39 protein-coding genes and 2 pseudogenes (1 of these 41 running past the window's edge) are annotated in these 57671 nt (G+C 61.8%); 22 read left to right on the plus strand and 19 right to left on the minus strand.

Annotated features, from left to right (window positions below):
- A partial coding sequence (locus AWC06_RS23840) for a thioesterase domain-containing protein (RefSeq protein ID WP_280522679.1) occupies nucleotides 1-1311 on the plus strand: 1311 nt, incomplete at its 5' end.
- Nucleotides 1312-1463: 152 nt separating this feature from the next.
- Here the strand turns inward: AWC06_RS23840 and AWC06_RS23165 are convergent.
- The 6 genes from AWC06_RS23165 to AWC06_RS22295 all read right to left on the minus strand — a co-directional run bounded on the left by AWC06_RS23165 (nucleotide 1464) and on the right by AWC06_RS22295 (nucleotide 9504).
- Complete coding sequence (locus tag AWC06_RS23165) at nucleotides 1464-2579, minus strand: phenazine biosynthesis protein (protein WP_139820201.1); 1116 nt, start codon at nucleotides 2577-2579, stop codon at nucleotides 1464-1466.
- A gap of 28 nt (nucleotides 2580-2607) precedes the next feature.
- Nucleotides 2608-4539, minus strand: coding sequence for an asparagine synthase (glutamine-hydrolyzing) (gene asnB / locus AWC06_RS22275; RefSeq protein ID WP_085200194.1), 1932 nt, complete (start codon nucleotides 4537-4539; stop codon nucleotides 2608-2610).
- Between the two features lie 84 nt (nucleotides 4540-4623).
- On the minus strand, nucleotides 4624-5391 hold the full coding sequence (locus AWC06_RS22280) for an SDR family NAD(P)-dependent oxidoreductase (RefSeq protein ID WP_169715399.1): 768 nt from the start codon (nucleotides 5389-5391) through the stop codon (nucleotides 4624-4626).
- Nucleotides 5378-6385, minus strand: coding sequence for an NAD(P)H-dependent glycerol-3-phosphate dehydrogenase (locus AWC06_RS22285; protein WP_085200196.1), 1008 nt, complete (start codon nucleotides 6383-6385; stop codon nucleotides 5378-5380). Before AWC06_RS22285 ends, AWC06_RS22280 begins: the two co-directional genes overlap by 14 nt.
- A 23-nt stretch (nucleotides 6386-6408) precedes the next feature.
- On the minus strand, nucleotides 6409-7929 hold the full coding sequence (locus AWC06_RS22290; RefSeq protein WP_169715400.1) for an isochorismate synthase: 1521 nt from the start codon (nucleotides 7927-7929) through the stop codon (nucleotides 6409-6411).
- 645 nt (nucleotides 7930-8574) lie between these two features.
- Entirely contained in the window at nucleotides 8575-9504 is a 930-nt protein-coding gene (locus AWC06_RS22295; protein ID WP_227371131.1) for a sulfotransferase family protein, read from the minus strand.
- Between the two features lie 512 nt (nucleotides 9505-10016).
- Here AWC06_RS22295 and AWC06_RS22300 point away from each other — a divergent pair.
- Both AWC06_RS22300 and AWC06_RS24030 read left to right on the plus strand, forming a co-directional pair.
- Nucleotides 10017-11597, plus strand: coding sequence for an MFS transporter (locus tag AWC06_RS22300; RefSeq protein WP_085200199.1), 1581 nt, complete (start codon nucleotides 10017-10019; stop codon nucleotides 11595-11597).
- Between the two features lie 398 nt (nucleotides 11598-11995).
- Nucleotides 11996-12259, plus strand: coding sequence for a TylF/MycF/NovP-related O-methyltransferase (locus tag AWC06_RS24030; RefSeq protein WP_169715401.1), 264 nt, complete (start codon nucleotides 11996-11998; stop codon nucleotides 12257-12259).
- A 278-nt stretch (nucleotides 12260-12537) separates the two neighbouring features.
- Here AWC06_RS24030 and AWC06_RS23915 read toward each other — a convergent pair.
- Nucleotides 12538-12829 (minus strand): annotated as a pseudogene (locus AWC06_RS23915) (metallophosphoesterase family protein); the annotation flags it as partial.
- A gap of 163 nt (nucleotides 12830-12992) precedes the next feature.
- On the opposite strand from AWC06_RS23915, the gene AWC06_RS22310 reads away from it, so the two are divergent.
- Nucleotides 12993-14267 (plus strand): glycosyltransferase, encoded by a 1275-nt coding sequence (locus AWC06_RS22310; RefSeq protein ID WP_085200201.1) that lies wholly within the window; start codon nucleotides 12993-12995, stop codon nucleotides 14265-14267.
- Nucleotides 14268-14393: 126 nt separating this feature from the next.
- Here the strand turns inward: AWC06_RS22310 and AWC06_RS22315 are convergent, their stop codons facing one another.
- On the minus strand, nucleotides 14394-15710 hold the full coding sequence (locus AWC06_RS22315) for a UDP-glucose dehydrogenase family protein (protein ID WP_085200202.1): 1317 nt from the start codon (nucleotides 15708-15710) through the stop codon (nucleotides 14394-14396).
- Nucleotides 15711-15931: 221 nt separating this feature from the next.
- Between AWC06_RS22315 and AWC06_RS22320 the strand changes: the two genes are divergently transcribed.
- From AWC06_RS22320 to AWC06_RS22335, 4 genes are read left to right on the plus strand one after another with little or no spacing between them, the layout of a single operon-like run.
- Nucleotides 15932-16285, plus strand: coding sequence for a ferritin family protein (locus tag AWC06_RS22320; RefSeq protein WP_085200203.1), 354 nt, complete (start codon nucleotides 15932-15934; stop codon nucleotides 16283-16285).
- 29 nt (nucleotides 16286-16314) lie between these two features.
- The gene (locus AWC06_RS22325) at nucleotides 16315-17514 is read left to right on the plus strand and encodes a class I SAM-dependent methyltransferase (protein WP_211282015.1); all 1200 of its coding nucleotides are present in this window, start codon (nucleotides 16315-16317) and stop codon (nucleotides 17512-17514) included.
- Between the two features lie 16 nt (nucleotides 17515-17530).
- On the plus strand, nucleotides 17531-18610 hold the full coding sequence (locus tag AWC06_RS22330) for an NAD-dependent epimerase/dehydratase family protein (protein ID WP_085200204.1): 1080 nt from the start codon (nucleotides 17531-17533) through the stop codon (nucleotides 18608-18610).
- A complete protein-coding gene (locus AWC06_RS22335) occupies nucleotides 18595-19470 on the plus strand; it encodes a Gfo/Idh/MocA family protein (RefSeq protein WP_085200205.1) in 876 nt (291 codons plus the stop codon). The genes AWC06_RS22330 and AWC06_RS22335 overlap by 16 nt, the downstream gene beginning before the upstream one ends.
- 13 nt (nucleotides 19471-19483) lie before the next feature.
- On the opposite strand, the gene htpG is transcribed toward AWC06_RS22335, so the two are convergent.
- Nucleotides 19484-21418, minus strand: coding sequence for a molecular chaperone HtpG (gene htpG, locus AWC06_RS22340; RefSeq protein ID WP_085200206.1), 1935 nt, complete (start codon nucleotides 21416-21418; stop codon nucleotides 19484-19486).
- Between the two features lie 229 nt (nucleotides 21419-21647).
- On the opposite strand from htpG, the gene AWC06_RS22345 reads away from it, so the two are divergent.
- Nucleotides 21648-22679 (plus strand): sulfotransferase family protein, encoded by a 1032-nt coding sequence (locus AWC06_RS22345; RefSeq protein WP_372458178.1) that lies wholly within the window; start codon nucleotides 21648-21650, stop codon nucleotides 22677-22679.
- Nucleotides 22680-22853: 174 nt separating this feature from the next.
- Here AWC06_RS22345 and AWC06_RS22350 read toward each other — a convergent pair whose 3' ends face one another.
- The 3 genes from AWC06_RS22350 to mtf2 form a co-directional block, all read right to left on the minus strand.
- Nucleotides 22854-25064: an acyltransferase family protein gene (locus AWC06_RS22350; protein WP_085200207.1), complete on the minus strand. Its 2211-nt coding sequence runs from the start codon at nucleotides 25062-25064 to the stop codon at nucleotides 22854-22856.
- Between the two features lie 265 nt (nucleotides 25065-25329).
- Nucleotides 25330-26739 carry a condensation domain-containing protein gene (locus AWC06_RS22355; RefSeq protein ID WP_227371127.1) on the minus strand — a complete coding sequence of 470 codons (1410 nt, stop codon included), beginning with the start codon at nucleotides 26737-26739 and terminating at the stop codon, nucleotides 25330-25332.
- Nucleotides 26726-27586 (minus strand): fatty-acid O-methyltransferase Mtf2, encoded by an 861-nt coding sequence (gene mtf2, locus AWC06_RS22360; protein WP_085200208.1) that lies wholly within the window; start codon nucleotides 27584-27586, stop codon nucleotides 26726-26728. The genes AWC06_RS22355 and mtf2 overlap by 14 nt, the downstream gene beginning before the upstream one ends.
- 67 nt (nucleotides 27587-27653) lie before the next feature.
- Here mtf2 and AWC06_RS23175 point away from each other — a divergent pair, with 67 nt between their 5' ends.
- The 5 genes from AWC06_RS23175 to AWC06_RS22385 all read left to right on the plus strand — a co-directional run bounded on the left by AWC06_RS23175 (nucleotide 27654) and on the right by AWC06_RS22385 (nucleotide 33684).
- Nucleotides 27654-27908, plus strand: a complete 255-nt coding sequence (locus AWC06_RS23175) for a hypothetical protein (RefSeq protein WP_139820202.1) — start codon at nucleotides 27654-27656, stop codon at nucleotides 27906-27908.
- A 68-nt stretch (nucleotides 27909-27976) separates the two neighbouring features.
- Complete coding sequence (locus tag AWC06_RS22365; protein ID WP_085200209.1) at nucleotides 27977-29359, plus strand: nucleotide sugar dehydrogenase; 1383 nt, start codon at nucleotides 27977-27979, stop codon at nucleotides 29357-29359.
- A 2-nt stretch (nucleotides 29360-29361) separates the two neighbouring features.
- Entirely contained in the window at nucleotides 29362-30363 is a 1002-nt protein-coding gene (locus AWC06_RS22370; protein ID WP_085200210.1) for an NAD-dependent epimerase/dehydratase family protein, read from the plus strand.
- Nucleotides 30364-30944: 581 nt separating this feature from the next.
- Nucleotides 30945-32213 (plus strand): glycosyltransferase, encoded by a 1269-nt coding sequence (locus AWC06_RS22380; RefSeq protein ID WP_085200212.1) that lies wholly within the window; start codon nucleotides 30945-30947, stop codon nucleotides 32211-32213.
- Nucleotides 32214-32775: 562 nt separating this feature from the next.
- Complete coding sequence (locus AWC06_RS22385; RefSeq protein ID WP_085200213.1) at nucleotides 32776-33684, plus strand: class I SAM-dependent methyltransferase; 909 nt, start codon at nucleotides 32776-32778, stop codon at nucleotides 33682-33684.
- Nucleotides 33685-33736: 52 nt separating this feature from the next.
- Here the strand turns inward: AWC06_RS22385 and AWC06_RS22390 are convergent, their stop codons facing one another.
- Complete coding sequence (locus AWC06_RS22390) at nucleotides 33737-34543, minus strand: GAP family protein (protein ID WP_085200214.1); 807 nt, start codon at nucleotides 34541-34543, stop codon at nucleotides 33737-33739.
- Between the two features lie 331 nt (nucleotides 34544-34874).
- On the opposite strand from AWC06_RS22390, the gene AWC06_RS22395 reads away from it, so the two are divergent.
- The 3 genes from AWC06_RS22395 (at nucleotide 34875) to AWC06_RS22405 (ending at nucleotide 38440) form a co-directional block, all read left to right on the plus strand.
- Nucleotides 34875-36197, plus strand: a complete 1323-nt coding sequence (locus AWC06_RS22395) for a hypothetical protein (RefSeq protein ID WP_085200215.1) — start codon at nucleotides 34875-34877, stop codon at nucleotides 36195-36197.
- A gap of 145 nt (nucleotides 36198-36342) precedes the next feature.
- A complete protein-coding gene (locus AWC06_RS22400) occupies nucleotides 36343-37146 on the plus strand; it encodes a TylF/MycF/NovP-related O-methyltransferase (protein ID WP_085200216.1) in 804 nt (267 codons plus the stop codon).
- A gap of 295 nt (nucleotides 37147-37441) precedes the next feature.
- Nucleotides 37442-38440 carry a Gfo/Idh/MocA family protein gene (locus AWC06_RS22405; protein WP_085200217.1) on the plus strand — a complete coding sequence of 333 codons (999 nt, stop codon included), beginning with the start codon at nucleotides 37442-37444 and terminating at the stop codon, nucleotides 38438-38440.
- Between the two features lie 81 nt (nucleotides 38441-38521).
- Here AWC06_RS22405 and AWC06_RS22410 read toward each other — a convergent pair whose 3' ends face one another.
- Entirely contained in the window at nucleotides 38522-40162 is a 1641-nt protein-coding gene (locus AWC06_RS22410) for a GMC oxidoreductase (protein ID WP_085200218.1), read from the minus strand.
- Between the two features lie 260 nt (nucleotides 40163-40422).
- Here AWC06_RS22410 and AWC06_RS22415 point away from each other — a divergent pair, with 260 nt between their 5' ends.
- Nucleotides 40423-41691, plus strand: coding sequence for a glycosyltransferase (locus AWC06_RS22415; RefSeq protein WP_085200219.1), 1269 nt, complete (start codon nucleotides 40423-40425; stop codon nucleotides 41689-41691).
- An 8-nt stretch (nucleotides 41692-41699) separates the two neighbouring features.
- Here the strand turns inward: AWC06_RS22415 and AWC06_RS22420 are convergent, their stop codons facing one another.
- The 5 genes from AWC06_RS22420 to AWC06_RS22440 form a co-directional block, all read right to left on the minus strand.
- Nucleotides 41700-42818, minus strand: a complete 1119-nt coding sequence (locus tag AWC06_RS22420) for a DegT/DnrJ/EryC1/StrS family aminotransferase (RefSeq protein WP_085200289.1) — start codon at nucleotides 42816-42818, stop codon at nucleotides 41700-41702.
- A 175-nt stretch (nucleotides 42819-42993) separates the two neighbouring features.
- Nucleotides 42994-43446, minus strand: coding sequence for a sugar 3,4-ketoisomerase (locus AWC06_RS22425; RefSeq protein WP_085200220.1), 453 nt, complete (start codon nucleotides 43444-43446; stop codon nucleotides 42994-42996).
- A complete protein-coding gene (locus tag AWC06_RS22430; RefSeq protein WP_085200221.1) occupies nucleotides 43443-44024 on the minus strand; it encodes a sugar 3,4-ketoisomerase in 582 nt (193 codons plus the stop codon). The genes AWC06_RS22425 and AWC06_RS22430 overlap by 4 nt, the downstream gene beginning before the upstream one ends.
- A 601-nt stretch (nucleotides 44025-44625) precedes the next feature.
- A complete protein-coding gene (locus AWC06_RS22435) occupies nucleotides 44626-45609 on the minus strand; it encodes a GAP family protein (protein WP_227371129.1) in 984 nt (327 codons plus the stop codon).
- A 358-nt stretch (nucleotides 45610-45967) separates the two neighbouring features.
- Nucleotides 45968-46771, minus strand: coding sequence for a phthiotriol/phenolphthiotriol dimycocerosates methyltransferase (locus tag AWC06_RS22440; RefSeq protein ID WP_139820203.1), 804 nt, complete (start codon nucleotides 46769-46771; stop codon nucleotides 45968-45970).
- A gap of 502 nt (nucleotides 46772-47273) precedes the next feature.
- Here AWC06_RS22440 and AWC06_RS22445 point away from each other — a divergent pair.
- From AWC06_RS22445 to AWC06_RS22470, 4 genes and pseudogenes are all read left to right on the plus strand, one after another.
- On the plus strand, nucleotides 47274-48548 hold the full coding sequence (locus AWC06_RS22445; protein ID WP_085200224.1) for a glycosyltransferase: 1275 nt from the start codon (nucleotides 47274-47276) through the stop codon (nucleotides 48546-48548).
- Nucleotides 48549-48591: 43 nt separating this feature from the next.
- Nucleotides 48592-49863: a glycosyltransferase gene (locus AWC06_RS22450; RefSeq protein ID WP_085200225.1), complete on the plus strand. Its 1272-nt coding sequence runs from the start codon at nucleotides 48592-48594 to the stop codon at nucleotides 49861-49863.
- Between the two features lie 795 nt (nucleotides 49864-50658).
- Nucleotides 50659-50889 (plus strand): MbtH family protein, encoded by a 231-nt coding sequence (locus tag AWC06_RS22455; protein ID WP_085200226.1) that lies wholly within the window; start codon nucleotides 50659-50661, stop codon nucleotides 50887-50889.
- Nucleotides 50890-50912: 23 nt separating this feature from the next.
- Nucleotides 50913-57671 (plus strand): annotated as a pseudogene (locus tag AWC06_RS22470) (non-ribosomal peptide synthase/polyketide synthase); its annotated part runs 18144 nt beyond the window's last position; the annotation flags it as partial.

The raw sequence follows: 57671 nt of genomic DNA on the forward strand, positions 1-57671 counted from the left end.
GGTGAGGTGCGTGCGGCGTTGGCCGGCTGCGAGGGGGTGCAGCAGGCGGTGGTGGTTGCTCGTGAGGACCGTCCCGGCGATAAACGCCTGGTGGGCTATGTCACCGAGTCGGCGCCCGCGGCGGTGGACCCGGCTCAGATCCGCGCCGCGTTGGGGCAGCGGCTTCCGGCTTACATGGTGCCCGCCGCGGTGGTGGTCATCGACGCGGTGCCGTTGACGGTGAACGGCAAGCTCGACGAGCGGAGCTTGCCGGCACCCGAATACAACCACACCGATCGGTATCGGGCCCCGGCCAACGCGGTCGAGGAGGTGTTGGCCGGTATCTACGCCCAGGTGCTGGGGCTGACGCGGGTCGGGGTCGAAGACTCGTTTTTCGAGCTGGGCGGGGACAGCATTTTGGCGATGCGCCTGATCGCCGCGGTCAACAAATCGCTGAATACCCACCTTGCGGTGCGCACCTTGTTCTACGCACCCTCGGTGAGAAGCCTCAGCCAACAGTTGGGCAAAGACGACAGCGCGATGGAAGTGGTCCCCATGGAGGTCTTCCAGCACGGTCCAGGCGCTCCGCTGTGTTGTATTCATGACGGCACCGGGCTGAGCTATGCATATCTGGCCCTGCGGGATTATGTGGATTGCCCGATCATCGGAATTAACGAAACCCCGCAAAAGGGCGAACCCGAATTCGGATCGATACGTGACATGGCGGCAAGCTATGCCGACCGGCTCCAAGCCGTCTACCCCGACGGCCCCTACAAGATCCTCGGCTGGTCGTTCGGCGGGCCCGTAGCCCACGAACTCGCCGTGGAACTTCGCCGACGCGGATACGCAGTCCAGCGTCTCATCCTGCTGGACCCCCCCACCGGCGCGGTAAAAAACCAGCCCTTAGACCCGAATCACAGCACCAGCCGAATCGAAAACCTCCTCCTCACCCAGGTACTGCAAGCCAGCGGCATCCCCATCCCCGACCAGCCCGGACCCCTCACCTATCAGCAAGTCCAACAGTTAATTCAACACCAACCAAAAGAAGTCGTCCTGCCACCCAAACAACTCTTCGACTTCATGGTCCACAGCGGCCACGCCAACCAGCGATACCTGCGCGACCACGAACCCGACGTATTCGACGGCGACATGGTCATCTTCACCACCACACAAACAGAAAACGAATACGATTCATCCGGTCCACAATATTGGCAACCCTACGTCGCCGGCGACATCACCCACCACCAAGTCAACTGCCCACACACCGAAATGATGACCACCCAATCACTCAACAAATACGCACAACAACTCACACATTCAATACACACCTAAAAAAGTGTGCAGCGTGCCTTGAACCAGCCAGAAAGAAAGCGGCTCTGCTCATCAGGACGCTGCTGACGTAAGCTCCGCGGACTCACCTGATGGCCGAGGCCAATGGTGGCGACCCCGGGCAAAATCTGCGGTCTCATTAGCAACCCGCCGCGTCAAAACGCCGACCCCGATCCGCCGCCGGCAAGCGCGGTGACGCGAGTCACGCCATCCCACCCGTCTCCACCACCGGGGGGAATTCGAATTGCTCGGTCGCGCTCAAGGTGATGAGGGATAAACGTCTCGTACCTTAATACGGAGATTCTTACCTGCCCTTCCTGGCCGTACTCGACGCCGCGATGTGGGTCATCAAGCGATACAGTTTTCAGATAGGCCATGGGACAGCCGTCGCGATGGCTGGAGGGCATGCTGAAGCTACATCGATATTCGTCTGAGGCCGCGCGCGGCCGCTGAACACCGATGCCCATCAGGGCATTCCCGTACCACCCAACGATTCGAGCCTCGGGGAAGTCGACCTCTTCCCAGCGCCTCAACTCTTCGTCGACGACTGGGGTTGCTGACCAGATAATCCCCCTCACCGACCTGCGGACCAGGTCACGCATCTCCTGGTCGCGGATCATGGCGCGGAGCAGCGGGGGAATTGTGATGAGCCCGGCTATTTCGTCTCCCTCGAGAACCCATTTTGCCTGCTGCAAAACGTGGGAAACATATGCTTCGATGTCGTCTTTTCTGCCCACTTTTTCCATTTTCCGCAGCCAGCGTGGGTCCATATCGACCATGTGACATAGGAAGCCTCGAATCTGCGCCAGGCGAGGGACGACCCTGCCAACACCGTGCGGACCACTTGCGCCGACGTAAAGCCACGATTGTTTGTATTCAACATCCCCGCATACACGCTCGCTACGATTTGATCCCGGAAAACTGTGCTCGTCGAGTAACTCGCTTACGCGCTCGACGTTCTCGAACTTTTCCGGCCCTGCTGCGACGCGCGTCGGCGCCCCTGTTGTGCCGCCGGTTTCAAAAACAGAATAGTGCCCTGGAATGCCTCTTGGGACGAGCTTTGCTGTCGGGGTCGTACGCCAGAGCGGCACGACGACGGGGAAACGGCTGAGATCGTCGAATGTCCGTATGTCCCTCAGCGGATCGAATGGCAGCGACTTTGAAAGCTCAAGCCAGAACTCCGATCCGGTCTCCGGAGAAAAATGCCATTCTACAACATTCCGTACGTGCTCGTCTAAATTACCCGAATATTCCCGATGAAATGTGTTCATAAAATACTCGCTTGAGGAACGCAAAAAATCATGTCGGGCATAGACTACTGCCGGTGCATGAATAGTCGACAGCGCTGAAACTGCTCAAGAATGTAAGGCTCAATGCGATCGTCAACACTGGACTCCAAAGCGTCAGCTCTTCCGCGGTCATCTGGGGGACCTTGTCGAGGGTGCGACGAAGGGCTTCCGAATCGAGGTACTCGCACGCTTTTGCCTCAGAGCCGCGCAGCGTGTCCTGGAGCAGCTCAGTAAAGCGGCCAGGATTCGAACCGCCAAGCGGCGGCGCGAAGAATGGACGCTTGAGGTTCCCGTAGTTCCCTGCCGGAACGAGCCGCTTGACGGCTTCGCGCAGCACGTACTTGGATTTCACATCGCGGATTTTCAGGTCATCCGGCAGCCCAAACGCATACGGTGCCACCGAGGGATCGAGGTATGGATTGCGTGCTTCGACGGAATTGGCCATGTCCATCTTGTCGTCGAAGGCTCCGAGCATATAGTGAAGAAAGATCGACTTATTCCAAAGATAGGAACTATAGCGCAGATCTGCACGCATGTTCGGCTTCACGAGTGGGAAATTATTCAAAAAGATCCGATAGGGGTCATACGTGTCGAACTGTGCCATAAACGCTGGGGCACACAGCGACCTGAGTCGCGTTGCCGTGGCGGCCCGCGCGGAAAGCCAGGTCGGCACGAATCCAAACGTGCGCTGAATGGCACTGATGTCGGCCATTTCGCCCACCGGGAGATGAAGTCCGCGGGATGTCGCGTGAACTGAACTCACTTCGGCCAGACTGCGCCCATCCGGCGTACTCCGCAGATTGTGAAAATCACTGATGAAGTGCGCGTAGCCGGCGAGTACTTCGTCAGCGCCCTGCCCGCTGAGCACGACTTTCATGTTCCGCTCGCGTACCCGCCGGCTGAGCAGGTATTTGGCGACGATGTGGCCGTTGTGCGAGGGCATTTCCGCGTGCCAGATGGCGGTGCGGAAATAGTCTGCAATGTTGTCGCGGTTCAGACGGACCAGATCAATATCCCCGCCGAAGTGCTTCGCCAATGCGGTGGCATCGGTTTCCTCGTTGTACTCCGTATCATCAAAACAGACGGTAAAGGCGTGCGGTGGGCGGGAAGTGTGCTGGCATGCAAGCGCGTAGGTAGCGGATGAATCAATTCCGCCGCTGAGGTACACGCCCACCGGCACGTCGGCAATTAGTCGAAGCCGCACGGCCTCCGATAGACGTGATTCGAACTCTTTGACAACTGCGTTTTCATCGAGCGGCTCGGCAATGGAGTCTAGGTCATGATCCCAATAGGAAATCAGACGGATAGTCCCGTTTCGAACAAGAAGATAATGGCCGGGAGGAATCTGCCGAACGTGCGAGAAGAATGTGCGGTCCGGGTCCTGAGATACGTGAAGATATTGATAAACGGACTCGCTATCCAGATCGGCCGGAACGCCGAGTGCGAAGAGCGCCTTTGCTTCAGAAGCGACAAATAGCTTACCGTCGAAAATCGCATAGCAGAGCGGCTTGATGCCAAACCGGTCGCGACAGGCGACGAGCTCACGGTTGTTGTGATCCCAAAGGACGAATGCGTATTCGCCGTTGAGCCAGTGAACCGCCGACGTGCCCCGATCCTCGTACAGGTGCAGTAGGATTTCGCTGTCGGATTTGGTCTTGAACTTGTGGCCGACGAGCTCAAGATCGTTACGGATGGCTTGATAGCCGTAAAATTCGCCGTTCACCACCGCCCACACGGACCGATCCTCGTTCGGAATGGGTTGGTCGCCGGTGATCAGGTCGATGATGCTCAGCCTGGTATGCGCGAGCGTGACGCGACCGCAAGGGGATGTCCAGGCCTTCTGACCCTCGGGGCCGCGGTGGGTCAGTGTCGCCGCACCAACGTCGAGGCTGGGCACCGTTGCGGTCGGGTTGAGCGCCATGCAGGCGACTATGCCGCACATCTGAGACTCTCCTTAATCATGCAGAGCCGTATTGCATCGTGTTGCGAGGTCTTGTCCGCTCCGCGAGCCGATCCGGCTCGCCAGCTACTCGCCACCGGTTACCTCTATGGTTTGCCCTGAAACAAATGCGGCATCGTCAGATGCCAGGAACGCGATCACCTTAGCTTGGTCCTCAGGAGTTGCGAACCGCCGCAAGGGAATTGCTTCGACCATTGACTGGACCTCAGACTCGGACCGCGAATCCAACAGCCGTTCTCTCATTCGCTTTGTTACGGTCACACCGGGTGCGGTGGCATTGCAGGTTATACCGAACGGGCCGAGTTCTATGGCAAGCTTCCGGGTCAGCGCGGTAATCGCGGCCTTGCACGATGTGTACGCCGCGTTGGTTCGGGGGCTCATGCCTCGCGCAACGATTGACGAAAGGTTGACTATCCTGCCTGAGCCCTGACGCTTCATGTGGGGGACCATCGCGTGGCAGCAAAGGAATGTGCCCCGAAGGTTCACCGACAGCACACGCTCCCACTCATCGAGCGTCATGCTATCCAAGCTGACCCCACTGTTGGGGATTACCGTGCTGCCGCCGACACTGTTGACGAGAATATCGGCTCGCCGAAATTCTCCCACGACGAAATCGGCAAGGTGCTCGACGGCCTCTGCATCGAGTACGTCCGCCGCGAAGGCAGTACATGAGCCGCCATCCGCGCGGATGCTCGACTCGAGCTCGCACAGGCTCTGCGGCTCGATGTCTACTGCCACCACCTCGGCGCCTTCCCTAGCGAGCAGTACCGCCGTCGCCCTACCGATCCCGTTGGCCGCGCCCGTAATGACAGCGACACGGTCAGCAAAACGCATCTGCGTCAACTCCGTAAGCATCGGGGCTCACGAGAGCTTGTTCCAGCGTTTTCGCCGAGGCTCTGCCCTCCAAGATATTCAGCGTTGTGTTCGCGAGCGGCATTGCCAACCCGACTTTCTCGGCGATAGCGCAACATCCGCGGACGGAGTTAATTCCTTCAGGCACCTCTGGCATGCGGGCAACGATTTCGCTGAGCGCACCGTCGCGGCCGAGCTCGATGCCAAGACGGTAGTTCAGCGAGTGCGGGCTCGTGGAAGTGAGAAAGAGATCGCCTATGCCTGCCAACCCATAGAACGTATCGTCGCGAGCGCCCAGAGCGATTCCCAGCGCGGTGATTTCGGCAAGTCCGCGTGTGAGGAGAAACGAGCGGGCGTTCGAGGGCCAGTCCAGTCCTGATGCGATGCCCATTGCGACAGCGATGGTGTTCTTGAAGACGCCGGCGAACTCGACACCGACGAGATCATCGCTGGCATAGACCTTCAGACGCGGGCGGTGCAGCGCCACTGCACCTAGCTTTACGACGTCTGGGTGGTTGGACGCTATGACGATGGCGGTCAGTTGCCCGTCCATGATATCGGGAGTTATGTTGGGTCCGGAAATCGTGCCGACAGCCTCCGTTTTCAGTTCTTCGGTGAGAACCTCCGACATTCGTTTTAGGCCAGCAAGCTCAATCCCTTTCGTAGCGGAAAGAGTTGGTGGTGGCTGGGATACAGCTTGTTTGAGAATTGTGCAAGTATGCCGAAATTCACCGGAGGGGACCGCCACAATCACAAGAGAAGCTCCCCGCAGTGCTTCCTCGAGCACGTGCGTGGCGACAAGACGTTGAGAGAGTTGACGATTCGCGAAATGTTTCGGGTGCGAGCGACCGTTTGAAATTTCGGACGCCGCATCAGCCGTGCGACACCACAGGATGCATGGACGATCGCCACGCGCAACTGTTTCCGCGAGTGCGATGCCCATAGAACCGTCGCCCAGGATCGCGACGCGATTCACAGGGACCTACCCATGCGCGGCATTTACAGAATCTGAAGAGCGCGCAGCATCGGCTGCTGCTTCAGACCAGTTTCGAGGTATTCGGCTATATCGTCGGAATCGCTGACGACACCAGCACCGGTGAACACATATGCGCGACTGCCGTTTAGCACACCGCAGCGGATTGCAACTCGGAACTCAGCATCGCCGCGCATATCGAGCCAGCCTACTGGGCCGCTGTACCAGCCGCGGTTGCCGAATTCGTGCTTCACGATCCACTCCTGCGCCGCATGACCGGGCACGCCGCCGACTGCGGGCGTCGGATGCAGTGCATCAAGTAGATCCGCGACATGGGCCGTAGGCCGCACAGTTGCTTCAAATGGTGTGTTGATATGCAGAATGTTCCGCAAGATCAACACTTCGGGGTCAGCGGCCACTTTTACCCCACTACACAATGGAGCGAGGGCATCACGGATCGCTTTCACTACAAACTCATGTTCTGCGCGGTCTTTCGAACTGGCAAGCAGTTGTGCGGACCGAGCTGCGTGTGTTCCCCCAGGGGACCAGCGAGAACATGTACCAGCCAAAGCTTGCGTTGTCAGCATTGAGCCCGACTTAACGAAGAGTGACTCGGGTGAGGCACCGACAAAGGTAGACTCAGCCCGGCGAAATGCGAAGTGGGTGCAGTTCTTCTCCATCATTAGGCGATTGAGAACGTCGATATCGCTGACCGGGCGGGGCAAGTTAATGTCGCAACGACGGGCGGCGACGATCTTGAAGAACTCGCCACTGCCGATGGCCGCGCGAATTTTCGAGAGGTGTGCTTTCCACTGCTTTATCGGCATCTGGTGGATATCGGTTTCGCTAACGGCAAACACTTTGTCGGGCGGCAAACGGTTAAACGATCGGCTACGCTCGGCGACATCGAAAATCTCATCGAATTCGGCAAGAACTCTGTCAAGCCAATTCGGATTTTCGTGATCCGGGCAGATAGCAAGTGTGAGAATACAGCGGCCGCCGCGGCGGCCGTATGTCCAACGCGGTAAGGTAAACGCACCATCGCCGAACTCGGCCCAGGGTCCGCGGTGATCTTCTTCGGCAGCAAACGCCAAGCCACCAAATAGACGCGGCGAGTAATCGCAGGCGTCCGGATGTTGGACCACCCGGACTCTTTTCCATAGAGCCTCCGATTGCTCTCGAAGCTGCTTGAGGCGGTCCGCTCCGCTTACGGCGATGTAGTGCGTCACACCACCGCCTGCGCAGTCCATACCCGAGGGAGGATTGTTCCACGCGAAGCCAAACGGACGCGGCATCACGTTAAGGAAGCTCGTAACAGGAATCGAGGGTGCGGGTACCGTTACCTGCGTAATTTGCGAGGGGTTTACGCTGTCAAGCAATGCACTCTCGATAAATTCACGGAGCGCGTAGCGCTGGTCAAGCCACGATGGCCGGCAGACCGCAGAAATGTTCCCAGTGCGACTGTGATGATCAGGTCGTATGCCGGCGGTCGCTCGATCCGGGGCAGCCACATTGAGTACATCAGCGGTGACATCGTCCATAGGCATGCGAGAATTACACCACAGCGATCCCGTCGATGTAGGAAAGATGAGCGTATTCTCTCTGCGCATCGCCCGCTGCCTGCAATCGTCGCGAAAAGCTGCGGAGACCTGCGCAAAGGTCGCGATCGCTTGTCGCATGCGCCAAGATATTTCGGGCCGGTGACGCCGCCGAGGCTAGCCAGTCGGGTGGTTTGTGCGGAGGTATCCAGAAAGCCTGCGACTCGATATCAACTCGCCGCCGCCGGCAGGTTGACGCAGACCCGGGATACAGCCCCGCCGGGCGGATGGACGTCCGGGTAAGAGCTCTGCACGGGCGAAACCGCGTCGTTAGGGGCCATTGGTCAAACTCGCTCCGCCGCATCTGCGAAGTATCCATTGAAGCCGAATGGAATACATCATTCGTGAGGCACAGGCGCCGTTGGTGAAGGCATCATTCACGGCTACAGCGATTTCATCGATGGCATCGGCCCGTTTGTCCCACTCCCCATGAACAGGTCGGGCTTTCCGCGATGCGGTTCTGAATTCGGCACTTATATGTATATGCAAGTCCCCCGAGTGAAATCGTGGCGAGAAAGCTCCGCGGTTTTAATTGATCGCGGCTGAATCTCGGGCAGCGCGTGTTCCAAATTGTTCGGCGCCCGGCCGGGCGGTCTAGGCCCACGTCCCGCGGCGGCGGTGAGCCATCGCGGCGACTCCGCGGGTCAGCTTCAGCAGGGACGGTCGGAAGAACATGAAGCTCATGCTGTTGACGTGTTCGCGGGAATCCTCGAACGCAGTCCGGAAAGCACGTTCGCTAGCCCGGTACTCCTCGAAAACGCAATCCAGAACAGATTGATCCCAGCGGTCGTCCCGCGCGGCCGAGCGCATCGCGTCGTAGACTGCGGAATTCCAGCCCATGCCGAAGGGCTCCCTTACGGGGCCGCAGTATCGCTGATTCCGTAGATCTTGTTCGAGAAACTCCTCGATCGCGCCGTCATCCTCGGTGTTGAGATCGATCGGGAGCACCGCCGAAATCCGCTTTATTTCCCGACGCCAGTCATCGAGGAGGTTGGCGTACTCGACGAACACGCGCGGCAAGCCGCGTGTATGTCTCTCGGCGAGCAGAGTGTATTTCAGCCACAAGGCATTCGCGAGCTCCGGCGAGGCCCCCATGTGTTTTCCTATCGAGGCGATGACCTCTTCCGGATGACGCACCGAAAGCACGGGTACGACGTCGAATTCGGCCAGACGCGCCGCCTCGAACCACACGTCGGACAGCAATGTGATCCTCGGGTCCTTGATGACCACGAGCGGCGCGGCCGGCACCGTATTGAGAAACGCCCCGATCTCGGCGGTGCAGGCGGCCTTCTCTTCGGCGTTGAATACACCTTCCTCATACAAGCGCAGGGACGGGTCGATCGCGGTGCTGCCGTTGCGGTACAAGATTGCGTCGTTGAGGTTGTTGACTGCGCGCGGCTCCCAAAAGCCACGCGGATTACCCCGCATGGCGCCCAACATCCCGGGCGGGAGTGCACCACCGCACAGAGAGAGAACCCGCGTGAGCGCCGCCGTTCCGGACCGGGCTGTGCCCAACACGAACAAAACAACCCGGCGGGCAGCTGCCCCACTCTGCGCGGCAGCGGTCGTCGTCACGAACCGAACTCCACGTTTGATTCCGCGGTATCAAACCGCGAGTTCTCGGTGCGTATAGCGGCATCGAGTTGATTGATCCGCGCTGCCGCCTGGCGGAAGGAACAAGATCCTACGGTGCGCTTCGCGGTAGTGGATCGCTTTCGGCTCATGGCGGCCCAGATTAGACGCTGACACGGCGGTAGTCGCTGTGAATTGCTATATGTCGCATAATTTTCTAGCACAGGCAGGACTGAGCTCCGCAACGCTGCCCAGTTCGCCAGCGGCTCGCTGATCCGCGCTGTTGCCGCGCCGGGCCGCCCGCGGCTACCGATACGCGTGCACTCGTCAAGGTCGGCATCGAACATTGTCTACAAATGTGCGGATCCGCTTGCTGTCGACGGCAACTGAATAGTGACGCTCCCTTTCGGCGAATTTACAGAACCACGGTCGCGCAGCGCACGTTTGCTTTAGGGTAGCCCGCTATGGGGGCTCTCAACGATGGAGGTCGGGCAGTGCATCACTGGACGACCGAGAGCGAGGAACGAGCGACCCCAATTCCCATCGAGCCGACAACGCTGCCCCCGCCCAGAAGGTACTTACCCACTTGGCCTCCGCCTCGCTGGTTCATCGCCGGGATAGTCGCGCTCGGCGGCATGCAACTGATGGTGGCGATGGACTTCACCTTCACGGTCGTCGCGGTTCCTAAGATCCAGAACGAGCTGGGCTTGTCGGCCGCCGGGCGGAGCTGGGTGATATTCGCCACCATGCTGACATGCTTCTCGCTGATGCCGCTGGGCGGTCGCCTCGGTGACACTATCGGCCGCAAGCGCGCCTTCATCATCGGGGTCGCACTGTTCACCATCGCCTCAGCCATGTGCGGCATCGCCTGGGACCAGGGCACCCTCGTTGCGGCTCGGCTGCTGAAGGGCGCGGGCGCCGCGATTGTCGCACCGACGTCTATGGCGCTCTTGGCGACAACGTTCCCGAAAGGGCCTTTACGCAACGCCGCGGCGGCCGTGATCGGGACGATGGGGGGTACCGGCTCGGTGATGGGCCTAGTGGTGGGCGGGGTACTTACCGAGGTGTCCTGGCGGCTGACGTTCTCGGTGAGCGTGCCGATCGGGCTGCTGGTTCTCTACCTGACCCGTACTACGCTGCAGGAAACGCAGAAGGAGCGGATGAAGCTAGACATCGCTGGGGCTGTGCTGGCCATGTTGGTCTGCAGCGCGGTGGTTTTCGGCTTCTCGACGGGCCCGGAGATGGGCTGGCTGTCCGCCACCACGATCGGTTCAGGTGTAGTGGCCCTGGCCGCTTTGCTAGCGTTCGCCGTGGTGGAGCGCACGGCGGAGAACCCCGTCGTGCCGTTCAATTTATTCTTCGACCGCAACCGGCTGGCCACGTTCGCGGCCATGCTTCTTGCCGGTGGAGCGATGACAACCCTCGTCCTGCTAGTCGCCGTGTATGTGCAAGACATCATGGGCTACAGCGCGCTGCGCGCGGGCATCGGCTTTATCCCGTTCACCATCGCGACGGCCATCGGGCTGGGTGCATCGTCTCGCCTGGCGATGTGGTTCCCGCCGCGGGTGTTGGTGCTCATTGGCAGCATCCTGCTGTTGGGCGGCGTGTTGTATGGCACGACGCTCAACCACAGCATCCCCTACTTCCCGCACCTAGTGCTGCCCATCGTCGTCGGCGGTATCGGTATCGGCATGATCAACGTCCCGCTTAGTCTGTCGGTGATCGCCAGCGTCGGCGTGGATCGGATCGGGCCCGTTTCAGCGATCGCAGTGATGCTGCAGGGCCTCGGCGGACCGGTGGTGCTGTCCATCATCCAGGCAATCATCATGTCGCGGACGGTGCACCTGGGCGGCACCAACGGGCCGGTGAAGTTCATGAACGCCGCCCAGTTGCATGCGCTGGACCAGGGCTACATCTACGGTCTGATGTGGCTGGCCGGCGTGGTGATCCTGCTCGGCGGGGTGGCGCTGCTCATCGGCTATACCGCGCAGCAGGTGGCGCACGCACAAGAAGCCCAGAAAGCCATCGCGGCCGAGAAACTCTAACTCGTCGCTAATGTCCCCGGCCGCAAACCTACCGGCTCCGCCGCGCTGACTATCGCCACTATGCTTGTGGGGTCGCGACCCGCTGCGCCCGGTCTCGGTGGGTGAGGGACCGACTTCGTCGTCCCGTGCAGCTGCCATTTCGAAGCTTGCCCACCTTGCCGACGAGACCTGGCCTCGACATCACGGGCTGCTACTTGCTGCCTGAACATCCAATTGGAACAAGATCGAGCACCGGCTGTTCTCCGCACATCTCGATGAACCGGCGCGGCCGGCCATTCGGCGTGCCCTCCCCGGCTCGTGTGGCCGTCCGTCAAGAAGCTCATCCGCGAGGTCGTCGCGATGGCTCACCGGGACTTGGGATGTGACGCTGAGGTTGCATCCGATGCGCGGGGTTTGCAGTGGCCCGACGTGGCACGCCCGCGAACGAATCGGCGAGCCACACATCGCGTTTCATCGCCATAGGCTGCAAGAAAGTCAGGGCGAATTTCCAGCCCTACGGCTGCTCGATGACCAGGTCCGCTTTTGCAGGCTGGTTCAAAGACGCGCCGCACGGTGCCCCGATTGATCGCATCGCGACGTTGAGACTTGATGGGAGACTTCTCCGAATCGACGATACAGGCGCCCGACGCGCAACTGTCCCGGGGTTTTGCATTGATGACTAAGTGCTTGAGCTATCCGCGAAGATCGTTGACATAGGCCGGTACGCTGGCTATGTCTATCTCGAAACTGTTGCCCGATATAGGCCTAACGGCTGCATGGGCTAGGCGCAACACCTATGGTCTGGTGGATGTGCTGCATGTGGAGCTCGCCGAGCGGTTCCGCGCCGCGCTGACAACGACTGACAGTCGGTGTGCGGGCAGTTACCCGCAAGCTCACGTGCCGTAGCGCGTCAGCGCTTGGATTTTGACGAGTCGTCTGGCCAGTGGTAGCCGAGATCTAGCGTGGCCAGTTGCTCAGCGAGCCAGTCTAATTGGGACGCGCTTATGTCGCCGTGATGAAATCCGGTACCGAGGTGTCCAAGGTGAGATAAGGCGTAGCCCGTCGATCACGCGGCGGCCGAGCGGTGCCATCGACGGCGCTTCGCCGAGCAAGTACCTGTGCGATGCAGCCCGATTGTCGTGGTTGCCCATCACCTAGGCGAGTTGAGCGTTCAGCTCCGCGGCAAATAGCTCAACTGGTTCAACCACGCTGCGAAGCTTTCAATATGCCTCCGATTCGCCTTTGTCAGCCATACGCCGTCGAGACAATGGCATACGAGTGCCTGCCCAAAACTTCTGGATTCAGGTCGGTAGCGTTGGGTATTGGGCTACGCTACGTGGCGGCTGAGCTGGGGGCGCGAGGCTTCCGCTTTCATTTCGCGGAACGCGCACGGGAAGTGAGGGGCAAGGATCCGCGATGAAATTTGTGCTGGCAGGCTATGGAACGCGTGGCGATATCGAGCCGTGTGCCGCTGTCGGCCGTGAGTTGCTGCGCCGCGGGCACGACGTGCGCCTTGCAGTCCCGCCTGACCTGGTTGGGTTCGCCGAGTCGGCTGGGCTTGCGGCGGTCGCTTCCGCTCTGGATACGCACGCCATCCTGGATGCGCACCGCAACTTCGCGACGTGTTTATTCCAGAACCCCTGGAGGGTCCAGGATCTGAGGAGGTTGTGGCGCGAATTTCGGGAACTTATTACGGACTGCCGCGGGGAAATCATCACGACGCTGAAATCGCTGGCGGACGGCGCCGACCTGCTGTTCACTGGCGTGATTGGCGAGCAGCCCGCTGCCGACGTCGCGGAGTATTACGACATTCCGTTCGCCACGTATCACTACAACCCGACAACGCGGGTCAACGGCCAACTCGTTCCGTTCCTGCCGGCGCCGCTGGCCCGCTTCGCAATGACGGTGGGCGAGTGGCGGTCTTGGCGCGCGGAGAAGAAGGTCGAGGATGCGCACCGTCGTGAACTGGGCCTGCCGAAGGCAAAACGCCCCTCGCCGCGGCGGATCACCGAGCGCGGATCGCTCGAAATCCAGACCTACGACGAGGTGTGCTTTCCCGGGTTGGCAGCCGAATGGGCGAAATGGGATGGCCAACGGCCCTTTGTTGGTGCGCTGACGCTGGAGTTGCCGACGGATGCCGATGAGGAGGTCTTGTCGTGGATTGCGGCGGGAACACCGCCGATTTACTTCGGGTTTGGCAGCATGCCGGTCGAATCTCCGGCCGACACACTCGCCATGGTCGGCGAGGCCTGCGCGCAGTTGGGTGAGCGGGCGTTGGTTTGCGCCGGTTGGAGTGACTTCAGCGACGTCCCCCATTTCGACCACGTCAAGGTTGTCGGCGCGGTGAACCACGCCGCCATCTTTCCCGTCTGCCGCGCGGTCGTGCACCACGGTGGCTCGGGCACCACGGCCGCTGGCTTGCGCGCCGGAGTCCCCACGCTGATCCTCTGGATGTGGGGTGATCAGCCGCTCTGGGGAGCTGCGGTCAAACGACTGAAAGTCGGCAGCGCACGGCGCTTTTCGAGCACTACGCGAGAATCGCTGGTCGCGGACCTGCGCACCATCCTCGCCTCGCAATATGTCACCCGAGCCCGAGAGCTCGCCACCCAGATGACCAGACCCGCCGAAAGCGTTGCGGCCACCGTCGATCTCCTGGAGGATTTCGCCCGCTCAAGCCCTAAAGGTGCCTGATGTTCTTGCGGCTGGTATAGAAGTTGTGGAGCCCGAGAACCTCGATTCCGTCGCCGCGAAGACGGTCGCAAAGGTGGGTCCCAGGAACCCGGCAGCGCCCGCGACGAGGGCTATCATCTCTTTTCCTTAATTCCGGCCCATGCCGTAGTACTCGAAACCCTCGGCCCGCAGGCGCTCAGGATCGTAGATGTTTCGGCCATCGAACACCACGTGGCCTCGCATGGCCGACTTGACGCGCTGCCAAGACGGCCGCTGAAACTGTTTCCACTCCGTGAGGAGGAGCAGCGCGTCGGCGCCCTCGACGGCGTCGTACATGTTGCCGGCGTACTCGATCGAATTCCCGAGCGCCTTTTTCGCCTGCTCGGTTCCTTCGGGATCAAAGGCCCGCACTAGCGCCCCGAACTCGACCAGCCTTTTCGCGATGACCAGGGAGGGGGCTTCGCGCACGTCGGCGGTTCGTGGCTTGAAGCTGAGGCCCCAGAGCGCGATGCGCAGGCCTTGCAGATTCTTCGTGGGCGACTCGTGCCCGAAACGAGTGACGATCTTGGATACGAGGGCGGCCTTCTGCTCGCTATTGACTTGCTCGACCGCGCGCAGCAGACGCATGTCCGACCCCAGGCCGTCGGCGGTATGTAGTAGGGCCTGAACGTCTTTCGGCAAGCAGGAGCCGCCATAGCCTATCCCGGGGAACAGGAATTCATAGCCAATGCGCCTATCGGCCCCAATGGCCTCCCGTACCGCCGAGATATCGGCACCGGTCTTCTCGCACAAGTTCGAGATCTCGTTGATAAAGGAAATCTTGGTCGCGAGGAAGGAGTTCGCCGCATATTTCGCCATCTCGGCACTCTTGATGTCTATGACGATTAGGGGATGGAAGGTGCGCAGGAACGGCTCGTAGAGCTCTCGCATGATATCGAGGGCGCGCTTCGAGTCGCTGCCGATCACCACGCGGTCGGGCTGCATGAAGTCGGCGATCGCTTTGCCCTGCTTCAGGAATTCGGGGTTGGACACGACGTCGAACTCGTGCTTGGTCTTCTTGCGGATGATCGCTCGAACTTCGTCGGCAGTGCCGACGGGGACGGTCGACTTGTTGACGATGACCTTGTAGCGGTCCATATGCGACCCGATGTCATCGGCCGCGGAGTAGACGTGGGTGAGGTCGGCTGCGCCGCTCTTGCCCATGGGCGTTGGGACGGCGATGAAGATCACGTCTCCGTGCTCGACTCCGCGCCGTCTGTCTGTCGTGAAGTCGATGAGCCCGTTCTCGCGGTTCCCTTCGATCAGCTCAGCCAAGCGGGGCTCGTAGATCGGGACTTCTCCCGCGAGTAGCCGGTCTACCTTGGCCTGGTCGATATCGACGCACACGACGTCGTTGCCACTGTCCGCGAGGCAGGCGGCCGTGACGAGGCCGACGTAACCGGATCCGATTACCGAAATTTTCAAGCTGGCCTCTCCATTTCCTATCGATCGCAGCCCATATTCCCGCAAGCGCGAGGTTTGTGCGCGATTCCCAAGTAGCCTTCGTAAATGAATCGCTGGAACATCGAACCGCGCTAGATGAAAGCTCGCAGCGCATCGACCGAAATCCGCGTCGGGCGTCCGGCCTGAAATCTAGACAGTGACCGCGAAGCCTGCCGGTAACGTACTATCCTTACTACCTTGTCATGGAGACGATCATCGTTCAACGGACGAGCACCAACGGCATCGATCAGGCTTCCGCAACGCGCATTCACCTCGAAGACAAGCGGCTCATCAACTGCCGCACCGTCGATGTCAACCAGCTCATGCTCCCTCAGTACCACTCGGCCTGGGAGCAGTACCTCAACGGTTGCCCGAACCATCGATGCCCAGCGAAGTGCCGATGGGCAAGGGTTATCGACACCTGGCGGAGCGATCCTCTTTCTGACGGCGAAGGCCTGACGGGCAACAACGCGGTGTTGGCACTCTTCAAGCCCGTGACCAATCCCGGTTGCCATGTCACCGAATACCAATCGGCCGGCGCATCGCAGTGGGATTGATCCGCACACGAGGCAAACGGGAGCTTATTATGCGCGAACCGCCGATGATGGAATGTCGATTGTGCGGCGAACCCTCCGCCATTGAATTCCTCAACCTCGGACAACAACCGCTCGCGAACAAATATCCTACGCAAGCTGAATTTGCTGCAGAAGATTTTTTTCCGTTGCAGGTATTCTTCTGTCCGACGTGCAAGAACGTCCAACTCGGCACGATCATCTCGCGGGAGAGGATGTTCGAAGATTACTACTATCTATCCTCGGTGAATCGCGGACTGGTAAGGCATTTCGAGGACCTTGCCCAGCAACTGGCGTCGGCGCATTTTGTCGTCGATGTCGGCTCCAACGACGGGATTCTCCTCAAGCCGCTCCTGAAGTTGGGTGTCAAAGCGCTCGGTGTCGAGCCTTCGATCAACGTATCAAAGATTGCCAACGATCAGGGTTTTGAGACGCTGACGACCTTTTTCGACATTCAGGCGGCCGAGAAGATCGAAGAATCCTATGGACGAGCGGATGTTATCGTCGCCAGCAGCGTCTTCACCCATCTTGAGAATCCGAGTGGATTTATTGAGGCCGTGAAGCGACTGCTGACGGACGACGGCACGTTCATCGTCGAGGTTGAATATATCGGGGCTATTCTGGCAACGACGCAGTTCGAGCGTTTTTATTTGGACCGAATTTTCTACTACTCGCTCACGTCGCTCGCGAAGTTGCTCGCCGCGCACGGCATGTTCATCGCTGACGTGCACGAGATTGCGCCGCACGGCGGTTCATTGCAGGTGCTCGTGCAACGAGCGGGCCGGCAGCCCTCCCACTCCGATGCCGCGCGCCGACTCCTCGGACGCGAGGAAAAGGATTTGACGCTGGAAACGTTGCGCGAGTTTGGGCGCAATGTCGATGTTCAAATATCCGCGTTCAAAGATCGGCTGGCCGAATACCAGCAAGCCGGTTTGCGAGTTGCCGGTTATGGTTCGCCGGCACGCGTGGCGACGATATGTAATTATGGTCGGATCGGACCCAGCGAAATTCCGTTTACCGTCGATGACAGTCCTTTGAAGCAGAACAAGTTCACACCAGGCACTCACATTCCGATTGTTCCTAAGAGCTACCTGGATGAACATGAGCGCGATGTGCTCGTAGTCTTTGCGTACGAATACTTCGACGACATCAAGAAGAAGACCGATGGAGCGTACCGCTATTTAAAGCCCATTCCACCCACCGAGCTGAAATAACAGAAGGATCCCTTGCATGCCTGAACATTTCATTGTCCGCCGCGATACCGAGGCGATCATCCAGGGGATCGGCGATGATGCCCATCTACTTTCAGGAAAAACAGTACTGTTGAGTGGCGGCGCGGGCTTTCTTGGCAAGCACTTTCTGCGGGTATTCAAGCGGCTCAACGATACGATTCTGGAACGACCCGTTCGCGTGATCTCGGTCGACAATTTCATAACGGGCGATCCCAGCACCTCTGACCGCGACGAGAATATTGTCGAAGTGTGGGCCGACGTCACCTATCCGCTGCCCGTGCGCGAAGACATTCATTACATCATGCATGCGGCCGGTCTGGCTTCGCCGGTCTATTACATGAAGTATCCGCTCGAAACCATCGAAAGCGCTGTATCGGGCATCAAGAATCTGCTGGAGTTGGGTCGCCGGAACCGGTCGCTGGCAGGTTTCTTGTTCTTCAGCTCGAGCGAAATCTACGGCGACCCCGATCCGCGCTTTGTGCCCACTCCCGAGACGTACCACGGTCACGTTTCGAGCGTCGGCCCCCGGGCTTGCTACGACGAGTCGAAGCGGCTGGCAGAAACGATCGCGACGGTCTATTACCAGAAGTACGGCTTGCCGGTGACGATCGTCAGGCCGTTCAATGTGTTCGGACCCGGGATGAAGCACAACGATCGCCGCGTCGTTCCCATGTTCACCTATCAGGCGCTGACGGGCGAACCGATTCCGGTGCATGGAAACGGACAGCAGACGCGAACGTTTTGCTACACGACGGACGCGATCACCGGGTTCTTGAAGGTGCTCCTGAGGGGCCGCCCGGGCGAACCATATAACATTGGCAATGCCGCCAACGAGATTTCGATGCTTGATCTGGCCGAGATGTACACAAAGCTCGTCCCGGGCACCACATTTCAGCAAATCGACTACCCCGACTCCTACCCAGCGGGGGAGCCCCAGCGACGCTGTCCCGATCTCTCCAAAGCCAGCGAGGAGCTGAACTATAAACCGCAGGTCGATGTTGAAGAGGGACTTGGACGGTTCATTGCCTGGGCCAAAGACCAGGAGGCTTACCGGAAGGACGTATGCGAATCGCTGTGATCGGCCGGGGAAAATGGGGCATGCGCATTGTCCGCACGCTGGCCACGATGCGCGACGTGGAGCTTATTGACGAGTCGAAGAAGTTCGATGTTGTTCTTCGCCAACGGCCTGCCGGGGTTCTGATCGCGACGCCCTCCGCGACTCATGCGGAAGTCGCAGTCCCATTTATCGATGCGGGTGTGCCGACATTCATCGAAAAGCCGATGGCTACCACGGTGGCCGATGCAATCCGCATTCGCGAGGCAGCGTTACGTTCTGGCGCACCGGTTGTCGTGGGGCACGTGCATTTGTACAATCCCGCATTTCAAGCTGCGAAAAAACTACTACCAGAAGTTGAAACCGTGCAGGCCGTGTTCTGGGAGGGAATGAATCACCATCCACGAACCGATTCATCGGTGTTGTGGGACTGGCTTCCACACGGTCTCTCCATGGTGCAGGCGCTGTTCGACGCAAATCCTGTTTTCGCGCAAGCCTGGGGCGTCGGCGAAGAGTCGCGGTTCATCGCGGCACTCACCAAATTTGTGATTGCTGGCGTCCCGTTCACCGCGCACGTCAGTTGGATCTCGCCGGTGAAGCGTCATCGCATGACAATTGTGGGCGAAGACAACTCGCTCAACTTCGACGATTCCGCGGAGAGAAAGCTTTTGCTGCGCAATTCCCGGGGTACGTCGTACCCTGCCTACAGCGAAGAACTCCCGCTAACGCGCGAACTTCGGGCTTTCATCGACGTGATGCGCGCTGGACGGTTAGATACGACCCAGCTTGAAAGCGAAGTTGCGATCGTGCGGGCGATCGCCGCCGCGGAAGAATCTGCTCGCAATGCTGCTCGGTTGGTAGCAAATGACACCTGTCGATCGTGACCACCTACGTGCCCTACACGGTGCGAGCCAGACGGTCTGCGAGTAGTCCGGCGAACTTTGCCGGGTCCTCCGGTACGCCGCCTTCGGCGAGAAGGGCTGCGCCGTAGAGCAATTCGGCGGTTTCGGCCAGTCGGCTCATTTGGGCATCGTCGCCTCCCGCCTTGTGCGCCTGCTGCAAACCCGTGACGAGCGGATGCGTCGGGTTGAGTTCGAGAATCCGCTTCCCGACCGGAACCGCCTGTCCAGAAGCTCGATACATGCGCGCGAGCGCCGGTGTCATGCCGAAGGTGGGGGTTATCAGGCAGGCCGGCGACTCGGTCAGCCGCTTGGACAACCGTACTTCCGCGACCTGATCGCTCAGCGTCTCCTTCAGCCATGCCAGCAGATCGGCGAAATCCTTTTCCTGCTCCTCGCGCTCGGCCTCGCTTTTTTCGTCCTCGGATTCGAGGTCAATCTCGCCCCTGGCTACCGACTGCAGCGGTTTGCCGTCGAACTCGAGCACCGATCCCACCCAGATCTCGTCGACCGGGTCGGTGAGCAGCAGCACCTCGTAACCCTTGGCCTTGAACGCCTCGAGGTGCGGCGACTTCAGAAGTTGCTCACGCGACTCGCCGGTCGCATAGAAGATCTGCTCCTGACCGTCCTTCATGCGCTCGACGTACTCGGCGAGGGTGGTGGGCTCGGATTCGCTGTGTGTCGAGGCGAACGAGGAAATGCGCAGCAACGTGTCCTGGTTGTCCGAGTCCGACATCAGGCCCTCTTTGAGGGCCCTGCCAAACTGGGTCCACAACGTGTGGTAGTCCTCGGGCCGCTCGGACTGCAGATCCCTGATCGTCGAGAGGACCTTTTTGGTCAACCGGCGACGGATCGCCGTGATGTGGCGATCCTGCTGCAACATCTCGCGAGAGACGTTGAGCGACAAGTCTTCCGCATCGACGACCCCCTTGACGAAGCGCAGGTACCGCGGCATGAGCTGGTCGCAGTCGCCCATGACGAAGACGCGCTTGACATAGAGCTGCACGCCGATCTTCGCGTCCCGATTGAACAAGTCGAACGGCGCCTGCGACGGTATGAAGAGCAGGGCCTGGTACTCGAAAGTGCCCTCGCCCTTCATCGCGATGATCTCGAGCGGGTCGTCCCAGGCGTGAGCGATATGCTTGTAGAACTCCTTGTACTCGTCCTCGGAGACCTCGTCCTTGGGCCTGGCCCACAGTGCCTTCATCGAGTTGAGGGTCTGGGTTTCGATGGTGACCTGCACTTCACCGCCCTCCTGCTCGGCGGGGGTGCGTCGCTCGACCTCCATCCGGATGGGCCAGGCGATGAAGTCGGAGTACTTCTTGACCAGCTCCCTGATCTTCCACTCCGAGGTGTAGTCGTGCAGCCCGTCCTCGGCGTCCTCTGGCTTGAGGTGCAGCGTCACCGACGTTCCTTGCGGAGCGTCGTCGACGGATTCGATGGTGTAGGTGCCCTCACCACTCGACTCCCACCGCGTGGCCTCGCTCTCGCCGGCCTTTCGGGTGAGCAGCTCGACCTTGTCGGCCACCATGAAGGTCGAATAGAAACCGATGCCGAATTTGCCGATCAGCTCCTCTGAAGCCGCCGCGTTCTTGGCCTCGCGTAGCTTCTGGCGCAGCTCGGCGGTGCCCGACTTGGCGAGCGTGCCGATCAGGTCCACGACTTCCTCGCGCGTCATACCGATGCCGTTGTCGCGAACGGTCAGGATGCGCGCCTGCTCGTCCCGGTCGATCTCGATGTGCAGATCGGAGGCGTCGACGTCTAGGTCCTTGTTCCGCAGCGCTTCGAGCCGCAGCTTGTCCAGTGCATCGGAGGCGTTCGAGATCAACTCCCGCAGAAACGAATCCTTGTTGGAGTAGACCGAGTGCACCAGCAAATCCAACAGCTGGCGTGCCTCCGCCTGAAATTCCAACTGCTCGACCTGGGCAGTCACGTGATTCCCTCCCACAACGTGAACTTTCAAACTTGCAGATACCCCGGAAAGATAATACCCAGCGCGGTATCAACCAGCGCCCGGAGCAACTTGCCCCAGTGCGAGTTGATCCAGAGTGAGATGGCCGACCATTAGCTCATCCGTGAGATCGGAGCTGCACGTAGAGTCGAAGAGTTAGCGATACTGACGTCGCCTCTGCGCACTGGGGACTGGGAGGCTTGGATTCGCGATGAAACTTGCGCGGCTGACCAAATCCGCCGAGAGCATTGCCACCGCCGATCTCCTCGAAAATCCCGCGCACTCCCAATCCGCGGGCCGCCGGGTCGTTCTGTTTGTGTTGGGCATGACCCGGTCCGGAACGTCGGCGCTCACGCGGGTTCTCTCGCTATGCGGCGCTACGCTCCCGTCCGGGATGAAGGGCGCCGACTCGCACAATTTGAGTGGCTATTGGGAGCCGCGCGCATCCCTCCTTATCAACCACTCAATCCTGCGTCGCAACGGCAGTACCATGTTCGACCCGTCGCTGCGCCTGCAGGAGGAAGGGGCGTTCGACGCGAAAGAGAAGGCTGCCTGCATCGCCAAGATCGAGGCGTTTCTCAACAGGCTGCCGGCCGCGCCGCTCCTGGTCATCAAAGACCTGCAGATAACCGTCCTGTCCGGGCTGTGGTTCGAGGCGGCGCACCAGGCCGGATTCGATGTCGCGGCAGTGAATGCGGTACGCCACCCGCAGGAGGTTCTCGCGTCGTTGTCGACGTTCCTTCGCCGGACCTCGTCGGAGCTCGCGAGTGCTGGCTGGCTGAAATACACGTTGCTGGCCGAGAGACACACGCGCGGCGTGCCGCGCGTGTTCGTGGACTATGCCAACCTCCTCGATGACTGGCGCAGGGAAATAACGCGGATCTCCACGGCGCTCGCGGTCGATCTGAACATCCGGGATGAGGACGCAATCGACGAATTTCTCAGACCGGGTCTTCGGCGCCAGCGATACTGCGGCCCGGTGCCGGACCGCTTCGGCGCCGACTGGATGTCCACCGTCTACGAGGTGATGGAAAAGGCCGCGCGGGACGAACCCTGGGATGAGTCTGTGCTGGATCGTGTTTTCGAAGCGTACCGGGCGAGCGAACGGGACTTCCGGGTGGCGTTCGAGAATTGCCGCAAGCTTTCCAATGGTGTGCTGGCCCGGCTCATGCGGCCGTCTGTCATGAAGATGAACCTCGAGCTCATCGCGATGGCTCACCGGCGCAAGGGGACTTGGGCCTAGGCATGGATTCAGGCTTCCACGGTCTCGAGGATTCAACATGACACGGCGTCGCGAAGTAACCGCCGCCCCTTTGATGGGAACAGCCGCCGCGCAAGGCAGCCGAGTTTCTAGCCGGCAGCTCAAAGGCTGGCCATGCCGTTGGCCAGCCCACAAACAGGCTGCCGATCGAGCGTGTCAATCGCGGGCGAGCGCGCGATCGGCCAGCGCCCCGATTACCGGTGCCATCAGCCTCGAGTATTCGAGCGTCGCGTGTTGCCAGTCGAGGTACACCAGGGTGTTGCCCACGATGGCCGGGCAGCGGTCAGCGGTGCAGAACAGATCGGTGACGTCGGCGTAGTCTCCGCCGCCGGCTTTGGTGGCGGCGGACTCAGCGGCGATGCCGCGTTCATTCACTGCCTCCGACCTGGAGGGCGAGCACGCCGTCGCGTCCTCGAGGTGCTCGGACAGGCAGATCGGCACCGTCGAGCGCGGATCCGGGATCGGCCCGAGCACTAGCACTTTCGTACCCATGCCGCGCAGCTCCTGCACCAGGCGGGTCAAGCTATCGATCCATACCGGGTCGTATGACGTGATACCGGACAGCCAACCGATGCCAGCACCGTACAGCCGCATCATGCTCACCACGACTAGCCGCGGGTGCTCGGCGCGTAACCGGGCGATGATCTGGGCGCGCCACTGCTCGCAGGGGGTGTACGCCATCCGGCGAAGCGAGTTGGTGATCGGCAAATTCATCAGTGGGCAGTCGGCATGGCTCAGGGTCTCCAGCCGCCACCGTCGCTGCGCGGCGACTTGCTGCAACGCCGGGCCCCACATTGCGGCATGCGAGTCGCCGACCAGGGCCACCGTCGTGCTCGAGGCGGTATCGCCCGTCACGCACTCATGCTGTTCGACGTCGAAAAAATTCAGCATGCAGCCGTTGCGCAATATGGTGGTGAGTTCGGCCTCCGCGTCGGCGAGCGGCGGGTCGAGGTTCGACGGTACGGCCTTCAGCTCGGCGGCTGCCGCGACGGCGGTCTGCACCTGTACGAACGCGTTTTGCACCGCCGCGTCGTACCGGTCTGCGTCATGGCTCGCGGGCGGAGGCGTCGCGGTGAGACTCAGCGCCGCAGCCGGCGCGCCACGGCCGACTGGTGTAGGCAGCGCTACCACCAGCGCCACGCAAACACAGACCGCTACTGCGGTGGCGGCGCCGCCAAGAGCAAGGCTGCGCCAGGGAGACCGGCGTATGGGAGCGGCGAATCGCAACGGATTTTCGATGAGACGCAGTGTGAGCACGGCCAGTCCGCCGGAGAGGGCCGCCGCTGCCAGTCTCCCGGCAAGCCCCAGTGGGTGGCCCAGCAACGGCGGTGCGAGCACCAGCACCGGCCAGTGCCACAGATACCACGAGTAGGACAACCGGCCAACGGCTTGCATCGGCGGCAGTGCTAGGAAGCGGCCGCATCCGCGAGAAGCTGCGGCACAGCCCGCGCCGATCACCAGCGCCGCGCCCAGCACTGGCAACAGCGCGGCGGTACCCGGATACAGCGTGGTCGGGCTCAATACGGTGCAGGCCACCAGGATTAGGGCCAGGCCTCCCCATCCCGCGATCGCAGCAGATGTTGGCCGTAGGCGGCGCCACTGGTCGGCCGTGAGTGCCACCAGGCCGCCGACGGCCAACTGCCAGGCCCGTGTGGGCAATGAATAGAACGCCAGAGAAGGCAGCACGTATGTGATCGCCAGCGACAATGCAAACGACACCGCCGCGACCAACGCGAGGACTACTAGATACGGAGTTTGCGACGAGGTGGCATGGGACCGGGTGCGCCGGCGCACAAGCCGGATGAGCCAAGCCGTACCGATGATCAAGGCCGGCCACACCAGGTAGAACTGTTCCTCAACGCTCAAAGACCAGTAGTGCTGGAACGGCGACGGCGGCAGGTGGGGCGAGAAGTAGTCGGCGACTTGTGCAACGAACCGAAGGTTGACGACGTACAACGCGCTGGCGATGCCATCACCGAGGACGGCCCGCGCCTGCAAAGGGGGTAACAGGACCGCCGCGCCGATCGCCGTAATAACGCCTACCGTGGCCGACGCCGGCAGCAGTCGGCGGGCCCGCGCCCCGTAGAACCGGCGCAGTCGGATGGTGCCAGCGCTGTGTACCTCGCGCCAGAGCAGCCCGGTGATGAGGAAGCCTGAGATGACGAAGAACACGTCCACGCCGACGTACCCACCACCGACCCCAGGCACCTCAGCGTGAAATAGGACAACGGCCAACACCGCGACGGCGCGCAGCCCCTCGATGTCCGGGCGAAATTCTCTCCGTGCTGAGCGGCCACTCTGCTGCCCTTCGGCCGGGCGAGCACTGTCGGCCTGCTGTGAGGTCGCGGGCTTGGTAAGAGGACGCATCCATTGAATACTTACATTTCGTCAGCATGTAAGGGCTGGTTTCGGAATCAGACATGTTGTCGACTCCGCGCCGGTGACTGGGATGACTGCCATGCGCCGCAACGGCTATTCCCGTCGCTTTGCGACTGTCTTCAGCGCGGCCAAAGCGAGACACCCCAGACTACATTGACATCAGCACTCGTATTCCCTAGTCCCGCAGGCATTTTCTTACGGGCGGACGGTCGCGCGCGTTGTCGCGCGTTCAACACCGCACGGCGATGATTCGTTACTCAATCTTGCCAGTCAGGTCGAACTCAGCCAGCGTGCGCGCAGCCAGCTCACGCAGCGCGGACTTTGTGTTTTGGCCGCCCGGTTGGTAGGCGAGGACGGTGATGATCACCTTGCCCGGGATGCGCAAAGACAGCACGTTGACTTGGCCGCCCGTTCGCTCAAGCCACAGTCGGGTTACGCCTTGCCTGGGCCCTCGGGCCCATTGGTACTCGGCGTCGGTGCCATCGAGGCGGTTCAGCACCGAGCCGAGGTCGCCGAGATTGGAATAAAACACCGGGCGATCGGGGTCGGTGAACCCCGCATCGACCATCCGTTTCAACCCCCACTTCGGGATGAGCGGGACCAGCCACAGGGGCTGGCGCTCGGTCGGCGTCTCTCGCAGAGTCGTGAGCGCCTGGTTGATGGCGGCGCGGGCATCGCGCAAATCCGTCGTGACCCGCATCGGGTCGATGCTGACGCGCGCAAACGTCACAGCGACGGCGCGCGTATCACCCTCGGCACGTTCGCTGATGGGGAGTTGCAAGGTGACGGCGCCGTCACTCGCACGTCGACGTCCCATCCGTTCCCCGAATTTCGCAGCCAACGCCGCGGCCAACGTACTGCTGTTTCCGCCAAGGGCGTTCGCGCGGGCGTCCCACTGGTCCGCGTCGACGGACATCGCGATACCCGGCACGACGACATCGTCATCCGCAACGCTCCCCCGGGGATTGACGGGTCGCGATGCGGACGATCGAGCGGTACCGGGCCGGCCACTGGCTTGTTTTCGGGCCTGCTTTACCGTCGCGACAAGTGCCCGGGCAACCTCGGGTGCGTCCCGCGCCGTTTGGCGGGCATCCTGAAGCACCGCCTGCAGTCGAGTGCGTGAACGCGGCGGCGGGTAGCCAAGATCGCGCGTGTTGCCTTGGAGCGCGTCAAGCAGCGCGACGACAAGCCCGAGGCCGTCGAGCAGGTAGTGGGAAATTACCAGGCTGACCGCGGTCGAGCCGTCGGTCAGTGGAAGGACGCCGAGATGCCAGCCGGGCCCACGTACCGGATCAACAGGTAGTTGTGAGCGTTCATCAGCCCAGTCACTGAGTTCAGCGCGTGGACGGGCGCACTCAGCGATATCGATCTCCGGCCCCCGATCGGAGACCCACCGATGCCGGGCGAAAGGCAACGGCGAACACTCGATGCGCCTTCCCAACAACCCGCGACCGAAATTGTGGTGAAAACGCCTCAACCCATCGAAATCGATTGGGTGCTCATAAAGCCACAGGACCTGCATGAGTTCTTTTATGCCGGCGGCGCGATGCCCTGCGAACAAGGTTTGGTCCAGCAACGCGAGCCGATTGTCCTGGCGCGCAGCACCGTTGGATGCGCGGCTGATCAAGGATGGAGAGCGATTCACTAGATCAAGGTAGAACACGCGAATCCGCGGGCTCAGACGTGAATGATGACGACGGCGCCTCATCCTTGGCGAAGCAGTACATCCGGTACGAGAGTCGCCCGCTTTGCAGGTTCCGATAGACCTGCGAGTCCCGCACGTCCGCGTTACAGCGGGTTAGACCGAACAGAAGTCTCAGCACCCGGCGATCGATCAAGTCCGGCCACTCATGTGAATTTTTCTCCATCCCGCGCATAACTTCCTCATTGATCTCCCTCTGCTGGAAAAGCATTCGCATCGGTGTGCCCGCCAGCGCCACCTCCCAGTCGGCAACATGCTCCCGAAAGCGGGCGTCGGTGTATTGGAAATGCCCTCCAGGGCGTAGCACGCGCGCCACTTCCGCCAGGAACCGAGAAAACTGAGGATAGTGGATCGATGATTCGACATTGATCACTGCGTCGAAGGATTGGTCGGGGAAGGGCAGGTTCTCGGCGTCGCCTTGCACGAACTCCAGGCTGGCCAGGTTGTGTCTTTTTCGGCAGAAGGCGATGGCGGCCGGGTTCAAATCCAGTGCCGTGTAGGAGGCCGGATGCAAGGTTCGCGTGAGGTAGGAAGCTCCGCCGCCGTGGCCGCAACCGACTTCCAGCACCCGCTTGCCGCTGATATCTGCCTGAGTCGCCGTGCGGTGGTAGAGCTGGATGCTGTACCGATTGGGCTCGTCCGAGGCTTCCAACGGCAGGGCCATCGGCGGATCTTCCTCGTAGCCGTAATTGAGGAACAAAACACCGCGGGCGGCAAGTCGGCGGGTGAAATACGGGTAAATAAACTTCTGTCCCTTTTGGTGGAGCCTCAAAACGATTGAGGGAATTGCCCGGTCTTTGCTTGACATAGGAGGAGTATGGCAGCGAAGCGAGTGCGGTGCGGTTGTTTGCACCCGCGGAAATGACCTCATGTACATGCGACACATCGATGATGTGAAAGCTGTCGCCGCGGTAAATTACACGCCACCTGCCGGCCTGCCGCACAGCCGTTCCACCGCGGTGACGCGTACACCCACATCCGTAGGCCTGCGCCGGAGTCTCTATGTTGGCATCCGATTCGCCTTTGTCAGCCGAATCGCCGTCGAAGACAACGGCATCGGGGCCTTTACCCAATCTTCTGGGTTCCAGGTCGATCGCGCGGGTATCGGGGTTATGCTGCGGGCGGGTTAGCCGGGGACCCGAGGCGTTTGCTTTCATTTCGCGGAACGCGCACAGGACGTGAAAGGTTAGGACCTGCGATGCCGGAAGGCGTGTTTGGACGTAGCGACGCCGAGATCGACCTGTTAGTGCGCGGCATGCGGTCGGGGATCGCGGTTGTGGGCTTCGGGTACATCGGCACGGTGATTGGTGCGGTCCTGGCTGATCGCGGCTGGCCGGTGACGGGGATCGACGTGAGACAGAACGTCGTCGACGAGATCAACCTGGGCAAGACCACCGTGCCTGAGCCGGGGCTCAACGAGCTGGTGTCCAACAACGTACGAGTCGGTCGGCTTCGCGCCACGACCGATTTCCGCGCCCTCGCGGAAAATGACTTCGTCATTGTGACCGTCGGTACGCCGCTCGGTCCGGACTTCGAGCCCATCGTTGACGACATCAAGTCAGCGGCGCGGGCGGTTGGGGAACACCTGCATCCCGGCCACCTCGTCATCCTCAAGAGCACGGTCCCGCCAGACACCACCGAAAATCTCTTCCGGCCGATTGTTGAAGAAACCTCAGGGCTGCGGGCCGGGGTCGACTTCGGGTTGGCGTTCTGCCCTGAGAGGCTCGCCGAGGGCCAAGCCATCCACGAGCTGATGTCGATTCCGATTGTCATCGGTGCTGTCGATGAGCGCAGCGCTCGCGCCTGCTCCACACTGTGGCGACACGCGCTGGGAGTGGACTCCATCGTCGTCGACGATCCGCGCACCGCCGAGATGGTCAAGCTTGCCGACAACGTCTGGATCGACCTCAATGTCGCGCTCGCGAACGAACTCGCCAAGGTGTGCGACGGGCTCGGCATGGACGTACTCCAGGTCATTGAAGCCGCGAACACGATGCCCAAGGTCAACCAGAATGTGAACATCTTGAGGCCGAGTATGGGCGTCGGTGGCTACTGCTTGACGAAGGATCCGTGGTTCGTCAACCATCTGGGGCAGTCCCTTGGCTTGGACCTGGCGATTCCGCGGACCTCGAGGACTGTCAACGACACGATGCCGGCCTACACCTACGGGCTGCTCAAGCAGCTACTCGCCGAACAGGGAAAGGCGATCGAGACCAGCCGGATCGCGGTTCTGGGCATCGCGTTCAAGAACAACACCGGCGATTGCCGACTCACACCCACCAAGTACGTCGTCGCCTTGTTGGAGGAGTCCGGCTGTGACCTTTCGGTCCATGATCCATGGGTGGGCGCCGAGGAAGCCGCGACCGTGACGAAGATCCCGCTGACCGCAGACATCGAGACAGCGGTCGAGGGTGCCGATGCCTTGGTGGTCCTCGCGGGCCACCGCCAGTTCCAACAGATCCCTCTGGCCCGGCTCGCGAACCTGGTGGCGGCCAGGTGCGTTTTTCTCGATGGACGCAACAGCTTCGATCCAGCGGCAGTGCGCGCCGCCGGCTTCGTCTACAAAGGGATTGGCCGGTAGCTATGTCGAATGTCGTCGTAACAGGCGGCTATGGCTTCATCGGATCGCACTTGGTCTCCGCGTTGCTGGACCGCGGAGACTCGGTCACCGTATTCGACTTCGCCAAGAACACCCGCGACACCAGCATCGACTTCGACCGGCACCCCAACTTCCGGTTCGTGCCCGGCGATGTCACCGATATCAGTGCGCTCGAAACAGCGCTGACTGCCGGCGTCGACACGGTGTTTCACCTGGCGGCGATCGTCGGCGTCAGAAACTATCTCGACGATCCGCTTCGGGTTCTCGATGTCAACGTGACCGGCACGCGCAACGTCCTCGAGCTGAGCCATCGCCACGGAATACGCGTGGTGTTCGCCAGCACGTCTGAGGTGTTCGGGAAAAACCCGAACCCACCGTTCGCCGAGGACGACGACCGCGTCCTCGGTTCGACAAGGACCGCGCGGTGGAGCTACAGCACCAGCAAGGCCATGGCCGAGCATCTCGTCTTCGCGATGCATACGGCCCGAGCGCTGCCGGTGACGGTGGTTCGCTACTTCAACGTCTACGGCCCGCGGCAGTCTCCGATATTCGTGATCTCGCAGAGCATTCACCGGATCCTCAATGGCCACCCGCCGTTGCTCTACGATTCCGGCGACCAGACACGCTGCTTTACCTACGTCGACGACGCCATCGCCGGTACCTTGCTTGCGTCCGAGAGCAACGCGGCAATCGGTGAGGCCTTCAATATTGGGAGCATGACCGAGACGTCCGTACGTGACGCTGTCGCGTTGGCGCTGAAGATCGCGAATGTCGACTCGGTCTCTAGCGCCGAAGCTGTTGATACCGCAGCGCAGTATGGGGCCAGTTATGAGGACATCCCTCGTCGTATCCCCGACTCGACCAAAGCGCAGCGGGAGCTGGGATGGCGCCTCCAGGTTGACATCGAAGAAGGGATCCGCCGTACCATCGATTGGGCGCGCGCCAACCCGTGGTACCTCAAAGAACCCGCGGGGAACCAGCCGTAACGCAGCAGATGAGCCCGGAACCGGTTGTGCGACTAGACAACGCGCACCGCGATGGACAAGCAGGCCAAGGCCAATCCGGGGTTCGCGGGATAAACGAGACCTGCTTTGGTCAGTGGTAGCCATGATCCGGCATGCTGATTCCTCAGCAAGCCAGTCTAATTGGGACGCGCATGTATCGCTGGGTGACGAAATCCCGCTACCGAGGTATCCAAGGTGATCGTGTTTGGCCCGTCGATCACGCGCACGCGGCCGGGCGGCGCCATCGATGGCGCTCCGTCGGATAAGAACCTGCGCAACGAGGCCGGGTTGTTGTGATTGTCCATCACCCAGACGAGTTGAGCATTCAGCTGCCCGGCCAATGGCCCGACCGCGGCGCGAAGCCTGCGAGATGCCTCCGATTGATCTTCGCCAGTCAAATCACCGTTGATGACAATGACATGAACGCTTGCCCAAAACTTCTGGATTTCAGGTTGGTTGCGCAGGGGGGTATCGGGTTAAACTGCCAGGCGGCTTAGCCAGGGGCGGGGCGGCCGCTTTCATTTCGCAGAACGCGCACGACAAGTGAAGAGCTAGGACCCGCGATGAGATTTGTGCTGGCAAGCTATGGAACTCGCGGCGATGTCGAGCCCTGTGTAGCTGTCGGTCGTGAGCTGCTGCGCAGAGGACACGACGTCCGCATGGCAGTCCTGCCCGAGCTGGTTGGTTTCGTCGAGTCGGCCGGGCTTGCGGCGGTCGGCTACCGGCTGGAACTGCAGACCATTGCGGAAGTGGGGCGCGACTTCTGGACATGTTTCTTCCGCCACCCCTGGAGAATCCGGAAGCTGATCCGGTTGTCGCGCGAAACTTCCGAGCTCACTGTCCAGTGCTGGGAGGAGATCAGCAGGACGCTGACGTCGCTGGCCGACGGCGCCGACCTGCTGTTCACCGGTCTGGCTTTCGAGGCTCCCGCTGCCGATGTCGCGGAGTATTACGACATTCCATTGGCCGCGCTGCATTACTTCCCGCTGCGGGCCAATGGACAGCTCCTTCCATTTTTGCCGGCGCCGTTGACCCGCGCCGCCATGACGGTTTTCGAGTGGTTGACTTGGCGCGGAGCAAAGAAGGTCGACGACGCGCAGCGTCGTGAACTGGGCCTGCCGAAGGCAACGGGCCCATCGTCGCGACGGATCGCAGAGCGCGGATCGCTGGAACTTCAGGCCTATGACGAGGTGTGCTTTCCCGGGCTGGCAGCCGAATGGGCGAAATGGGATGGCCGACGGCCCTTTGTCGGCGCGCTGACGATGGAGCTGCCAACCGACGCCGATGAGGAGGTCGCGTCGTGGATTGCCGCGGGAACACCGCCGATTTGCTTCGGGTTTGGCAGCACGCCGGTCGAATCTCCGGCCGACGTGATCGCCATGATCAGCGCGGCCTGCGCGCAGTTAGGCGAGCGTGCGTTGGTTTGCTCCGGCTGGACTGACTTCGGTCACGTCCCCGATTCCGGGCACGTCAAGGTTGTGGGCGCGGTGAATTACGCGTCGACCTTTCCGGCCTGCCGCGCGGTCGTGCACCACGGGGGTGCGGGCACCACGGCCATAGGCCTGCGCGCCGGCGTCCCCCAGCTGATCCTTTCGACATTGCCCGATCAGCCGATCTGGGCGGCTCAGCTCAAACGACTGAAAGTTGGCTCTGGACGGCGCTTTTCGACCACTACCCGGGAATCGCTGGTCGCGGACCTGCGCGCCATCCTGGCCCCGCAATATGTGACTCGGGCCCGCGAGATCGCCACCCGGATGACCAAACCCGCCGAAAGCGTTGCGGCCGCCGCTGATCTTGTGGAAAATTTCGCCCGCCTAAGGCGTGTTGGCTGATCGGTGATGCGGGCCGCCGGTGACCGGCGCAGGCCAACTCTGGCAGGATTGTCTGGGCGTGGGTCTTCGGATCGCCGCTGCGCCGCCTTAAGGATTGCGGCGGCGTCGTGTCCCGGCGAGTTGCCCTGCCTTCGTGATCATCATCGCGTTGTCACGCTACAGCGGCAGAGACGGAAGCCACACCATCTCGCACGCGAACTAGTAGCTACTTCTTCGGGTCGAAGGTTCACTCGCGCCATCGGCCGCCTCATCGGGTGGAGAACATTGTTCGTCAGACCGGTCTGGCATCCCGAGAGTTATTACTATTGCTACATGAAACCGACGACCGTCCTGCCTGCTCGACACTCATCGAATTCGGCGCCTTGCGAGCAGACAGGTCTTCGCTTCATTTGCGCTTCAGACCTCAGGCCGCGCGCGTATCGGTACGCCCGCGGATTGCACGTATGCCACACGTTTTCGTGGCGACCAATTCCTCGTTGAGGGCAGCCAAGTGAAGGAGGTCACCAAAAGTTGCCAATTGTGCGGATCTATTGGCCCCCATCAAACCATTGTAGTTCGTGAGATGCAGTTTGGAACCCGAGAGCCGTTTGAATACTTTAGCTGTGCTGCGTGCGAAACGTTGCAGATTGTAAATCCGCTCGAGGGTGATGAGCTCATGCGCCATTATCCGCCAAATTACCACGCCTACAACGTTTCAGCTCAGCCGAGGGCCCTCCGATGGCTGATTGCGCAGCACGACCGCTTTAAGTTGCATACTGGCGGTGGGCTGGTCGGCGCCCTCATAGCGAAGCCCTTGCCGGAAGGTATCGTCCACGCTGTCGCCGGAGGCGACGCCGTCAGAATGCTGGGCCAGCTAGCGCTTGAACGCGATGCGCGAATCCTGGATGTCGGCTGTGGTGGTGGCGCGCTGCTTGACCGGTTGGCCAGCGTTGGATTCAACAACTTGTCTGGCGCTGATCCATTCATCGCGGCCGATGGCGAGACGCCCTTAGGGGTGCCACTGATGAAGCGATATTTGCGTGAAGTGACTGGCGAATTCGAACTGATTATGTTCAATCATTCGCTGGAACACATTCCCGACCCGGTCGCGACACTTAAGGTCGCATACGAGAAGCTCGCTGCTGGAGCCATTTGCTTGGTTCGCCTGCCGACCACCTCATCCGAAGCGTGGACTACCTATGGCACGCACTGGGTACAGATCGACGCGCCTCGGCACGTCGTTATACCTTCACGACGAGGAATGGCGATTGCAGCTGATAGGGCCGGGCTACGAGTGGAGATGACGTTTGATGATTCGACTTTAGGTCAATTTATCGGGAGCGAAGCCTACCGGCGTGATGTTGCGCTCACCGAGCCCAAAATTCTTCGGATGTTCGGACCCAAGCGAATCTGGGACTGGGAAAAGCACGCAGAACGGCTCAATCGCCAGGGCCGTGGTGACCAGACGGGTTTCGTCTTACGAGCCAAATGAGGAAGGTGGGAAAACTGGCGCCGCACCAAGCCGCCGGCCCTTCGCCACCAGCTCATGGGCTGCCGATGCCGATGCCAATGCCGTTGGCCAGCATCGAGACTCCAACCACTGCGAAGATGGCTACCAGGATCTGCCGACGGTGAGCCCGCGCCCAATCGTGCACCAGTCGCACTGCCGCTAGGGTTTTCGCAGGCGTGGTCAGATAGCCGACGAGGACGATCTCGATAACCGCAAGCATCCCGACGACGAACGCAATGGTCGCGCTGACCTGCGCGCCGATCGCGGCTCCCGATGCCGCGACGATAGCGAGTAGGAGCAGAACCCCTTCGAGCGGTGGCCCCGATGCGAGGCCGATCACCAACGCGACCCACAACGATCCGTTCTCCCACGCATTGCGGGCGCGCGCGAACAGCCGCCGAATCGCAGACTGGCCCACCATCGGGCGATCCTGCCCGTGGCCGAGCAGCCGCGAGATCGCGGTCGGTGTCTTCGAGTCCAGCACCAGGGTCGACGTATTACCGCCCGCTGTCGGCAGCTGCGCACGCTGACGCGCCCAGGAGCGCACTGCAATCAGCGCGGCGATCGATAGCGCGAGCACACCGAAGGCAATTTGAATGTGCCGGACGGTGGAGCTCGTCGTCGGGGTGTCCAAATGTTGCCTGAAAGAACTGAACATCTGTGTGGAATTCAGCACCGTCAGTGGAACCACCAGTGTGGGAATACACGCTGTCAGGCTGCCGATCCCGTAGGCGAGCAGGTTTTGCACCGGCCGTTGCCGGGAGATCACCAGAAGGGTGATGCCGAGCCGCACCGGATCTAGCGCCACCAGAAGCCCCAGCCCCAGCACCAAGCCCAACATGGCCGGAACCTTACCGTGTTGGCTTTGTCTGATGGTTCCTTTCAAGGCGTCCCTGGGTGGTCCTGGGCCAGCTGGCCCATGATCCCGTTGGGGGCACGAGAGCATCGGGCGTGCGGCCTTCGGCACCTGGCTCACGTGCCCCAATTGCGCTTCGCGTCGCCTTGCGGTTGCCTTCGGCCGGCCTCGACAACTGATTGCGTACTCGGTCATTATCATCTGTACTTCAAACCGAGGGTTGGACCCCAACCTGTCCCGGGTGACGTGCGGTTGCGATGTCATCGGAGGGTGAGACCGGGTTCTACGCATAGTGTCAGAATTGCGGTCAGGAAAAATGGACAACGTACTCGATCCCGTCGACCAGAGCATGTTTGACCTCGGGCGAGCGGTAGGCGTCACGATCGTGCCGCAGGGTGTCTGGGTGTACAACCGTGCGATCGACATCGACGGTCTGCGGCGGTTCCATGACCATCTTCAGCGGGGACGGTTATCCCGCCGCATCGAGCGGTCACCATTGTGGTTCGGCCGCCACCGCTGGGTATCGCCCAATGGCTCATCCGCGATTGAGATCGTCGCGTCGGCCCGACCGCGCGAAGAATTCAACGCCTGGCTCAACGAGCAGGCCAACACCCCACTGGATTGCGAGCAGGGCCCCGTATGGCACCTTGCGGTGCTCCCGTTCACCGATGGCGGAGCCGGGGTGAGCTTGGTCATCCCACATTGCGTCACGGATGGGCTCGGGCTGTTGGAGGCGCTGGAGGATGCCGCGTTTGGCCGCGCCGACCCGATCAGTTGGCCGGCCGCCGCATCGCGGCGGCGGTGGCAGGCCTTGCGTGAGGACGCGCGCCAAACCGTGCGCGACACCCCCGCTATCGGCCGCGCTGTCGTCGCGTCAGTACGGTTGGCCCGGAGTAGCCGCAATGGTGCCCGCGCTGCCGCCCCGCCGCCTACCGCGCCCCTTGCACTGCAGGCCGGCGTCGACGAACCCATCGCGACCCCTTTGGCGACGATTTTCGTCGACGCCGACGAGTGGGACGCCCGCGCACAATCAATCGGCGGGACCAGCAACGCGCTGCTTGTGGGATTGGCGGCCCACCTCGCCCAACGAAGGGGAAGGGTGACCGCAGACGGCCTGGTCACTATCAGGATCCCGGTCAACGAGCGCACCGCCGGCGATACTCGCGGCAACGCGGTCGGCAATGTCGACATCACGGTCGATCCCGCGTCTGCGACGACGGACCTACGCGAGATCCGCGCCGTAATCAAACAAGGGCTGACTCACCACCTGGAGGTGCCCGACGACGAGCGGGCAATGTGGTCGATCTTTCCCCTGTTGCCTAAGCGGCTCATCAAGTTGCGCGGCAGCAATGCGACCGGCGTCATCGCAAGCAACCTCGGGGTGATCAACCCGGCCGCCAGCCGGGCAGATGGCACGGAGGCCGACTATTTCGCCGTGCAGATGCGCTACGCGGGCGTGACCAAGGCGATGTTGGACCAGTTCGGCGGACTGCAGATTTTGGCGTCGGGAAGAGTGCGCGGACAAGTTTTTGTCATGGCCCTTGCTTATCAGCCGGGCCGTCCCAATTCGAATGACGGGTTGCTACATGACCTTTCGAGCGCCCTGAAAGACTTCTCGCTCACAAGCACGCATCTTTGAGTCGTCCCCCGAATCACATACTATGGGTGAGCTTCCTTCGGAACCACCCGTACGCGAGAAGGTTTTGCACGGGGCGTGGCCGGGAAATCACGAAGTTCAGACTCAGCGGTGGAGTACTGGAGTGGGGCAAAGGGGGTTTTGACCGTTGACCGATCTCGACATCCGATCTCTGTATCTCGACTTGCTGCGACGCAATCTAACCAGATATGGGATGCACGAGCGAATGCCCGCGCGCTGGCCACTGCGGCGACGCCTCCTTCTCAAGGCCTTCAACACCCTCAACCCCATGCTCAGGGGTTTAAGCCCATTCGGTCAGCGGAAGCGCGACTTGGGTCTGGACTGGCCCGCTAATGCCGAGACGATGATTGGAATGCAGAGACTCACCAGTCTGCAGCATTGCGCTGAGACGGTACTGGCCGACGACATCCCAGGTGAGCTAGTCGAATGTGGAGTGTGGCGCGGAGGGGCCTGCATCCTGATGCGCGCGGTCCTGGCAGCCTATGGGGATAAGACCCGACGCGTGTGGCTAGCCGATTCGTTCGAGGGCGTGCCACGCCCGGACACCGCAAATTACAAGGCAGATAAAGGGATTAGGTTGGATCTGTTTGCGGGCATACTAGGCGTGTCGGAAGCGGAAGTTAGGGCAAACTTCCAGCGCTACGGGCTGTTAGATGACCAGGTCCGCTTTCTTCCTGGTTGGTTCAAAGACACGCTGCATGATGCCCCGATTGATTGCATCGCCCTGTTAAGGCTTGATGGCGACCTCTACGAATCCACGATGCAAGCGCTCGATGCGCTCTACCCGCGATTGTCCTCGGGGGGCTTCTGCATCATTGATGACTACATGATCAAGGGGTGTCGGCAAGCGGTTACGGACTACCGCACGAAACATCGAATATCCGCGGAGATCGTCGACGTAGACGGGAGTGCTGCGCTGTGGCGCAAGTAACGGAGATCATATCGACGCTCTTCGTCGTCGCACTCGCCCTGAGCAGCGCCGCAATTCGCCCATCGCGCGAGTGACCTACCGCATGACCTCCGGCGCGACTACCCAGTCTTCTAGCGCCACAACTGGTTCCAGCTGTATGTCGACCCGGCCACCAGTCACACAACTTCGACGGGAATACCTGATGCTGTAGGCGTGATATCGGATGCGCTGGGCAGTCGCCCGTCATGGAAACCCAACCCGCAGCACCTGAGCCGTTCCCGCTCGTCGACCCGGGTCAGCTGCTAGCATCCGGTCCGTGTCTGGACGCGGGGCTCCGGTGCGGATCGGCATCCTGGGCGCAGCCCGCATTGCACCGTTGGCGCTCATCAACCCGGCCCAGGGACACGCCGAGGTCGTGGTGGCCGCGGTGGCGGCACGCGAGGTGTCTCGTGGTCAAGCCTTTGCCGCCAAACTTGGCATCGCCCGGGTGCATGACAGCTACGAGACGCTGATCGCCGATCCAGACCTGGATGCTGTCTATATCCCGCTGCCGAATGGCTTGCACGGCAAGTGGACTCGAGCTGCGCTTGCGGCGGGCAAGCATGTGCTTTGTGAAAAGCCGTTTACTGCCAACGCCGCCGAGGCCCGCGAGATCGCCGGACTGGCTGCGAAGTCGGACCGGGTTGTGATGGAGGCATTCCATTACCGCTACCATCCGTTGGCTTTGCGCGTCGAGCAGATCGTTGCCTCGGGGGAGCTGGGCAGGCTGCAGCGGGTGGAGGCGGCTTTGTGCTTCCCGCTGCCGAAGTTCTCCGACATCCGCTACGACTACTCGCTTGCCGGTGGTGCGACGATGGATGCCGGATGCTATGCGGTCCACATGGTCCGTACGTTCGGCGGTTCGACCCCGGAAGTCGTTTCGGCGCAGGCGAAATTGCGCGATCCTCAGACGGACCGGGCCATGGCGGCGGAGTTGCGGTTTGCCGGTGGTCACACGGGCCGGGTCCGCTGCTCGATGTGGTCGTCGGATCTGCTGCGGTTGAGCGCCAAGGTGGTTGGCGATCGGGGCGAGCTTCGTGTACTCAATCCGGTGACACCTCAGGTTTTCCATCGACTCTCGGTCCGGTCAGCCGATGGCAATCGTGTGGAGCGCTTCCCGCGGCGCGCCTCGTACGCGTATCAGCTTGACGCTTTCGCGGGGGCGGTGCTGCGCGGTGAACCGGTGTTGACGACGCCGGAAGACGCGATCGCGAATATGACCGTCATCGACGCGATCTACCGTGCTGCCGGTCTCCCTCTTCGCGAGCCGGCCTGAACGCTAATCCGTTCGCCCAGTTGGCTCTTCGGCAATAGGTGGCTTACCCGGTCGACACATGGGCGGCGCCGGTGGATCGGATCAGGTGGCGAAATGCACCTGGTTGACGTGAGCGGCCACCCGCAAGGCGTTGGCCGCGACGGTTAAACTGGGATTCAAACCGGCGCTGGAGGGGAAGAAAGAGGTGTCCACCACGTAGAGGTTGTCTACTTCGTACGCCCGGTTTTGTGGGTCCAGCACACTGGTTTTGGGATCGGTACCGAAGCGGCACGTGCCGCAGACGTGGCCCAGGCTCGCGTTGTTTTTGGCGCCCCGCAGGGTGATTTTGCGAAACGGCTTCAACACCTCGTTCAACTGCCGCAAAAACACCGTGTGGCGCTCGATCTCACTGGCGTGAAAGCGATACTGAATTCGCAGCCGCTGGCGGCCGTCCCGGCTTAGCCGATCGAATGGCAGGACGCGGTTGTCCAGATAGGGCAGGTCTTCCATGATCAGTGCCAGCGCCAGTCCGCCGTTGAGGAACCGCTCGTAGATCGGGCGCACCGCTGGGCTCATCGCGCGCAGCACCTTGTTCCGCCAGCCGGGGTGGTTGGTCTGCAACTCCAGGGGCGGAACCGCGCCGTATGACTGCACGGTGCCGTATTTCTGGCCCTCCCAGAAATAAAAGTCGTTCAGCCCGATTTCCTTGTTTGGGGCCGTGATCTTGCAGCCGGGTTGCGGCCAGATCTCGATAAAGTCAACCAGATGACGCATCAAGTTGCGCCCCACCCAGTCCGAGCCATTGGCCAATCCGCGCGGCCAATCGACCGAACGGGAGTTGAGCAACAGCACCGGGGTGGCCAGCGCACCGGCGGCCAGCACCACCACCTTGGCCTTTAGGGCCAGCAAGCCGGAGCGATGCTCGCAGATCACTTGCCGGACCTGGGTGCGGTCGGCGTCCAGGCGCACGGCCCGACATTCCGCCAGCAGGTGGGCGCCGTGCTCGGCAACGGCGGGCAGCAGGCAATTGCGGGCGGCGTCGTTTTTGCACGACCGGTGGCACAGATAGCTCTGACAGGTGGAACAACCATCGGTGTAATCGCAGGCCATCGGCAGGTGGTAGGGATGCAATCCGCGACCTGCCAGGTAGTCGACCAGCGGCTGGTTCTCTGCCGAAAACGGCGGCGCTGCGGGCAGACCGACGTCGGCGGCCTCAGGGCGCAGCGGATCGGGCTGGCCGCGAACCCCTAGCAGCTTCTCAGCCTCCGCGTACCAGGGCCGCATCTGTTCGTAGCTGAGCGGCCAGGCGTCCGGCACGGTGGAATCCCCGGGGTCGCGGAAGTTTTGCCGTGGAGTGAAATCGCGAACGAAAAACCGCTCGCACACCATCCCATAGAGGGCCGACGACCCCCCCGTCCCGCTGCCGATGAACGGCACAAACCGCCGCGAGAAGCGCCCGCTGATGTCTTCGATCTCATCGGTTGAGCGCCCGGCCCGGGCCAAAGCGTCGTAGTAGGCCTTAGCCGAACGGCCCGCGGTCGGCTCGGCCGTTTCCGGCATCGAAGAGCGGATCGTTCCCGGCACCCCGGGTAGCGTCGAGCGCCCCTTCTCGATGAACAGCACCCTGCGGCCCGAGCGGGCCAGCGAGTAGCCCAGCATCCCGCCCCCCATGCCGGTGCCGACGACAATCACGTCCCAGACAACGCGTTCCGCGTCGCGCGGATTCAGTTCGCCGTTAGCCAAAAATCGAGTTCCTCAGCAAATGGTGTCCCAAGCCCTGCTCAGTTTGGGCGAATCACGAACGTACCATCCACTGCCACGAACGAAGGTTGAAGCTCCCCGCCCGACCGCCGCCTACGAACACCCCTGCAGTCAGAACCAACGGCGAACAATCAGCCGAAGCTAATTGTCGAAGCCCCAGCCGACTGTGAAACGACCAGAGATAATGGCCGATGCCGCTGACTTTGCCTACGTGCACGACGACTGAAAGGCTGGGATTCGCGATGAAATTTGTGCTGGCATGCTACGGAAGTCGTGGCGATGTCGAGCCCGCCATCGCTGTCGGCCGTGAGCTGCTGCGCCGAGGGCACGACGTGCACATGGCAGTCTCGCCCGACCTGGTTGCCTTCGCCGAGGCGGCTGGGCTTGCGGCGGTCGCTTACGGGCTGGATACGCAGGCCATGCGGGAAGCGGGGCGCGACTTGTGGACGTGTTTCTTCCGCAGCCCCTGGAGGATCCGGGATCTGATCAGGTCGTGGCGCGAGGTTGTGGAGGTCGCCAGTCAGTGCCAGGAGGAGATCAGCGCGACGCTGACGTCGCTGGCGGACGGGGCCGACCTGCTGTTCACCGGCCAGGTTTACGAGGGTCCCGCTGCCAACGTCGCGGAGTATTACGACATTCCATTGGCCACACTGCATTACTTCCCGCTGCGGGCCAACGGCCAGGTCTTGCCGTTCTTGCCGGCGCCCTTGACCCGCTCTGCAATGATGGTCCTCGAGTGGTGGTCTTGGCGCGGGGAGAAGAAGCTTGAGGACGCGCAGCGCCGTCAATTAGGGCTCCCCAAGGCAAGGGGTCCCGTGCCGCGGCGGATCGCCGAACGCGGGTGGTTGGAAATTCAGGCCTACGATGAGGTTTGCTTTCCTGGGCTGGCAGCCGAATGGGCGAAATGGGATGGCCATCGGCCTTTTGTCGGCACGTTGACAATGGAGTTGCCGACGGATGCCGATGAGGAGGTCGCCTCGTGGATCGCTGCGGGACCACCGCCGATTTACTTTGGCTTTGGCAGCATGCCGGTCAAATCTGCTGCTGACACGCTGGCCATGATCAGCGCGGCCTGCGCGCAGTTAGGCGAGCGGGCGTTGGTTTGCGCCGGCTGGAGTGACTTCAGCCAGGTCCCTCGTTTCGAGAACGTGAAGGTGGTGGACGCATTAAATTATCCGGCCGCCTTTCCGGCTTGCCGCGCGGTGGTGCACCACGGTGGCGCGGGTACCACGGCTGCGGGCCTGCGCGCCGGAGTCCCCGCGTTGATCCTCTGCTGGCTGCCCGATGACCTGCTCGCGGGAGCTGCGGTCAAACGACTGAAGGTGGGCATCGCCCGGCGTTTTTCGACCACTACTCAGGAATCGCTGGTCGCGGACCTGCGCACCATCCTCGCTCCGCAATACGTCGCGCGGGCCCGCGAGATCGCCGCCCGGATGAGCAAACCCGCCGAAAGCGTTGCGGCCGCCGCCGATGCTGTGGAGAAGTTCGCCCGCTTGCGGCGTGTCGGCTGATCGGGCTGCTATGAGCAAAACGAGCGACAGGCATCAATTACTCGGGTGACGTTTTCCTCCGACATATGAGGACCTATCGGCAGACTGAGATGGGTCTTCGCCGCCTCTTCCGTGATGGGGAAGGTTCCCTCGGTGAGTCCGAGTGAAGCAAACGCACCCGACAGGTGCGGGGGGATCGGGTAGTGCACCAATGTTTGGATTCCTTTGGTAGCCAGATGTTTCTGCAGTTCGTCGCGGGAGTCGTGGTCAACCACGTACAGGTGCCACACATGTTCGCGGCCGGGCGCGACATCGGGCAAGCGTAGTCCTGGTATATCGGCGAGTTCTTGGGTGTATCGCTTTGCGATGGTTCGTCGCCGAGTGTTCCAACCGTCAAGATGTTGCAATTTGATGCGCAGCACCGCCGACTGCACCTCATCGAGTCGCGAGTTCGCCCCGAGGACGTCATGCACGAATTTCTTGCTGCTTCCGTAGTTGCCGAGTGAACGAACACGGGCAGCGACACCGAGGTCGTCCGTGGTCACAGCGCCCCCGTCACCGACAGCCCCTAGGTTTTTACTGGGATAGAAGCTCCAAGCCACGGCGTGGCCGTGAGCGCCGATGCGCCGGTCGTTGTAGCGGGCGCCATGCGCCTGGGCGGCGTCCTCCACCACCGCCAACCCGTGCTTCCTCGCCACTGCCAAGAGTTCCGCGAGATCTGCTGGTTGGCCGAAGAGGTGCACCGGAACAAGGGCACGCGTTCGAGGGGTAATTGCGTCCCCTACTCGAGCGGGATCGATGTTCCACTGACCAACGATCGGCTCCACCCCTACCGGGACTGCACCAATACGCGCTACCGCGATCCAGGTTGCGATGAAAGTGTTCGATGGCACGACGACCTCGTCGCCCGGGCCAATCCCAAGTGCCTGCAGCGCGAGGGCAATAGCGTCCAAGCCACTGCCTACTCCTACCGCATGCTTCGCGCCGGTGAAGGCGGCAAACTCGCGCTCAAACGCCGCTGTTTCTTCGCCTCGGACGTACCAGCCGCTGCGTACTACTCGCTCGATGGCCGCCAGCGTCGGAGCTTCGAGCTCCCGCATGGCCGCGGGAACGTCCAAGAAGGGCACCGCAACGGAAGGGTCGGTCATTGTCCACTCCAAGGCCAGGCTCATGCGTTCCGACGGTTGCGCTCAGCGCGATTCAGTCCTGCGAATCCTGGCAGGATTCGCGTCATCGCCCACGCGCGCCGGTTAAAAGAACACATGGCGGCGGTACCGTGCCCCGAATCGACGTCAAAGTCGATTCCTTTTCCTGCGTTCATCGTCAAACGATCGTGGTCCGCTCAGCCGGCGTCGGTGCCGTCGGCTGGCCGCGGACCGCCGCCAGGAACTCCTGATAGTCGCGGATATAGTCGCATTCGTCGTAGGCCAGCGAGGCGAACACCAGGCATACAGCTCCCGTACAGAAACCCGTGAGCTCTCTCCAGATCAAGCCTGGCAGGTATAGGCCATAGTAAGAACGGTTGAGCGAAACGGTTCGTCGACTCTTTCCATCGTCGAGCGTGACCGCGAAGGACCCCGAGGCAGCCACAATCAATTGTTGGAGTGTCCGATGTGCATGTCCGCCGCGCTCGGCTCCGCCGGGGACATCGTATAGGTAGTAGACCCTTTTGATTGCGAAAGGAATGTGAACCCCGTTGTAGACCGGAGACAGGTTGCCTTTTGGGCTCTCGATTTTTTCGAAATCCACCAGCCTGCATTCGTCGAGGCGACTCATTGCGTGCTCCTGAGCCGCAGAAAATCGCCGTATTCATGAACGTAATCGGTAGGCTCGAATGGACCTGAGGCGAGGACGAGTGCAACCGAATTTGTGGAGAAGTTGATCATTTTCCGCCAAATGAGATTGGGAACCAACAGGCCCTGGTAGGAGCGATTCAATGTGTAGCGAACTTGATGCGTACCATCATCCAGCATGAGTTCGAAACTCCCCGACAGTGCCAATATGAACTCGTGAACCGTTCGGTACGCGTGGCCTCCCCGCACCGAACCGCCCGGGACGTCATAGATCCAAAAGGCTCTTTCTATCTCGAATGGCACGTGCCTGGCCGCTTCGATGAAGGTCAGGTTTCCTCGAGGGTCGTGAATCTTCGGTAGGTCGATCAACCTACAGTCACCGATGCTGGTCACGTAGGGTGCCGTGATTGAGCGCGGTGTAGTTTGCACGTCGACGCCGGGTGTCGCGAGCGACGTTGGTGCGCTTCCTTCGGCGGCAACCTCACCGCGTGAAGTAGACCCCAACCTCCGGCCGAGTGGCACGATTGGTTTGCGCTGCAGCCCTTTTCGGCTTGAAATCATTTCTGGCGGACCTCCAGCGGAGCGACTAGGAGTTCGTACTAGTACCCCTCGTCATGACCAAGACGGGAATGCTGCCGCTGCCGTCGTAGAACGGGTTGACGCTCACCGGTTCTCCTGACCCCCTAATCCACGCGCGTGGAAACCGTTCATCCACGTGAGTGGAAACCTTTCCAAATGATAGTGAAGGCCAGCAGGTCGGTCCGGGTTTTCGACAAATTTCCGGACATGAGCTAATTAGGCTGCTGTTGAACAGATTGGTCCGAAGGATGATAATTCGACTGGTGTCGAAATAACGAGAACGATGACAAGTAAATTAGACCGATAGTAAATAAAGTCAGCACCCGACGCTACCGCGATCTATCCACAGCACCCTCGAGCACGCACTGTCCTAGGGCGCACCGACACCCACCTGCGGGCGTTGAGCAACTGCGCCAATGGATTTCACAAACCGGACACGCTGATGACCATGGCCCTACGCACCACGATCCCTCTGGGAACCAAGATGACGCCGCGCCGCAAAGGCGATCACCCCGCCACTTTCAGCCCGCAACGGGCGGCACGAGCGAGCTGGGCTCTTCGCCACCACTCAGATGCTTAGCCGTCAGCGCACGCCGCTGGCGACCAGCAAAACCCCAACCACTGCAAACATGGCTATCAGGACGTGCCAACGGTGAACCAGCGCCCAGCCGTGGAGCACTTGCAGCATCGCCTGGGTTTTGGTTGGCATGGCCAGATAGCTGACGAGCATGATCTCGACAACCGCAAGCATCCCGACGGCGAACGCGATGGCGGCGCCGATCTGTGTGCCGATCCCGGCTCCCGAGGTCACGGTGATGGCGAGTACGACTAGAACGTCGTCAGGTGGCGGCATGCAAGCGAAGCCGATCACGAACGCGACCCACAAGGATCCGTTTTCCCACGCATTGAGGGCCCAGCCGACCAACCGCCGGATTGCAGATCGGCCCTCCGTCGCCGAGTCCTGCGCGAGGCCTAGCAGCGGCGGACTTGCCGTCGGTGTATTCGAGTCCAGCAGCAGGGGCGATGTATTTCCGCCCGGTGTGACCAGGTGCGCCGGCTGACGCTGACGCGCTAACAAGCGCACTATCATCAGCGCGGCGATTGATAGTGTGAGCACGCCCATGCCGAGTTGAATGTGGCGGACGGTGGGGCTTGTGGATAAATAGTGCGCAAGAGATGCAAACATTTGTGTGTGGTGCAGCACCATCATCGGAACCAGCAGGGCGAGAAGAGCCACCGCCAGGCCGCCGATCCAGTAGGCGAGCAGGTTTTGCATGGGCCTTGGCCGGGAGATCACGAGAAGGGTCCAGCCGAGACGGATCGGGTCGAGCGCCATCAGAAGCGCCAGCCCGAGCACTGAGCCCCACATGGCCGCAAACCCTAGTGCTTCCCGGTCGCTTTGCGATGGCCTTCGGCCAACCTCAACACATGAACTCGACACACCGGCCTCGAGCCGCCTCGCAATGTAAATGAACCGTTCCGGGTTTGATGCCGACTGGCCGGCGCCCTCATAGGATGTGGCGCGGTTGCGGGAATCGAATCGCCCTACTCCGGCGTTCTTGCTCAATACGTTTGTGGTGAAGACCTGCCACGCACTGTAAAGCGGAGAGACCTCTTATCGGATGTACTGCTTCGCTAACGAGTGAGGTGGCATCGGCTCATCGAGGTGGTCTCCAGCAGGCTGTCGGCCCTCAGGAGCAGACTTAAGACAGAGCAGTTTGAACGTCACCGATCGCGACGTCCGATCTCTGTACCTCGACCTGATCCGACGCCGGCTCACCAGATATGGGATGCCCGCGCGGTGGCCACCGCGGCGACGCCTCGCTCTCAAAACCTACAACACCCTTCAGCCCATGCTCATGGGTATAACGTCGCCGTATGTCGTGTTTTCCGTAGCCTGCGTGTCATGTTCATCAGAAAATAAGTCATATTGTCCTGGCGAAACAGTACATCCGGTACAACAGCCGTCCGCTCTCCAGATTCCGCAGGACCAACGAGTCCTGCTTCCGTGCCCACCGACGCAAAAACCTGGGCACTACGCTTTGCGTCGCTGCCGAGATTGCCGGTGAGTGCAGTTCCATTCCCCGCATGACCTCGGCGTTGATTTCCCGCCACGACACGATCCGTAGCCCCTGCGCGCCGGCCAGCGCGGACTCCCACCGGGTCAAGTCAAACCGCCACCGTGTGTCGGCGTATAGGAACGTCCCGCCCGGGCGCAGCACGCGCCCGACCTCGCTGAGGAAACGGTCGAAATGCGGATACAGTGCCGCCGATTCGACGTTGATCACCGCATCAAACGACTCTGCGGGGAACGGCAGGTTCTCGGCGTTGCCCTGCACGAACCGCAATCCCGGCAGTCGGTGGCGCCGACTGCAGAAGTCGATCCCGGCCGCGTTCAAGTCCAGCCCGACATAGGAGGCCGGGCCGAGCGCCCGCATCAAATAGGATGCCCCGCCGCCGCGCCCGCAGCCGACTTCGAGCACCTGCTTGCCGGTAAGCTCGCCGGATTGGGTCGCGGTGCGGTGATAGAGCTGGATCGGGTACCGGTTGGGCTCGTCGGCGGCGTCCAAAGGCAGGTTCATCGGCGGGTCTTCTTCATAGCACCAGTTCATAAAGAGCACGTCGTCGCTGAAACGGCGGTTCATGTAGGAGAAGACCCAGTTCGGGACGACCTGGGCTCGTTGCCGCAGGGTGCCTAGCGCGCGGTCTTTTAACAGGCGTTCTGCCATCTCAGTTCTTCCTGTATGTCAGGTTTGCTCATGAAAGTCTCACGCCGATAATGCGTTAAGTCTGTGCGACGAGGTGCCACTTGCCCAAAACTTCTGGATTTCAGCTCGACAGCGCGGGTATTGGGTTATGCTGCCGGGCGGCTGAGCGGGGGGTAGCCCTTGGCGCGAGCATTCGTGATGCCGGTCGCGCTCAACGCCGCCCGACATCGGCGGGCAGCGGCATCCCGTCGTTGCGGGACGCCTTGCCGCGCAACACGATCCGCCCGGCCTCAGTCGAGGTCGTCCAACTGCGGCCACTGCACGTCGTTCGCCGTGAGCGCGTCCGGGATACCGATGTAGTGACCCTGGGACGGCGGGACATACCGCTGCAGTCGGAACCGACGGCGAACGATCAGCCGAAGCCGATGGCCGAACGCCCAGCCGTCAATCGAAGAGCCAGGGATAATGACCGGTGCCGATGACGTCGCCTACGCGCCACGACACTGAAAGGCCAGGATCCGCGATGAAATTTGTGCTGGCATGCTATGGAATGCGTGGCGATGTCGAGCCCTCCGTCGCCGTCGGCCGCGAGTTGCAGCGCCGCGGGCATGAAGTGCACATCGCCATCTCGCCTAACCTGGTTGGCTTCGCCCAGTCGGCTGGGCTTGCGGCGGTCGCCTACGGGCTGGATACCCAGGCCATTGTGGAAGCGCAGCGCGACTACTGGACGCTTTTCTTCCGCAACTTCTGGAGGATCCGTGATCTGCGCAGGTTGATGCGCGAAACTAGCGAGCTCGTCACCCAGTGCTCGGCGGAGATGACCACGACACTGACGTTGCTAGCCGACGGCGCCGACCTGCTGATTGCCGGCCAGATTTTTGAGTCGTCCGCTGCCAATATCGCGGAGTATTACGACATTCCGCTGGCCACACTGCATTTCTTCCCGGTACGGCCCCACGGCCAGCTCCAGCTCCTGCCGTTCCTGCCGTCGCCGTTGATGCGGTCCGCAATGAGGGTGAACGATTGGCTGTCTTGGCGCATGGGGAGGAAGATCGAGGACACCCAGCGCCGGGAACTGGGCCTGCCGAAGGCAACGATGCCCCCGGCGCGACGGATCGCAGAGCGCGGATCGCTGGAAATCCAAGCCTATGACGAGGTTTGCTTTCCCGGACTGGCGACCGAATGGGCGAAATGGGATGGGCGACGGCCCTTTGTCGGCGCGCTGACGATGGAGTTGCCGACGGATGCCGACGACGAGGTCGCCTCATGGATTGCGGCGGGAAAACCGCCGATTTTCTTCGGATTTGGCAGCATGTCGGTCGAATCTGCCGCCGACACACTCGCCATGATCAGCGCGGCCTGCGCGCAGTTGGGCGAGCGGGCGTTGGTTTGCGCCGGCGGGACTGACTTCGGTCCCGTCCCAGATTTCGAGCACGTCAAGCTCGTGGGCTCGGTGAATTACTCGGCGATCTTTCCGACTTGTCGCGCGGTTGTCCACCACGGTGGAGCGGGCTCCACAGCCGCGGGCCTGCGCGCCGGAGTGCCCACGTTGATCCTCTGGACGTTGCCCGATCAGCCCCTCTTTGCGGCTCAGCTCAAACAACTGAAAGTTGGCTCCGGGCACCGCTTTTCGACGATTACCGAGAAATCGCTGGTCGCGGAGCTGCGCCGGATCCTCGCCCCGCAATACGTCGCCCGGGCTCGTGAGATCGCTACCCGGATGACCAAACCCGCCGAAAGCGTTGCGGCCGCTGCCGATCTTGTGGAAGATTTCGCCCGCCAGCGGCGCGAAAGCTGATCGGCGACGACGGGCCGCTGAAAGTGAAAGGCTAGAATCCGCGATGAAATTTGTGCTGGCGTGCTATGGAAGTCGCGGCGATGTCGAGCCCTGCGTCGCTGTCGGCCGTGAATTGCTGCGCAGAGGGCACGACGTCCGCATCGCCGTACCACCCGACCTCGTCGGCTTCGCCGAGGCGGCTGGGCTTGCGGCGGTTGCCTTCGGACCACCGGATTTGCAAGCCATTCTCGACGCGCACCGCAACTTTTGGGGGAGCGTCTTCCGCAACTTCTGGAGGATCCGGGATCTGATCAGATCGCGGCGAGAACTTTGGGAGCCCCTTAGCCAGTCGTGGGAGGAGATCAACACGACACTGAAATCGCTGGCAGACGAGGCCGATCTACTTTTCACCGGCGTGAATTTCGAGGATGCCGCTGTCAACGTCGCGGAGTATTACGACATTCCGTTGGCCGCGCTGCATTACTACCCGCTGCGGGCCAATGGCCAGCTCCTTCCGTTCTTGCCGGCGCCGTTGACCCGCTTCGCCATGACGGTGTTCGAGTGGCTGGCTTGGCGCGGAGCGAAGAGACTCGAGGACGCGCAGCGCCGTGAATTGGGCCTACCCAAGGCAACGCGTCCCTCGTCGCGACGGATCGCAGAGCGCGGATCGCTGGAACTTCAGGCCTATGACGAGGTTTGCTTTCCCGGGCTGGCTGCCGAATGGGCGAAATGGAATGGCCAACGGCCCTTTGTCGGCACGCTGACGATGGAGTTGCCGACGGATGCCGACGACGAGGTCTTGTCGTGGATTGCCGCAGGAACGCCGCCGGTTTACTTCGGGTTCGGCAGCATGCCGGTCGAATCTCCGGCCGACATGATCGCCATGATCGGTGCCGTCTGCGCACAGTTAGGCGAGCGGGCGTTGGTTTGCGCCGGCTGGAGTGACTTCAGCGACGTCCCCCATTTCGACCATGTCAAGGTAGTGGGCGCGGTGAATTTCGCGGCAATCTTTCCCTCCTGCCGCGCGGTCGTGCACCACGGTGGCTCGGGCACCACTCCCATTGGTCTGGGCGCCGGAGTCCCCCAGCTGATCCTCTTTTGGGACCTCGTTCACGCGATCTATGGGGCTGCGGTCAAACGGCTGAAAGTTGGCATAGCCCGGCGCTTTTCGACCACTACCCAGGAATCGCTGGTCGCGGACCTGCGCACCATCCTGGCCCCGCAATATATGACCCGGGCCCGCGAGATCGCCAGCCGGATCACCAAACCCGCCGAAAGCGTTGCGGCCGCCGCCGATCTCGTGGAAAATTTCGCCCGCCTCAGACGTGTTGGCTGATCAGTGAGCGCGGCCCCGGGTGATCGGCGCAGTGCGATCGTGGCGTCGGGCCGTGCGAAACGGATTTCCGGAATCGCGATTGTCCTCATCGGCGCCGCATATCGAGGCGCTGATGTGCGCCGATCTCGCCGACCGTGAGTGTGCTTGCCCAGCCTGAACCTGCCCGCCTACGCGGGCAAATTTCGCGCGTGAGAGTGCCGAAATTCCGGGAAGTTCTGAATAAATCGCTCGATCGTCCTAAATCACCCCGAATTCCCGCAAGCAGACCTTGCTGAACCAAGGTTACGGAAAACGGACAATTGGGAGGTTTGCGTTCTCTGGCACCGCCCAGACCCTTTGAGCGAATGGAAATGATCGGCCGCCGCATCAGAATGGGATCGCAACGACGACGGGAGAACTTGATCGCCATCGGTCCACCACGGGGATGCGGCCACCCAGCTTGCTAGGTTGACGAACGCTTTGCTATGAATTCTCCGGTGGGGCTATCGAGCCACGGCTGGACGGGCAGCGGCATCGAGGTGGTGTTTGGTTGTTGTACTGGTGACAAGCATCGGAGACTCTATTATTCTCGAGCCTGCCTGCCAGCAAGCGCCGCTAAGCCAGATGCGTCGTTGCAGGCCACGGCCCCGGAAGTCAGCAATGCCGGAGCCCTGCGCAGGGCAGCAACCCCTGCGCTGCGTCGGTACTGCTGGGTAACATCGCGAACTTCGTCGAAACCCTCGACGGTCTTTGTTGTACTCGAGTACAGTTTGGAACCGTTGTGCCCGTGACAATTACACGCCCTGGGGGGAGTTTGTGAGTATCAATCCCTTCGATGACGACAATGGCAGCTTTTTCGTCTTGGTCAACGACGAGGAGCAACACAGCCTGTGGCCGACCTTCGCCGACGTCCCAGCCGGATGGCGGGTGGCTTACGGCGAAGCGGACCGCACTGCGTGTCTGGACTACATCGAACAGAACTGGACGGATATTCGGCCGAAGAGCCTGCGCGAGAGGCTGGCGAAGGACCGGGCTTCTGGTAGCTAAACCGTCTGGGTTCAGGCAGTCCGATGGAACTTAATGACCGGGCGCTTCCGCTGACGCGGGAGCAGCTCGACATCTGGCTGGCCCAGGAATCGGAAAGCTTCGATGCGGAGTGGCACATCGTCGCATTCGTTGTAATCGGGGGGGCCGTAGAACCTGATGTGCTTGAACAGGCGATCCGGCACGTGGTGGCGGAGGCCGAGCCAGTCAGAGCCGCGTTTTTCGAAGTTGATGGCCAGGTTTTCCAGCGGCCGATCGACGACCCGGACGTCGAGCTTCCGTTCTACGATCTCAAGCACTTGCCGAATCCCGCGCAGGAGGCCCACCGGCTAGCCGAATTGATCCGGCGCACGCCAATGCCGCCCAGTGGCCCGCTGTTCAAATTTGCGTTATTCCGGACACGGCCAGACGAATCCTACTGGTTCTTATGTCTTCATCACCTAATCACCGACGGATTCGGCATTGTGCTTTTTGCGAATCGGGTTGCCGCAGTTTATTCTGCTCTGGTCTCTGGTACGCCCCTGCCTCCTGGCTTTTTCGGCTCGCTGCAAGATATGGTTCGCTGCGAAACAGAATACGAAGCCTCGGAGGATTACTCTGAGGATTTAGCGTATTGGCGTGGGAATCTTCCGCCGGATAGCGCGCCATATTATGGCCCGCCGCAATCGGCGGATCGGCACGATTCGTGCTCGGTTTCTGAATCCGTTCGATTGGATGCTTCGGTCGTTGATCGAGTCCATGAGTTGTCCGACGCATTGAACATGCGCCGGTCATCGGTGATCACCGCGGCGTGCGCGCTGTTGGTGCGTGGGTGGTGCGCCGAAGGCTCGGAGGTGGTGCTTAACTTTCCGGTCAGCAGGCGAACAAATGGTGAATCGGCGACGTTTCCCGGGATGGTTTCCGGGGTTGTTCCGCTGGTTTTGACGGTTTCGCCGGGAGCCACTGTCGCCGCTTTGTGTGAGCACGTTGACACGCGGATACACGAGGCACTACAGCATCAGCGGTTTCCGGTGCACGGTCTAGAGCGCAAAGCTCACTTGGTCGGCCCGAGCCGGGCGCCCCACAGAGTGGCTGTCAATTTCGTCCCATCGATAACTCTTCTGCCATTCGCCGGTGCGGCGGCATCGGGGGTGGTTACCGGTTTTGGCCGGGTGGACCACTTTGGATTGTATTTCCTGAGCGCGGATGGCCAGCTCTCTTTGAGCACGGTCGGTGCTGGGCAGCCGCTATCGGATTTTGACGTTTCCGACTTAGCGGGACGGTTGCAGCAGGTGTTGAGGGCAATGACCGCCGATCCGACACGAGCACTCTCGTCGATAGATCTGCTGGATGAGGCTGAGCAGGCTGGCCTGCATAGGTGGGGTAATCGGGCTGCATTGACAGCGCCGCCACCGTCGACGATGTCGATTCCGGTGTTGTTCGACGCGCAGGTTGCGCGCATGCCGGAGGCGGTGGCGCTGACTTGCGGTGAGCATTCGAGGACTTACTGCGAGCTGCACCAGGCGGCTAATCGGTTGGCGCACTTGCTGGTTGAGCAGGGTGTTGGGCCCGGGCAGCGGGTGGCGTTGCTGTTGGCGCGTTCGCCTCAGGCCATCGTCGCGATTTTGGCGGTGCTGAAGACGGGGGCGGCGTATGTGCCGATCGACCCGGCGCATCCCGACGCGCGGATCGGGTTCATGCTCGACGATGCCGCGCCGATCCTCGCAATTACCACAACGGAGTTGGCCGATCGGTTGGATGGGTACGACCTGCCGGTCATCGATATCGACGACCCCGCCATTGACGGCCAGCCCAGCACCGCACTGACGCCGCCGTCGCCGGAGGAGATTGCGTACCTGATCTACACCTCGGGCACCACCGGTGTGCCCAAGGGGGTCGCCATTACCCACCGCAACGTGACCGAGCTGCTGGCATCGGTAGACGACGAGCTGGAGCGCGCGGGGGTGTGGACGCAGTGGCATTCGTTGGCCTTTGACGTCTCGGTGTGGGAGATCTGGGGTGCACTATTGGGTGGGGGCCGGCTGGTGGTGGTGCCCGAAGAGGTGGCTCGCTCGCCGGAGGACTTCCATGCCTTGCTGGTTGCTGAACAGGTCAGTGTCTTAAGTCAGACCCCCTCGGCGTTTTACGCGCTGCAAACCGCCGATGCGCTAGCACCGGAGCTGGGACGGCAGCTGAAGGTTGAGACGGTGGTGTTTGCCGGTGAAGCGCTGGAACCGCAGCGTCTTCGGCCCTGGCTGGACAGCCATCCGGGATTACCGCGGCTGATCAACATGTATGGCACCACCGAGACGACGGTGCATGCCTCATTCCGGGAGATCGTCGACGGTGATGTCGACAGCAACGCCAGCCCCATTGGTGTGCCGTTGGCGCATCTTGGCTTTTTTGTGCTCGACGCGTGGTTACGTCCCGTGCCGGCCGGTGTGGTCGGGGAGCTGTATGTGGCCGGTACCCAGGTTGGGTGCGGGTATTGGCGACGGTCTGGTTTGACCGGGTCGCGGTTTGTGGCCTGCCCGTTCGCCGAGGCGGGGGGCGCCGGAACACGTATGTATCGCACTGGGGACGTGGTCAGTTGGGGCGCCGATGGGCAGCTGCGGTATCTGGGGCGCGCTGATGAGCAGGTCAAGATCCGCGGGTATCGAATCGAACTGGGTGAGGTGCGTGCAGCGCTGGCCGGCTGCGACGGGGTGGATCAGGCGGTGGTGATTGCCCGCGAGGATCGCCCCGGCGACAAGCGCCTGGTGGGTTATGTCACCGGAACCGCCGACCCGGCCGAGACACGTATCGCGCTGGCCGAGCGGTTGCCGGCGTATATGGTGCCGACGGCAGTGGTAGTGCTGGACGTGCTCCCGTTGACGGTCAACGGCAAACTCGACAAACGCGGCTTGCCGGCACCGGAATACGCCGATGTCGATCGGTATCGCGCTCCGACCAGTGCGGTCGAGGAGATCCTGGCCGGCATCTACGCTCAGGTTTTAGGTGTCGAGCGTGTCGGCGTCGATGAGTCGTTTTTCGAGCTGGGCGGGGATTCCCTCTCGGCGATGCGCCTGATCGGTGCCGTCAATACTGGTCTGGATGCGGGGCTTTCGGTTCGGGCCGTGTTTGAAGCGCCCACGGTTGCCCAGTTGGCGTCGCGTATCGGAACGGATGCCGGTCGACTTGAGCCGTTGGTGGCGGTTGAGCGGCCGGCGGTGGTTCCGTTGTCGTTTGCTCAGCAACGGTTGTGGTTCCTGGACCAGTTGGAGGGGCCTTCACCGGTTTACAACATGGTGGCGGGGTTGCGGGTGTGTGGGCGCCTTGACGCCGATGCCTTGGGCGCGGCGCTGGCAGACGTGGTGGCCCGTCATGAGAGCCTGCGGACTTTGTTCGCCGCCCCCGACGGGATTCCCCAGCAGGTGGTGGTGCCTGCCGAGCGGGCAGACGTGCGCTGGCAGGTCATTGATGCCGCTGGCTGGTCGGCAAGCCAGCTGGATGAGGCCGTTAACGCAGCAGCACGCTACGCGTTTGATATAGCCACCGAGATCCCGGTGCGGGCATGGCTTTTCCGCATCGCTGATGAGGAGCACGCGCTGGTGGCGGTGGTGCACCATATCGCCGCCGACGGTTGGTCGATCGCTCCGTGGGTGCGCGATCTGAGTGTGGCTTATGCCCTTCGGTGTGCGGGGCAAGCCCCCGGCTGGGCTCCGTTGCCGGTGCAGTATGTGGACTACACGCTGTGGCAGCGTGCGCGGTTTGGTGATCTCGACGACAGCGAGAGCCCCATCGCCGGGCAGCTGGCCTACTGGGAGCAGGCCCTGGCGGGGATGCCCGAGCGGCTAGTGCTTCCCACCGATCGGCCCTATCCGGCGGTGTCTGATTATCGCGGCGCCCGAGTTGCGGTCGAGTGGCCAGCCGAGTTGCAGCAGCGGGTTATTCGGCTGGCGCGTGAGCACAACGCGACCAGTTTCATGGTGGTTCAGGCCGCCTTAGCGGCGCTGTTGTCGAAGCTCAGCGCCAGCAGCGATGTGGCGATGGCGTTCCCGATCGCCGGGCGCCGCGATCCCGCGCTGGATGAGCTGGTGGGGTTTTTCGTCAACACCTTGGTATTGCGGGTCGATCTCGCGGGTGATCCCCGTGTCGCCGAACTGTTGGCCCAGGTGCGGCGGCGCGGCCTCGACGCATTCGAGCATCAGGATGTGCCCTTTGAGGTGCTGGTGGAGCGGCTCAACCCCGCCCGATCGTTGGCCCATCACCCGCTGGTGCAGGTGGCGTTGGCGTGGCAGAACTTCCCCTGGGAGGGGACCAATCCAGCCGCCAGTCTGGGGTTGGGTGATCTGCAGATCACGTGGCTGCCGGTGGACACCCGCACTGCCCGCATGGACCTGACGTTTTTCCTGTCCGAAAGGTGGAGCGAAACGGGCAAGCCGGCCGGGATTGGCGGGGAGGTGGAGTTCCGCACCGATGTGTTCGACGCGGACAGCATCCGGACGCTGGTCGGGCGGTTGGAGCGGCTGTTGGTGGCGATGACCGCCGACTCGACGCGGCGGTTGTCGTCCATCGATGTGTTGGATGCCGGTGAGCAGGCCCGCCTGGATGGGTGGGGTAATCGGGCGGTGTTGACCGCGCCGGCGCGGCCGGCGAGGTCGATTCCGGTGCTGTTCGCCGAGCAGGTGGCCCGCACACCGGATGCGGTGGCGATCAGCTGCGGGCAGCGTTCGTGGACCTATCGCGAGATTGACGAGACGGCTAATCGGTTGGCGCACTTGCTGGTTGGGCATAGTGCGGGCCCGGGGCAGCGGGTGGCGTTGCTGTTGGAGCGCTCTGCCGAGGCGGTAGTGGCGATCTTGGGGGTGCTCAAGACGGGGGCGGCGTATTTGCCGATGGATCCGGGGCATCCCGATGCGCGGATCGGATTCATGGTTGGTGACGCCGCGCCGATCTCGGCGATCACCACCGCGGGTCTGCGGTCGCGGCTGGACGGGTTTGATCTGCAAGTCATCGATATCGATGACCCCGCCATTGGCGGCCAGCCTGGCACCGCACTGGCGGCGCCGTCGCCAGAGGATATCGCCTACCTCATCTACACCTCGGGCACCACGGGGGTGCCAAAGGGGGTGGCGGTCGCCCACGGCAATGTGACGCGGCTGCTGGAGGCGTTGAACGCCGAGGTGCCGCGTGCGGCGGTGTGGTCGCAGTGCCATTCGCTGGCGTTCGATTTTTCGGTGTGGGAGATCTTCGGTGCGCTGCTCGGTGGTGGGCGACTGGTGGTGGTGCCCGATGCGGTGGTGCGCTCGTCGGAGGACCTGCACGGCGTGCTGGTCGGCGAGCAGGTCAACGTCTTAAGCCAGACCCCGTCGGCGTTTTATGCGCTGCAAACCGCCGATGCCCTGCAGCCCGAGCAGGGACGTCAGCTCAAGCTGGAGACGGTGGTGTTCGGCGGGGAAGCCCTTGAGCCCCAGCGCCTTCGGACGTGGCTTGGTAACCATCCGGGGTCACCGCAGCTGATCAATATGTATGGCATCACCGAGACGACGGTGCATGCCTCGTTGCGCGAGATCGTCGAAGCCGATGTGGATGGCACGGCCAGCCCGATCGGGGTGCCGTTGGCGCATCTGGGCTTTTTCGTGCTGGACGGCTGGTTGCGTCCGGTGCCGACCGGTGTGGTCGGTGAGTTGTATGTGGCCGGCGCAGGGCTGGCCTACGGGTATGTGGGCCGGGGTCCTTTGACGGCGTCGCGATTTGCGGCGTGCCCGTTCGGCGGGCCAGGGACACGGATGTATCGCACCGGAGATTTGGTGTGTTGGGGTGCTGATGGGCAGTTGCGGTATCTGGGGCGCGCTGATGAGCAGGTCAAGATCCGCGGGTATCGCATCGAGCTCGGTGAAATCCAGGCGGCATTAAGCGGTTTGGATGGGGTGGACCAGGCGGTGGTGATCGCCCGCGAGGACCGCCCCGGCGACAAGCGCCTGGTGGGGTATGTGACCGGGAAAGCCGACCCGGCAAAGATCCGCGACGCGCTGGCCGAGCGGCTACCACCGTATATGGTGCCGACGGCGGTAGTGGTGGTGGACGCGCTGCCGCTGACCCCCAACGGCAAACTCGACACCCGCGCACTGCCGGCACCCGAATACACCGCCGGTGAGTACCGCGCCCCGGCCAACGCCGTTGAGGAGATCCTTGCCGGCATCTACGCCGAAGTCCTCGGCCTGGAGCGGATCGGGGTCGACGACTCGTTCTTCGAGCTGGGTGGCGACAGCATTTTGTCGATGCGAGTCGTGGCACGCGCGCGTGCCGCCGGGCTCGCCTGTCGGCCGCGCGACATCTTCGTCGAGCAAACCGTCGCCCGGCTGGCTCGAGTGGCCAGCGTGACCGACGGCGTGGCCGGCACTGTCGACGAGGGCATCGGGCCGGTCGTCGCGACCCCGATCATGCGCTGGCTGCACGACATTGAGGGCCCGGTCGATCAGTTCAACCAGACCGTGGTGGTGCAGGCCCCCGCCGCGGTCAGCGAGGGCGACGTGGTGGTGCTGTTGCAGGCGTTGCTGGATCGGCACGCCACGTTGCGGCTGCGCGTCGACGACGGCGCGGGGGGCTGGTCGTTGAGGGTGCCCGAGGCCGGCTTGGTCGATGCCGCCGCGTGCCTGCAAACAGTCGACGTGTTATCCGATGAGGCACTTATAGAGGCGCGGTCGCGGTTGAACCCGGCAGCCGGGGTGATGCTCAGCGCGGTGTGGGTTCCTTCCACGGCCCAGTTGGTGTTGATCATTCACCATTTGTCCGTCGATGGGGTGTCGTGGCGAATCCTGTTG

Source organism: Mycobacterium fragae (assembly GCF_002102185.1).
GTDB lineage: Bacteria > Actinomycetota > Actinomycetes > Mycobacteriales > Mycobacteriaceae > Mycobacterium > Mycobacterium fragae.

Bases quoted from the DNA above. Each gene is read 5' to 3' on its own strand.
- AWC06_RS22395 (WP_085200215.1), top strand. From the start codon at position 34,875: ATGGACAACGTACTCGATCCCGTCGACCAGAGCATGTTTGACCTCGGG.
- AWC06_RS22425 (WP_085200220.1), bottom strand. From the start codon at position 43,446: ATGAGTCGCCTCGACGAATGCAGGCTGGTGGATTTCGAAAAAATCGAG.
- AWC06_RS22345 (WP_372458178.1), top strand. From the start codon at position 21,648: ATGAAACTTGCGCGGCTGACCAAATCCGCCGAGAGCATTGCCACCGCC.
- AWC06_RS22280 (WP_169715399.1), bottom strand. From the start codon at position 5,391: ATGCGTTTTGCTGACCGTGTCGCTGTCATTACGGGCGCGGCCAACGGG.
- AWC06_RS22325 (WP_211282015.1), top strand. From the start codon at position 16,315: ATGCGCGAACCGCCGATGATGGAATGTCGATTGTGCGGCGAACCCTCC.
- AWC06_RS22415 (WP_085200219.1), top strand. From the start codon at position 40,423: ATGAAATTTGTGCTGGCATGCTACGGAAGTCGTGGCGATGTCGAGCCC.
- AWC06_RS22330 (WP_085200204.1), top strand. From the start codon at position 17,531: ATGCCTGAACATTTCATTGTCCGCCGCGATACCGAGGCGATCATCCAG.
- AWC06_RS22440 (WP_139820203.1), bottom strand. From the start codon at position 46,771: ATGGCAGAACGCCTGTTAAAAGACCGCGCGCTAGGCACCCTGCGGCAA.
- AWC06_RS22320 (WP_085200203.1), top strand. From the start codon at position 15,932: ATGGAGACGATCATCGTTCAACGGACGAGCACCAACGGCATCGATCAG.
- AWC06_RS22300 (WP_085200199.1), top strand. From the start codon at position 10,017: ATGGGGGCTCTCAACGATGGAGGTCGGGCAGTGCATCACTGGACGACC.
- asnB (WP_085200194.1), bottom strand. From the start codon at position 4,539: ATGTGCGGCATAGTCGCCTGCATGGCGCTCAACCCGACCGCAACGGTG.
- AWC06_RS22445 (WP_085200224.1), top strand. From the start codon at position 47,274: ATGAAATTTGTGCTGGCATGCTATGGAATGCGTGGCGATGTCGAGCCC.
- mtf2 (WP_085200208.1), bottom strand. From the start codon at position 27,586: ATGTCAAGCAAAGACCGGGCAATTCCCTCAATCGTTTTGAGGCTCCAC.
- AWC06_RS22290 (WP_169715400.1), bottom strand. From the start codon at position 7,929: ATGCCTATGGACGATGTCACCGCTGATGTACTCAATGTGGCTGCCCCG.
- AWC06_RS22420 (WP_085200289.1), bottom strand. From the start codon at position 42,818: ATGACCGACCCTTCCGTTGCGGTGCCCTTCTTGGACGTTCCCGCGGCC.
- AWC06_RS22430 (WP_085200221.1), bottom strand. From the start codon at position 44,024: ATGATTTCAAGCCGAAAAGGGCTGCAGCGCAAACCAATCGTGCCACTC.
- AWC06_RS23175 (WP_139820202.1), top strand. From the start codon at position 27,654: ATGCGACACATCGATGATGTGAAAGCTGTCGCCGCGGTAAATTACACG.
- AWC06_RS22385 (WP_085200213.1), top strand. From the start codon at position 32,776: ATGCAGTTTGGAACCCGAGAGCCGTTTGAATACTTTAGCTGTGCTGCG.
- AWC06_RS22365 (WP_085200209.1), top strand. From the start codon at position 27,977: ATGCCGGAAGGCGTGTTTGGACGTAGCGACGCCGAGATCGACCTGTTA.
- AWC06_RS22310 (WP_085200201.1), top strand. From the start codon at position 12,993: ATGAAATTTGTGCTGGCAGGCTATGGAACGCGTGGCGATATCGAGCCG.
- AWC06_RS22335 (WP_085200205.1), top strand. From the start codon at position 18,595: ATGCGAATCGCTGTGATCGGCCGGGGAAAATGGGGCATGCGCATTGTC.
- AWC06_RS22450 (WP_085200225.1), top strand. From the start codon at position 48,592: ATGAAATTTGTGCTGGCGTGCTATGGAAGTCGCGGCGATGTCGAGCCC.
- AWC06_RS23165 (WP_139820201.1), bottom strand. From the start codon at position 2,579: ATGAACACATTTCATCGGGAATATTCGGGTAATTTAGACGAGCACGTA.
- AWC06_RS22390 (WP_085200214.1), bottom strand. From the start codon at position 34,543: ATGTTGGGCTTGGTGCTGGGGCTGGGGCTTCTGGTGGCGCTAGATCCG.
- AWC06_RS22380 (WP_085200212.1), top strand. From the start codon at position 30,945: ATGAGATTTGTGCTGGCAAGCTATGGAACTCGCGGCGATGTCGAGCCC.
- AWC06_RS22350 (WP_085200207.1), bottom strand. From the start codon at position 25,064: ATGCGTCCTCTTACCAAGCCCGCGACCTCACAGCAGGCCGACAGTGCT.
- AWC06_RS22370 (WP_085200210.1), top strand. From the start codon at position 29,362: ATGTCGAATGTCGTCGTAACAGGCGGCTATGGCTTCATCGGATCGCAC.